The 51,634-nt window shown below is 56.2% G+C and carries 50 protein-coding genes and 1 pseudogene; 11 read left to right on the top strand and 40 right to left on the bottom strand.

Features of this window, described 5'->3' with window-relative positions; genetic code table 11:
• The first annotated feature begins 754 nt into the window (after positions 1–754).
• Positions 755–982, top strand: coding sequence for a hypothetical protein (locus tag EK22_RS18525; protein WP_036253394.1), 228 nt, complete (start codon positions 755–757; stop codon positions 980–982).
• A gap of 76 nt (positions 983–1,058) precedes the next feature.
• On the opposite strand, the gene EK22_RS25000 is transcribed toward EK22_RS18525, so the two are convergent.
• From EK22_RS25000 to EK22_RS18430, 20 genes are all read right to left on the bottom strand, one after another.
• Positions 1,059–1,235, bottom strand: coding sequence for a hypothetical protein (locus EK22_RS25000; RefSeq protein ID WP_036253392.1), 177 nt, complete (start codon positions 1,233–1,235; stop codon positions 1,059–1,061).
• Positions 1,232–2,413, bottom strand: coding sequence for a PepSY-associated TM helix domain-containing protein (locus EK22_RS18515; protein ID WP_036253390.1), 1,182 nt, complete (start codon positions 2,411–2,413; stop codon positions 1,232–1,234). Before EK22_RS18515 ends, EK22_RS25000 begins: the two co-directional genes overlap by 4 nt.
• Positions 2,414–2,503: 90 nt before the next feature.
• Positions 2,504–4,918: a GNAT family N-acetyltransferase gene (locus EK22_RS18510; RefSeq protein WP_036253388.1), complete on the bottom strand. Its 2,415-nt coding sequence runs from the start codon at positions 4,916–4,918 to the stop codon at positions 2,504–2,506.
• Positions 4,919–4,964: 46 nt separating this feature from the next.
• Positions 4,965–6,140, bottom strand: coding sequence for an MFS transporter (locus EK22_RS18505; RefSeq protein WP_051961967.1), 1,176 nt, complete (start codon positions 6,138–6,140; stop codon positions 4,965–4,967).
• Positions 6,141–6,142: 2 nt separating this feature from the next.
• Positions 6,143–7,468 (bottom strand): lysine N(6)-hydroxylase/L-ornithine N(5)-oxygenase family protein, encoded by a 1,326-nt coding sequence (locus EK22_RS18500; RefSeq protein ID WP_036253385.1) that lies wholly within the window; start codon positions 7,466–7,468, stop codon positions 6,143–6,145.
• Positions 7,461–9,068 (bottom strand): pyridoxal phosphate-dependent decarboxylase family protein, encoded by a 1,608-nt coding sequence (locus EK22_RS18495; protein ID WP_036253383.1) that lies wholly within the window; start codon positions 9,066–9,068, stop codon positions 7,461–7,463. The genes EK22_RS18500 and EK22_RS18495 overlap by 8 nt, the downstream gene beginning before the upstream one ends.
• 182 nt (positions 9,069–9,250) lie before the next feature.
• A complete protein-coding gene (locus tag EK22_RS18490) occupies positions 9,251–11,434 on the bottom strand; it encodes a TonB-dependent siderophore receptor (RefSeq protein WP_200882625.1) in 2,184 nt (727 codons plus the stop codon).
• Positions 11,435–11,571: 137 nt separating this feature from the next.
• The gene (locus EK22_RS18485) at positions 11,572–12,000 is read right to left on the bottom strand and encodes an ExbD/TolR family protein (protein WP_036253381.1); all 429 of its coding nucleotides are present in this window, start codon (positions 11,998–12,000) and stop codon (positions 11,572–11,574) included.
• Entirely contained in the window at positions 12,000–12,734 is a 735-nt protein-coding gene (locus tag EK22_RS18480; protein WP_036253379.1) for a MotA/TolQ/ExbB proton channel family protein, read from the bottom strand. Before EK22_RS18480 ends, EK22_RS18485 begins: the two co-directional genes overlap by 1 nt.
• Positions 12,735–12,738: 4 nt before the next feature.
• Positions 12,739–13,620 carry an energy transducer TonB gene (locus EK22_RS18475; protein WP_081917964.1) on the bottom strand — a complete coding sequence of 294 codons (882 nt, stop codon included), beginning with the start codon at positions 13,618–13,620 and terminating at the stop codon, positions 12,739–12,741.
• 90 nt (positions 13,621–13,710) lie between these two features.
• A complete protein-coding gene (gene hemP, locus EK22_RS18470; RefSeq protein ID WP_020158695.1) occupies positions 13,711–13,902 on the bottom strand; it encodes a hemin uptake protein HemP in 192 nt (63 codons plus the stop codon).
• Positions 13,903–13,916: 14 nt separating this feature from the next.
• Positions 13,917–14,183 (bottom strand): hypothetical protein, encoded by a 267-nt coding sequence (locus EK22_RS18465; RefSeq protein ID WP_020158694.1) that lies wholly within the window; start codon positions 14,181–14,183, stop codon positions 13,917–13,919.
• A gap of 673 nt (positions 14,184–14,856) precedes the next feature.
• The gene (locus tag EK22_RS24995; RefSeq protein WP_036296335.1) at positions 14,857–15,153 is read right to left on the bottom strand and encodes a hypothetical protein; all 297 of its coding nucleotides are present in this window, start codon (positions 15,151–15,153) and stop codon (positions 14,857–14,859) included.
• A 19-nt stretch (positions 15,154–15,172) separates the two neighbouring features.
• On the bottom strand, positions 15,173–16,423 hold the full coding sequence (locus tag EK22_RS18460) for a tetratricopeptide repeat protein (protein WP_036253376.1): 1,251 nt from the start codon (positions 16,421–16,423) through the stop codon (positions 15,173–15,175).
• Positions 16,420–17,142, bottom strand: a complete 723-nt coding sequence (locus tag EK22_RS18455; RefSeq protein ID WP_036253374.1) for an energy transducer TonB — start codon at positions 17,140–17,142, stop codon at positions 16,420–16,422. Before EK22_RS18455 ends, EK22_RS18460 begins: the two co-directional genes overlap by 4 nt.
• Positions 17,139–17,546 carry an ExbD/TolR family protein gene (locus tag EK22_RS18450; RefSeq protein ID WP_036253371.1) on the bottom strand — a complete coding sequence of 136 codons (408 nt, stop codon included), beginning with the start codon at positions 17,544–17,546 and terminating at the stop codon, positions 17,139–17,141. Before EK22_RS18450 ends, EK22_RS18455 begins: the two co-directional genes overlap by 4 nt.
• A gap of 10 nt (positions 17,547–17,556) precedes the next feature.
• On the bottom strand, positions 17,557–18,063 hold the full coding sequence (locus EK22_RS18445; protein WP_020158690.1) for a MotA/TolQ/ExbB proton channel family protein: 507 nt from the start codon (positions 18,061–18,063) through the stop codon (positions 17,557–17,559).
• 2 nt (positions 18,064–18,065) lie between these two features.
• On the bottom strand, positions 18,066–19,406 hold the full coding sequence (locus EK22_RS18440; RefSeq protein ID WP_036253370.1) for a MotA/TolQ/ExbB proton channel family protein: 1,341 nt from the start codon (positions 19,404–19,406) through the stop codon (positions 18,066–18,068).
• Complete coding sequence (locus tag EK22_RS18435; protein WP_235209446.1) at positions 19,403–20,182, bottom strand: DUF3450 domain-containing protein; 780 nt, start codon at positions 20,180–20,182, stop codon at positions 19,403–19,405. The genes EK22_RS18440 and EK22_RS18435 overlap by 4 nt, the downstream gene beginning before the upstream one ends.
• Positions 20,183–20,188: 6 nt before the next feature.
• Entirely contained in the window at positions 20,189–22,261 is a 2,073-nt protein-coding gene (locus tag EK22_RS18430) for a TonB-dependent receptor plug domain-containing protein (RefSeq protein WP_036253368.1), read from the bottom strand.
• Between the two features lie 409 nt (positions 22,262–22,670).
• Between EK22_RS18430 and EK22_RS24765 the strand changes: the two genes are divergently transcribed.
• On the top strand, positions 22,671–22,979 hold the full coding sequence (locus tag EK22_RS24765) for a hypothetical protein (RefSeq protein ID WP_036253364.1): 309 nt from the start codon (positions 22,671–22,673) through the stop codon (positions 22,977–22,979).
• Between the two features lie 309 nt (positions 22,980–23,288).
• On the opposite strand, the gene amrS is transcribed toward EK22_RS24765, so the two are convergent.
• Positions 23,289–24,380: an AmmeMemoRadiSam system radical SAM enzyme gene (gene amrS / locus EK22_RS18420; RefSeq protein WP_036253361.1), complete on the bottom strand. Its 1,092-nt coding sequence runs from the start codon at positions 24,378–24,380 to the stop codon at positions 23,289–23,291.
• 166 nt (positions 24,381–24,546) lie between these two features.
• Between amrS and amrB the strand changes: the two genes are divergently transcribed.
• Together amrB and amrA are read left to right on the top strand one after the other, a co-directional pair.
• Positions 24,547–25,326, top strand: coding sequence for an AmmeMemoRadiSam system protein B (gene amrB / locus EK22_RS18415; protein ID WP_020158684.1), 780 nt, complete (start codon positions 24,547–24,549; stop codon positions 25,324–25,326).
• Positions 25,313–25,870 carry an AmmeMemoRadiSam system protein A gene (gene amrA / locus EK22_RS18410; protein ID WP_020158683.1) on the top strand — a complete coding sequence of 186 codons (558 nt, stop codon included), beginning with the start codon at positions 25,313–25,315 and terminating at the stop codon, positions 25,868–25,870. Before amrB ends, amrA begins: the two co-directional genes overlap by 14 nt.
• A 1-nt stretch (position 25,871) precedes the next feature.
• Here amrA and EK22_RS18405 read toward each other — a convergent pair whose 3' ends face one another.
• The 6 genes from EK22_RS18405 to EK22_RS18380 form a co-directional block, all read right to left on the bottom strand.
• On the bottom strand, positions 25,872–26,786 hold the full coding sequence (locus EK22_RS18405; RefSeq protein WP_036253402.1) for a DMT family transporter: 915 nt from the start codon (positions 26,784–26,786) through the stop codon (positions 25,872–25,874).
• Positions 26,783–27,874, bottom strand: a complete 1,092-nt coding sequence (locus tag EK22_RS18400) for a phosphotransferase enzyme family protein (protein ID WP_036253359.1) — start codon at positions 27,872–27,874, stop codon at positions 26,783–26,785. Before EK22_RS18400 ends, EK22_RS18405 begins: the two co-directional genes overlap by 4 nt.
• A gap of 73 nt (positions 27,875–27,947) precedes the next feature.
• Positions 27,948–28,553, bottom strand: a complete 606-nt coding sequence (locus tag EK22_RS18395; protein WP_036253357.1) for a hypothetical protein — start codon at positions 28,551–28,553, stop codon at positions 27,948–27,950.
• Positions 28,554–28,829: 276 nt separating this feature from the next.
• The gene (rdgB, locus tag EK22_RS18390) at positions 28,830–29,441 is read right to left on the bottom strand and encodes an RdgB/HAM1 family non-canonical purine NTP pyrophosphatase (RefSeq protein ID WP_020158678.1); all 612 of its coding nucleotides are present in this window, start codon (positions 29,439–29,441) and stop codon (positions 28,830–28,832) included.
• Positions 29,438–30,160, bottom strand: coding sequence for a ribonuclease PH (gene rph, locus EK22_RS18385; RefSeq protein ID WP_036253347.1), 723 nt, complete (start codon positions 30,158–30,160; stop codon positions 29,438–29,440). The genes rdgB and rph overlap by 4 nt, the downstream gene beginning before the upstream one ends.
• A gap of 84 nt (positions 30,161–30,244) precedes the next feature.
• Complete coding sequence (locus EK22_RS18380) at positions 30,245–31,147, bottom strand: serine/threonine protein kinase (RefSeq protein ID WP_020158676.1); 903 nt, start codon at positions 31,145–31,147, stop codon at positions 30,245–30,247.
• Between the two features lie 47 nt (positions 31,148–31,194).
• Here EK22_RS18380 and EK22_RS18375 point away from each other — a divergent pair, with 47 nt between their 5' ends.
• From EK22_RS18375 to EK22_RS25480, 6 genes and pseudogenes are all read left to right on the top strand, one after another.
• A complete protein-coding gene (locus EK22_RS18375) occupies positions 31,195–32,061 on the top strand; it encodes a YicC/YloC family endoribonuclease (RefSeq protein WP_036253344.1) in 867 nt (288 codons plus the stop codon).
• A gap of 62 nt (positions 32,062–32,123) precedes the next feature.
• Positions 32,124–32,738: a guanylate kinase gene (gmk, locus tag EK22_RS18370; protein WP_036253342.1), complete on the top strand. Its 615-nt coding sequence runs from the start codon at positions 32,124–32,126 to the stop codon at positions 32,736–32,738.
• A 421-nt stretch (positions 32,739–33,159) separates the two neighbouring features.
• A complete protein-coding gene (locus EK22_RS18365) occupies positions 33,160–34,164 on the top strand; it encodes a dihydroxyacetone kinase subunit DhaK (protein ID WP_036253399.1) in 1,005 nt (334 codons plus the stop codon).
• Between the two features lie 4 nt (positions 34,165–34,168).
• Entirely contained in the window at positions 34,169–34,819 is a 651-nt protein-coding gene (dhaL, locus tag EK22_RS18360; RefSeq protein WP_036253340.1) for a dihydroxyacetone kinase subunit DhaL, read from the top strand.
• Positions 34,820–35,384: 565 nt separating this feature from the next.
• Positions 35,385–35,936: pseudogene (locus EK22_RS25350) on the top strand (transporter substrate-binding domain-containing protein); the annotation flags it as partial.
• Between the two features lie 110 nt (positions 35,937–36,046).
• The gene (locus EK22_RS25480; protein WP_081917962.1) at positions 36,047–37,201 is read left to right on the top strand and encodes a sensor histidine kinase; all 1,155 of its coding nucleotides are present in this window, start codon (positions 36,047–36,049) and stop codon (positions 37,199–37,201) included.
• A gap of 513 nt (positions 37,202–37,714) precedes the next feature.
• On the opposite strand, the gene EK22_RS18340 is transcribed toward EK22_RS25480, so the two are convergent.
• From EK22_RS18340 to EK22_RS18285, 12 genes are all read right to left on the bottom strand, one after another.
• A complete protein-coding gene (locus EK22_RS18340; protein WP_020158670.1) occupies positions 37,715–38,932 on the bottom strand; it encodes a cytochrome-c peroxidase in 1,218 nt (405 codons plus the stop codon).
• A gap of 309 nt (positions 38,933–39,241) precedes the next feature.
• Entirely contained in the window at positions 39,242–39,526 is a 285-nt protein-coding gene (locus EK22_RS18335; protein ID WP_020158669.1) for a hypothetical protein, read from the bottom strand.
• 673 nt (positions 39,527–40,199) lie between these two features.
• Positions 40,200–40,649 carry a hypothetical protein gene (locus tag EK22_RS18330; RefSeq protein WP_036253335.1) on the bottom strand — a complete coding sequence of 150 codons (450 nt, stop codon included), beginning with the start codon at positions 40,647–40,649 and terminating at the stop codon, positions 40,200–40,202.
• Positions 40,650–40,752: 103 nt separating this feature from the next.
• On the bottom strand, positions 40,753–41,076 hold the full coding sequence (locus tag EK22_RS25610; protein WP_036253333.1) for a barstar family protein: 324 nt from the start codon (positions 41,074–41,076) through the stop codon (positions 40,753–40,755).
• Between the two features lie 71 nt (positions 41,077–41,147).
• The gene (locus EK22_RS18320) at positions 41,148–42,158 is read right to left on the bottom strand and encodes a hypothetical protein (RefSeq protein WP_036253331.1); all 1,011 of its coding nucleotides are present in this window, start codon (positions 42,156–42,158) and stop codon (positions 41,148–41,150) included.
• A gap of 83 nt (positions 42,159–42,241) precedes the next feature.
• Positions 42,242–42,721 (bottom strand): GNAT family N-acetyltransferase, encoded by a 480-nt coding sequence (locus EK22_RS18315; protein WP_036253328.1) that lies wholly within the window; start codon positions 42,719–42,721, stop codon positions 42,242–42,244.
• A gap of 311 nt (positions 42,722–43,032) precedes the next feature.
• Positions 43,033–43,452, bottom strand: coding sequence for an RNA recognition motif domain-containing protein (locus tag EK22_RS18310; protein ID WP_020158668.1), 420 nt, complete (start codon positions 43,450–43,452; stop codon positions 43,033–43,035).
• Between the two features lie 191 nt (positions 43,453–43,643).
• The gene (locus EK22_RS18305; RefSeq protein WP_036253319.1) at positions 43,644–43,952 is read right to left on the bottom strand and encodes a DUF3240 family protein; all 309 of its coding nucleotides are present in this window, start codon (positions 43,950–43,952) and stop codon (positions 43,644–43,646) included.
• On the bottom strand, positions 43,949–47,044 hold the full coding sequence (locus EK22_RS18300) for an efflux RND transporter permease subunit (RefSeq protein ID WP_036253316.1): 3,096 nt from the start codon (positions 47,042–47,044) through the stop codon (positions 43,949–43,951). The genes EK22_RS18305 and EK22_RS18300 overlap by 4 nt, the downstream gene beginning before the upstream one ends.
• Positions 47,044–48,135 carry an efflux RND transporter periplasmic adaptor subunit gene (locus EK22_RS18295; protein ID WP_036253312.1) on the bottom strand — a complete coding sequence of 364 codons (1,092 nt, stop codon included), beginning with the start codon at positions 48,133–48,135 and terminating at the stop codon, positions 47,044–47,046. Before EK22_RS18295 ends, EK22_RS18300 begins: the two co-directional genes overlap by 1 nt.
• The gene (locus tag EK22_RS18290) at positions 48,132–49,379 is read right to left on the bottom strand and encodes a TolC family protein (RefSeq protein WP_036253309.1); all 1,248 of its coding nucleotides are present in this window, start codon (positions 49,377–49,379) and stop codon (positions 48,132–48,134) included. Before EK22_RS18290 ends, EK22_RS18295 begins: the two co-directional genes overlap by 4 nt.
• An 89-nt stretch (positions 49,380–49,468) precedes the next feature.
• Positions 49,469–49,867, bottom strand: coding sequence for a hypothetical protein (locus EK22_RS18285; protein ID WP_020158663.1), 399 nt, complete (start codon positions 49,865–49,867; stop codon positions 49,469–49,471).
• A 99-nt stretch (positions 49,868–49,966) separates the two neighbouring features.
• Between EK22_RS18285 and EK22_RS18280 the strand changes: the two genes are divergently transcribed.
• Positions 49,967–50,905, top strand: coding sequence for a Tim44 domain-containing protein (locus EK22_RS18280; protein WP_036253307.1), 939 nt, complete (start codon positions 49,967–49,969; stop codon positions 50,903–50,905).
• Between the two features lie 156 nt (positions 50,906–51,061).
• Here EK22_RS18280 and EK22_RS18275 read toward each other — a convergent pair whose 3' ends face one another.
• Positions 51,062–51,598 (bottom strand): REP-associated tyrosine transposase, encoded by a 537-nt coding sequence (locus EK22_RS18275; RefSeq protein WP_036253297.1) that lies wholly within the window; start codon positions 51,596–51,598, stop codon positions 51,062–51,064.
• Positions 51,599–51,634: the final 36 nt, after the last annotated feature.

The raw sequence follows: 51,634 nt of genomic DNA, 5'->3' as shown, positions 1-51,634 counted from the left end.
AGCGTGGATAACCCTCTTGAGCACTATTTTAACCGAGTACACAAGATTGCGGAGGCAAGTTAACGATTAGTGATGACAACAACAGGTCAGACCGGTGCTTTCCAAACCCGCTCAGCACATAGGTTCTTAAGAAACCGTTAGGATGGTTGAGGTGAAAGCGCGCGGATAGATTCATCAGGAGTCCTGAGGTAAGAAAACCTCTGTTAAGAGACCGAATATATGGCGGCAATCTTGATCTCTGTTAGTGACATTACAAAATTGAAAACTTGGCTTGCAATAATCGAGGAGTCCATATATGTGCCGACGCCAGGAGGCGCATCGTTCGCGATTTCAGGAAGTCATTTTTAGTGCAATCAGCCGTTACTTGAAAGCAACGACTGTTGTGCAAATTGAGTTTTGTTATCGGCAAGCCTGCCTGAAAAATAAAGTAGGGTACGAGACTGTGAAAGTATTCGTTTTTTGAAATTTTCACCACAATATATTGTGCATTTGATATTTGTATATAACAGCATATAGACATTGAAGAGAAAAATGCTGAATACTTTCACAGTCTGGTACCTTTTCCAGCGGTTCCGGTGAATGCCATCTCAACAGGTACGCGATGCGTACCCTACCGGATTTATGAATACACCGGGCGCCCTGCAGGTCAGTGGATGGCTTGTTTTCATGGCGGCGCATGCCTGAAGGTAATGTTTCCGATTAATGAATAAGCGCTCCAGCCAAACCCCAACACTTTCAATAGAAGAGGCATTTTATGAAGAAGAAAGCATGCAACCATGAGTATTTGGCATTGACAGCGTTCGGGGAAGTCTCCGTTTGCCGGGAATGCGCAATCGTGCATTTACATGTCCTGAACGTCACTTTACGTTTCAGCGTGGACAATTTCCTGGGGCTGGCCGATACCTTGACGGAGGCGTCGAAAAAGCTCAGAACGGTCGCCAAGAAAAAACCTGAACGGCGCTCTTTAACGCTGATCAAGTAAATTCCGGCAAGCGATGATCAGTTCTCCAGGCCAGGCGATACATTAATCCCCGGTGTAAAGGCGCGCCTTGCCCGGATCAGGCCCGCCGGCCAGCGTGCCAAAGCGCGGCCACGACCGGCACGGCAAGGGCAATCCAGGACACCATATCGCCGATACCGTCATGAAGCAGGGCGGCAATAAGGCCTATCGCGCTGATCATGGCCAATAGGATCGGCGCTCCCCAGATTTGCAGCCCGGTTAGCGGCTTTTTCATTGGCCATCCGCCTGTTTCGGGGCGCTGATCGGCAATGTTGCCTCCGGCTTTTCGTTCATCGGCACGCCCAGCCGCGTTTCGAACGAGACCTTGTGCTTTTTCAGCCACAGGTACAAGCCGCTTATCAGCACCACAATGCTGAGAATATCCAACACTGCCCAGAGGATCTTGAGCGGCAGGCCGCCGTAATCACCAAAATGCAGCGGCTGCGAAACCAGCAGGGCGCTGACATAGCCCGGCAGATCGCGTTGCGCGATTACTTTCCCGGTTTGCGCGTCGATGAGCACCGGTTTGAGCAGTTTGGAAGTCAGGGGCGTCGCGCCCTGCATGAAGGCGACGAAATGATGCGGACTGGCGAAGTCATTGCCCGGAAAAGCCATGAAACCGAGCGTCATGCCGGGTGCCGCATTACCGGCGGCATCAAGCGCCCGTTGCGCCGAAACGATACCGGCAAGCGGCGGCCGGCCGCGGAAAGGCGCCGTCATTTCCGCCAGCTCCGTGGACTGCCAGCGGTCGAATATCGGAACCGACAGCGTATTGATCACGCCGGTAACGCTCACGACCAGCAGCCAGACCAGCGTCACGATGCCGAGCAGGTTATGCAGGTCCAGCCATTTTACCTGTGCGGACCGGCTTCGGCGGATACTGCCAAAACGGATTTTGCGCATGTAGTAGCCGTACAGCACCGTGCCCGATATCAGCGAAATGACCAGCAGCAACCCCATGAAGCCCAGAAACAACATGCCCGGCAAGCCGGCAAACAAATCGACATGCAGCCTGAGCAATACATTCATGAAGCCTTGCCGCAGCGGGTATTCGTGCAGGAATTCGCCGGTGCGCGCGTCGTAGCTGTAGAAGGCCGATGGCTCCGGCGCGTCGGCGGTGACCCCCAGCCGTACAGACCACAAATCCGGCTCGTCGGGATCGCCGACCAGGAATTGCACGGCATGACCGGGCTTGCGCGTCTTGGCATCCGCGATGATATCGTCCAGATTCACGCGCTGCCCGATCTCAGGCAGGGCCGGCGGCTCAACCTGATAGCCCAGCGCGTGATCGATCTCGTGCGCGAAGATTAACGGCAGTCCCGTCAGACACAACAGCAGCGCGAACAGGGTACAAATCAGGCTCGTCCATTTATGGACCTGATACCATGTTTTTATTGAATCTCGATTCGACATGGGACGGCTACCGCGCGAACCGGTGCATGATCATCGCGGCCATGGCCGTCCGCGGCATCTTAATGGCGGTCAATGCGCAGTGCTCAGCCATCAGCATTCCTCCGGCAATTCAGGCTTGCTTTTATGGGGGTTGAAGGCCGCGATGGGATTTTTCAGCGTGCCGGCGAATTTCAGGTTTTTGGCCGGATCGGCGAGATCGATCATTTGCCGGTTGTTTCCCAGTTGCAGCCGGTTCAGGCAGGAGCGTAGGAACTCGGGCGCGAACAGGTCGTGGCGCGCGAATTTATCCGCCAGTTCCGGATGCGCGCGTTGATAGTCCAGGATGCAGTCCGCGACCTGCCGCCAAAACCGGTGTTCCGCGTAATCGCCCTGTTCAACCAGAATGTGGGAGAGATAGCGAAAAATGCAATCGAAAAAGTCGGTGAAGATCGACAGAATCTTCAGCTCTTCCGGCACCGATACCGATAAACGCCGCACCTTCTCGGACAGCACGATGTCCTGGTTCATGATCGCGGCTTCTTCGGCAATGTCTTTCATGATCGTGCTGACCGGGACATTGTTCTCCAATACCAGGATCAGGTTCTCGCCGTGCGGCATGAAAACCAGGTCGTAGGCGTAGAAACAGTGCAGCAGGGGGCTCAGGTAGCCGTTTAGATACTGCCGTAGCCAGGCCGTGGTATCGAGGCCGGATGACTTGATCAGGGCCGGCAATAACGCCGTGCCCCGGGCATCGACATGCAGCAGCGCGGCCATGGTCATCAAGCGCTGCCCCGGCTTTAACCGGGGCGGGGGGCTTTCCCGCCACAACGCCGCCAGCATTTTTTTATAGGGGCTGTCGCAGGTCATGGCCGTCTCATAATAAGCATTGCGATAACCGATGGCGGCCACTTCGCGCAGGATGCGAAAGCCTTTTTCCGCCAGATAGGGGTCCTGCTCAATCAAGCGGTTGATGCAGTCGTTAATGGCGGGCGTGGCGCTCATGTAATAAGGCGAAAGCCCGCGCATGAAGCCCATGTTGAGAATTGACAGCGCGGTTTTCACATAGCGTTTGCCGGGATGGCTGACATTGAAAAAGGTGCGGATCGACTGCTGGGCCAGATACGTGTCCTCGCTGTAGCCCAGGCAGACCAAGTACCGGGCCGCGATATCGGCGGCGAAGATGAAGGCCAGTTTGTTGTACCACTGCCAGGGATGGGCGGGCATAAACCAATACTGATCCGCGGCCAGACCTTGCCGTTCCAGGCAATGGCTAAATTTCTCCAGGTTCGCCGCTCCCAGTTCCTGGTCCATTAATGCCTGATAGGACAAATCATCGGCGCAGGAAAATTCCGCTTTGCTTTTGTGCACCGCCAGCCAGACCAGCTTGACCGGCGCGGCGGCCTCGGGCGTGTAAACGCGGTAGTCGACGGCATCGAAGCCGATCCGGCCGTTATTGGCCAGAAACACAGGATGGCCTTCCATCATGGCGGTTTCGAGCGTTTGAAAATCAGCCTGGATAAGGTCCGCGACCTCGACGCCCTGCCTGCCGTGCTTGTAAGCGGCGCTATACAGTGTGCTGGTAATCTCTTCCATGTAAGTGGGCAGCATGGCCGGATCAATGGCCAGCGTCCGGCTTATTTCCAAGATGAAGCTTAGCGAATCCGCGGGCGCCTTGTCGCCGCCGACCCGTTTTTCCAGGGAATCCTTGTCGATGCGCCAATGCTCCAGGCTCATCACCTGCGCCCGAAAGCGGTATTCGGTGTCAGGCTGGTCGGTCTTCAGCCGATAGTGCCCCCAGCCGTCTTCCGAGAACCGCGGTTCGGGATGGATCAGCCGTTCGTGCGCGAACTCGCTGATAGCCTTGCAAACATGCAGGAGGTTCACTTTGGCCCAGCATTCTGCCTGCAAATGGCTGACCGCCTGCTGGGGCGATGCGGCGATGGCCGCGCGCAGGGCATGGTGTTCCCGGTTCAGCGCGGCTTGGTACTGCTCCCGGGTGCAAAAGGCGAGGCAGGCGGTTTTGTCGGATAAGCTGATGGTCTTTTGATAGTCGAATCCCGCCCGTTTATTCAACACATGGATTTTGTCGTTGCGGATATCCGGCTCCACCACGATGCGCCTTGCCTCGGGATCGCTGAAGATAAAGTCCATGATGACGGTAAACACCGCCCAGGTGAAACCGGCTATCGGGCGCTCGGCCGGGGCAACCAGCACATGCATGCCCCGGTCGCCTTGCTGCCGGGCATAATGCCCGCCCACTTCGGCGTGTTCGGGATCGTAGCATTCCAGCAGAAAAGCGGGCCGGTCGTTGCAATAGCCCATGAACACCTCCGCCTGCGCGGTTATTTTTCTGTATTCCGCTTCAACCTGCGCCGCGGATCGGCCCTGCAATCCCCAGTAACGGGCATAGTCGCGATTGACCCAATCCTGTATCCGGGCGATATCTTGCGGAATTTGCAAGGGGCGCAAGCGGAAAGTGCCGATCGCCGGCACATGTTTTTTGAAGTTGAAAGTATCGTTATCCATGTAGTGTGACTCGTTATTAGTTTGGTGTAATGGGGCGTGATTCGCTTCATGAGGTTTTCATCACGGCAGCGGCCGATTTCGACCCGGCTTTAAACAGCAGGCTGTATAGCAGGACGGTCAATAACCATCCCGATGCGCCCGCGATTAAAGGCATTTGCAGGCCACGGGAGGCGACCAGCGGACCGATGCTGAAGAAAGCGAGCAGCGCGCCCAGGCTTTGAAAGAAATAGATTTTGCTAAAGTCCGCCGCGTAGGATGCGGGCGTACTGATGGCAAACAACAGCGAATCCAGGCGCACCGTGGCATGAAACAGGGCCCAGCCGTACAGGCAGCGTCCGGCCAACACGACCGCTTCCTGTTGCGAGGCTTGCAGCAGCAGCCCGCAAATGCCTGAAAAGACCGCCGGCACAAGGCCGGTCTTGCCGATCGCGCGGTTCTTGAGGCAGAGCGCCAGAAAGGCCATTACGCCCGGTATGGCGAATACCAGGCCGGAGACAATCTCGCCGTCCCAGGCGGAAATCGACTGCCAGTAGCGCGAGAAGAACGGCCGCACCAGCCAGATGCTGAAATAAAACAGCAGCATGATCAGGCCCAGCTTATAAACCCGGCCTGAAGCCGGCCGGCCGGTTGCCGGTGCCGGTTGTTCCCGAGGCTCGGCCCGGGCGGCCGGTTCAGCTTTTCCCGGCAGGAAAACGCACATGAACATCTGCGCGAAGTCGCCGGCCGCCATCAGCAGAAAGACTTGACGCGGCTCGAACCACTGCAGCACGAAACCGCCGGCGCCGGCGCCGACTATGGCGCCTAAATGCACGATGACCGACAGCAGCCCGATCGTGCCGCTGTGCTTTTCCTGTTGTTCAAAGCGCATGATATGCGGGTAAATCAGCAGATAGCTGGCCTTGAATACCAGCATCAGCAGCGAAACCAGCCAGAAGTCCCGCAACGTTTCGGCGCCATGGCACAGAATGCTCAATACCCCGGCGGCGAACTGGGTATAAATCAGCAGCCTGATGACCGGCACGGACCTGGCGATCCGTGCCCACAGCGGAAACGCCAGCATCACCACGAAGCAGGTCGCCCCCAGGTAAAAGCCGACCTGCCGAGGTTCGGTAACGGAAAACACGGCCTCGAAGAACTGCGGGTAAAACGGCAGCAACATGGCATCGCTCACCACCGAGACCGCAATCATGGCCACGAGAGAAAATTTCACCGTCGAAGTCATGTTTAACCCGCTTCCGATCCGGAAAGTACGATTTTTTCCGCCGGCGCCGAAAAGCGCTGAAACGCGATGCTTTGTTCGATGGGATAGTGTTCCTGGCCGGTGACGGCTTTGATAATGCAGGCATTGCGGTAACAGACCATGCCCAAATCCGGCGTGACGAAGCCGTGCGTATGCAGTCCGACATTCTGTACAAAGATGTCCGTGCCGTCCCGGTCTATGCTGTAATTTCGGTTGACCGCGAACCGGCCCTGTTCGTCCCACCGCAGGCGCGGGGCGATGCCGGCCACAAACGCCGGTAACTGGTAACTGTAGCCTGTCGCCAGCACCAGTCCCTGCGTGCGATGGCCATAGCGGACTTCTTGCTCGTTTTGATGCACTGTCAGTTCAAAATGCTGATCATCCGGATTGAAGGCGGCGGCCTGCAATTCCGTATTCGTGAACAGGTTGACCCGGATGTCATGGCTGAGGCGTTTGACGTACATCAGATCGTAAATATCGTTAATCAGGGCGCCGTTAATGCCTTTGTACAGGTTTTTTTGCTCACGGATCAGACGCTCTCTGGTGTCCGCCGGCAGCTGGAAAAAATAATCGACGTATTCCGGCGAGGTCATTTCCAGCGTCAGTTTGCTGTACTCCAGAGGAAAAAACCGGGGCGAGCGTGTAATCCAGCTCAATTCATAACCATACACATCAATGTCTTGCAGCAGGTCGTAATAAATTTCAGCGGCGCTTTGCCCGCTGCCCAGAACCGTAATCGACTGGTTGCCTTGCAGCGCTTTCTTGTTCGGCAGATAGGCCGATGAATGGATCGCCCGGTCGGCTATTTCCCGGCAGCAACCCGGCATGTACGGGACGGTTCCGGTGCCCAGAACCAGCTTTTTCGCATGGTAAGTTTTGCTTTGGCCGGTGTCCGTGCATCGCGCCCGGATGACATAACAGCCCAGGCTGGCGCAAAATTCGATGTGTTCGACCCGGGTATTGAAGGCAATATTGCCCAGCCGGCTCGCGGCCCATTGGCAATACTGGTTGTATTCGCTACGCATCAGAAAGAAGTTTTCCCTGATATAAAACGCGTAAATCCGGCCCTGTTCCTTGATGTAATTCAAGAAGCTGAATGGACTGGTCGGATCGGCCAGCGTGACCAGATCGGACAGGAACGGCGTTTGCAGGTGCGCATTTTGCAGCAAAATCCCCGAATGCCAGTTAAATCCCGCGTTTTTCTCCAGAAACAGGCTGTTCAAGCCTTTAATCGGTTCCATCAGGCAGGCCAGGCTCAAATTAAACGGGCCTACGCCGATCCCGATCACATCGTAAGTTGTCTCACGCATCGCGGCTCTCCTTGATGATGGCCTGTCTGACGGCCTGGCAGGCCGGCTGGACGGCGCTGTCGGCGCCTGAATTGAAGTGGTTTTGCCCATGGTATTTGATTAGTTTAAGCACGGCCTGCATGTCCTGAATGGTTGTCAACGGGTTCAGCAAGGTGAATTTAAGATACTGTTTTCCCTGGACTTTGGTGCTGGCGATGAGCGCCTCGCCGGATCTTGACAGGGCTTTGCGGATAGCGGCATTGAGCGCATCGAGGTCTGCTTCCTGATATTGCCCGGACGGGCGATAGCGAAACACCAGCGTGCTGAGCTGGGGCTGATGGAGCACCTCGAGACAAGGCTCCGACAGCAACAGCAGATACGTCTGTTTCGCCAGGTGAATGACCTGGTCGAACGCGGCGCCGATCTGGTCAGCCCCCATCATGCGCAGTGTCAGCCAGAGTTTCAGCGCATCGAAGCGCCTGGTGGTTTGCAGGCTTTTATCGACCAGGTTCGGCGTGCCCTCATGGACCTGGCTGAGCGGGTTCAGGTACTCGGCATGGCACGTGACAACGGCCAGATGCCGCCGGTCTTTTACCAGAAACGCGCTGCAGCTGACCGGTTGCAGGAATGACTTGTGATAATCCACCGTGACCGAATCCGCGGACTCGATGCCGGCCAGCCAATGCCGGAATTTCGGCGACACCAGCAGGCCGCAGCCGTAAGCGGCATCGACATGCAGCCACAAGCCATGGGCGCGGCATATTCCGGCGATTGCCGGCAAGGGATCGATACTACCGAAATCGGTGGTCCCGGCGGTCGCGACCACGGCCATCGGGATCAAGCCCTGCGCCAGACAGTCCTTGATCGCCTGGTCCAGCGCCCGGACATCCATTTTGAAATAGCGGTCGCAAGCAACCGGCACCACCGCGTCATAACCCAGGCCCAGTATCGCCGCCGCTTTTTGGATGCTGAAATGGCTGAGCTCCGAACTGAAAATGCGCAGCTTATGGCAATCTTGCGGCAAGCCCTGCGTTTTATTGTCGTGATGCCGCCATGTTTTCGAACAGACGTGGTCGCGCGCCAATAGCATCGCCATCAGGTTGGATTGCGTGCCGCCGCTGGTAAAAATGCCGTCCGCCCGCGCGCCCAGGCCGATTTTTTCCGCCGTCCAGTCGATCAGCTTCTGTTCGATGAAAGTGCCGCCCGCGCTTTGGTCCCAGGTATCGACCGAGGAATTGATCGAAGTCAGCAGCAGTTCGGCCAAAATAGCCGGCAGCACAATCGGGCAGTTGAGGTGGGCGACATAGCGGGGATGATGAAAATAAACGGCATGCGCTAGATACAGTTCCTCAACTTCCGCCAGGGCCTCGTCAAACTGGTCGCAGGCGCGATCCAGGTCAACCGCGTTAAATTGAGCCGCCAGTTCGCGCGGCAGAATGCCGCTGAACGGTTTGTCGACGGCTGACAGGCTTTTTTGTATCAACTCAATGCCCTGCAACAGGGCGTTCTTATAGCGGTGTAAATTCTTCTCATGGAAAATAAAGCTGGCGAGCCGGGACTTATCCTGCCCAGGTTCGCTGGGCGTGTTTACCGGTTGCAGCTTTAAAGTGTCGGCGTTCATAGGCTTACCTCTGGTTGAAAGTGGATTGCTTAATGGTTGTACAAAGGTCGGCTGGCCGGATCATCGCGCCGATTGCGGAACTGCCCTTGGTGCTAAACCGGGCAAATCCGTGGTCAAGCCATCGCGCGGTGATCTTGATGCTGGCGGTTATAGCGGTAAAGCGGGCCTTACCGCGTAGCGGTTCAGAAACTGTACTGAATGGAACCGGTTACCATGCGTCTTGCTCCGTAGGTGGTGAAGTCGTCGAACGAGGTCGTGACATGCTCCTTGTCGAGGACATTCTGCATGTTGAAAACCAGCTTGATCTGGTTCCATTGGTAATGCATGGTCGCGTCGAACAGCACGTAGCCCGGTATTTCCGTGGTGTTTCTGTCGTAATACGTGTTGCCGAACGAGGCGCCGATATAGCGCACGCCGCCGCCTATGCCCCAGCCCTTGGCCATGCCGGACGGCACGGTGTAATCGGCCCACAAGGTGGCTTTGTGCTTGGGGACATACTCCAACGGCTCGCCTACTTCGCTGGCAAAGGAGCTCTTGGTGACTTTCGCATTCAGATAGCTATAACTGGCCGTCAGATTCAGGCCATTGTCAAAGCTGGCGAGGCCTTCCAGTTCGACGCCGTTGGAATGCGCTTCGCCCCGTTGGACGCTCTGGAATGAAACGGGATCGAGAGTCAGGAAGTTTTCCCGGGTGAGATCGAAATAGGCCAGGGAAATGAAACTGTTCTGGTTTTTCGGCTGGTATTTAATGCCGAACTCGTATTGTTCCCCGGTCTCGGGCTTAAACGGCGTTCCCGTGACCAGATCGGTGCCCAGCGCCGGCAGAAACGATTGCGCATAGCTGAAATAAGGCGCCAGACCGTTGTCCGCGACATACACCAAGCCGGCGCGGCCGGTCAGTTCATTGTCGTCCTGGCGGGTCCGCGTGCCGCCGAGCCGGTCTTCGGTCTCGCTTTCCGCCATGTCGTAGCGCCCGCCCAACGACACGCGCCAGTGCTCGCCCAGTTTGATTTGGTCTTGAAGATAAAGCCCGATTTGATTCTGCGTGATCGCCTCGTCTGTGCTGGGGAACGGAGCCGGGACGCCGGCCCCGTAAACCGGGTTATAAATATCCAGGTCCGGGGCAACGCCGAATGGCAATACGTTGGTGGCGTCCGTGTGTTGAAAATCCAGGCCCGCCAGCACCGTATGGTCCACGAAACCGGTTGCGAATTTGATCTGCGCCTGATTGTCGAGGCTGAAGCCGCGTGCCTCGCCGTCTATCTCGTAATAATAACGGCCGATGGTGCGCTGGTCCGGCTGCAGGAAAGCGGCATAGACACTGCGGACATCGATTTCAGTGTTGTAATAGCGGGTGTTTTGCCGAAGTGTCAGGTGATCGTTGAAACGGTGTTCAAACAAATAGCCGACGGCAAACTGTTCCCGGTCATAGCGGTCGACATCCGGTTCGCCGGTGAAGGTGCTGGTCGGGATTTTACCGTTGGGATTGCCGTATAAAGTGCCCTGGATGGGTAATCGCTGCGAGGACTGGGTTTCATCCTTCTGATAGTGGCTTAAAAAAGTCAGCGTGGTATCGTCGCTGGGTTTCCAGGTCAGCGACGGCGCGATGTAAATGCGGTTGTCCTTGACGTAATCAACCTGGGTATCACTGTCCCGGCCCAGCACGGTGAGCCGATAGGCGAGGGTTTTGTCTTGATCGAGCGCGCCGCCGACATCGAGTTCGCCCTGGTAATGATCGTACGAACCCGCTTCAAACTTGATGCTGCCGAACGGGTCGAACGAGGGCCGTTTGGACACATAATTGACCAGGCCGCCGGCGCTGGCTTGGCCATACAGCACGGACGCGGGGCCGCGCGGTACTTCAACGCGTTCCGCGCCAAACGGTTCGAGGTTATAGCTGACGGCAAATCCGGGATTGACCAGTTTCAGGCCATCCAGGTAAAGACCTGTTTCCGTGGCATCGAAACCGCGCATCTTGATCTGGGTATAACGGGGCTCAAACCCGAAAGGCTCGCTCTGAACGCCCGGCGTGTAACGCAAGGTCTCGGCCAGTGAACTGACGTTCTGCGCTTCCATCTGATCATCGGTAATCACCGAGATCGACTGCGGCGTCTCGATGAGCGGGGTGTCCGTTTTGGTGCCCGCGCTCGAGGTATCGGCCACGTAGCTGCCGGCTTCCTCGCCGCGCGCGGCCTTGACCTTGACGGCCGGCAGCGTGATTTCCTGTTCGTCGGTTGCGGGGACGGCAACGGGCTGCTCGGCGGCCATCGCCAGGCCATTCAGCGCCGCCCCCAGCGGCAGCAGCGGACTCAGGCGCCATTTGCAGCCAATCGTTGCCGCTTTTAAAGACAAATTTTTTTTCGACATGCGTTTTCCCTTGGTATCGCTTTTTAAATGAAGTAAAAAGCTGCCTGGCAGGAGACGCTGGGTGGCTGGTTTATCAGTTATAGCCTCACCCCTCGCCCGAAGGCGAGGGGGTGGCGAAGTCATGTTGTGATTGTTCCTTAGCGTGCGCCGGATTGCTCCGGCTCGGACACGAAACCGATACGCGTGACGCCGGCCTTGGCCGCATCGGCCAGGGCTTCGGCGACAAACCGGTACGGCACGGCCTGGTCGGCGCGCACATGCAGCTCCGGTTGCGGCGACTGCTGCGCGATCTGCCGCAGGCGCTCGTTGAGCTGTTCGCGCGTGACGCCGGCTTCATCCCAGAATAACTGTCCTTCGCCGTTGATGGACAGCGCGATATGTTCGGTTTCGGTCGCCTGCGGTGTGCTCGACGCTTGCGGCAGGTCGATTTTGACGGCATGCGTCATCAGCGGCGCGGTGATCATGAAAATAATCAGCAGCACCAGCATCACGTCGATCAACGGCACCATGTTGATTTCCGAAACCGGGTGCTGGCTTTTGCTTTGGTCGAAGTTGCCGAAGGCCATCACGCACCTCCTGAAACAACGGCCGTTGTTGGCCGGGCGGCGGGCGACGGCTCGCCCATGGGCGTGCCGGTGGTCAGAAAGGCAAACAGGTCATGCGCGTAGGCATCCAGCCTGGCCAGCACCAGGCGATTGGAGCGCGCGCAATCGTTGTAGGCCAATACCGCCGGAATCGCCACGGCCAGGCCCAGGCCGGTCATGATCAGCGCCTCGCCCACGGGGCCGGCAATCTGGTCCAGGGTCGCGGCTCCGCCCTGGCCGATGCCGAGCAGGGCATGATAGACGCCCCAGACCGTGCCGAACAGGCCGACGAAAGGCGCGGTGCTGGCGATCGAGGCCAGGGCCGTCAAGCCCCATTCCAGGCGCGCGGTTTCCTCGTCGATCGCCCGGCGCATCGAGCGCGTCAAAAATTCCGTGGCGGAGCCGGCTTCATTCAGACGCTGCGCGCCATGAGCGGCGTGATGCCGGGCCGCGGTCATGGCATGCCGGGTTAAATAGGCAAACGGCTCTTTCGGCGCATGGTCTTCCAGATAACGGGCGACTTCATCCAGCGAGGCCGCGTTCCAGAAGGTTTGCAGAAACCGCGCCGAACGCCGGCGCATCAAGGCGCCTTGCCAGGCTTTGACGACGATGAAATACCAGCTGGCGACCGACATGGTGACCAGCAGGCCAAAAAGGGTCTGGCCGACGCCATCGCTTTGGGCCAGAAAATGAGTGAGGTTGTCTTTGAAATCCATGAGCTTATCCTTTAAGTGAAAATGAAACAGGAACGACGACCCAGGCCGGTACGATCCGCCCGTTCTGGCGCGCGGGCACGAAGCGCCAGTTCTTGACCGTCTTCAGCGCCGCCTGGTCCAGGCGATCGAAGCCGCTGCTCTGGCGTACGGACAGTTGGGCGACGGTGCCGTCGGTATTAACCTTGACGCGCAACAGCACTTTGCCCTGTTCGCCCAGCCTGCGCGAAATCCTGGGATAGGCGGGGGGCGGGTTATCGAGATAATTGGCATTCAGGTGCGGCAGGGTTACCGGCGCCGCTTCCGACTGCGCGCCCCGGGTGGCCGTCGATGTTGTCGGTGACGTTGTGGTCGCGGTGGGAGCCGGTGGCGGACTGGACTCAACCGGTGTTTGAGCGGCTTGCGTCTTTTCCGCGGCATTTATAGCCGCTGTGCTGTTCGATGAGGAAAGCAGTGGTTTCGGCTTGGCCGGCGCCGGCTTGTGCGGTTTGGCCTTGGGTTTGGGTTTTGGCTTGGGTTTGACCACCGGTTTCGGCTTTTGCTGGGGTTTTGGCGGTGCGGGCTTTGCCGGTTCTGCGCGCGGCTGCGGGGATGAAATCAGTGAAACCTGGATAGGGGTTGGCGGTGTTATCGGCTCCGGCGCTTCGGATGTCGGCGCTGCGGCAAGCCAGGCCAGATGAAATACCAGCGCGACGCACAAACCGATCAAGCCTTCGCTCCATCGGCAGGCCGGCAATGTGCTCAGGCGCCGGTTGAATGACTTAGCCGCGGGTAAAGGATGATTGCCGGCGCAGAGTGATCCGTAATGCGGCGCCTCGGCGCAAACCGATAGCGCTGCTCTGGCCGCGGACTCCGGAAAATTGATAATTTTTTTAGCCTGTACGGACATGGCGTACCTCGCGGTTTATAAAAAAATTGCTGGCTTCCTGGCCCGATGGGGCTGGGGCGCTGGCTATGCCGCTGGGGGAAGCGGATAAAATTATTTGGTCAAAATCAGTTTGCCGTTGCTGGTGATGCGCAGGCGGTATTCGTCGTCATGGTGATCGATCAGGATTTCGTTTTGTGCCCCGAACAGTTCGCTGCTGCTGACCCGGCGCCGCTCAGGAACGGATTCCTGTTCGACAATCACGATGCTTTGACGGTGGATGTTCCGGTTGTTTTTGTTATTCATAAAAGGTCGGATTGTCAGTGATAAACAGGCCGCGGCTCGCGTTGTTCCCGTAATTGCGCGGCGACTTTTTGCCAATGTTCCAGCAATTGCCGGTACAACTCACGGCTGTCCGAGACCTGCGCCAGCTGCGGATGCGCCAGCAACAGGCCCAGTTGATGCACGATCGAATGAGCCAGTTTCGGGCAATGGCGGCCGTTGATGAACTGCGTCATCGACAGACAGGTCGTCGCGTGCAATTGGGTCAGTTCGATGCGCGCGGCAGTCGATTGATCTTCAAGCATGGTGCGCTGCTCCTCGTGATGGTCGATTGAAAAAAGTGTTTAACGCACGCTGTTCGGTGAGACAGGTGCGTTAAACGAAAACAGCGAGAGGTCAAATCATCGCCTTATGTAAATGATAATGATTATCATTTGTCACGGCAAGCATTTTTTTTATGCTTTTTTTACACGGGCACGTGGGAACGAGTTGACGAGGATGCATGGTCGCGTAGGTGCGAATTCATTCGTGCGTAACTGATGAAGTGGCGAACGTTCCTGGCTACCATGGTTCTTTGGGAGCGGATATTCTTTCCTCGGCTTCGGTATGCATTCTTACGCGGAGCGCTCATCGTTATACATAAGTCAAAAATTACTGTTTTGCAATCTTAGCTAATGAGGCTTCGATACCATTTTTTGTCGCCCAACGTTCCCGACTTCGAAATCGCGATCTGGGGATCGCTCCCACAGAGCATCCGGCCCCTTGTGGGAGCGACGCCTTCGTCGCGATTTCGAAGCCACTGATGTTCAATATCCGCAGATTTATCAAACAGCACCGTTTCCAGGTATACGACGAACTCTGTTTAGCAAGTTTACCGATACTTGTGTATAACGGCGAGCGCGGGAGCGTGGGAACGAGGATGAGCAACGAGGTGTTTCTGGTTCCCATGCTCCTGAGACTGTGAAAGTATTATCTCTGTCAGTTGGGATGACTTTCACCGGAACCACTGGAAAAGGTACGCAATGCATACCCTACTTTATTTTTCAGGTAACGGCTGATTACTCTAATTCGCACTCCATTGCATAACTGATGAAGTGGCGAGCGTTTTTGGCTGTCCTTCGGGGGGCGGATATTCTTATTCAGCAGCGTAGGGCGGTTTCGCGCAGCAAACCGCCATTTCAAGCAGGTGCGGAATAGCACGGTTTCGAGGCTTCGTTTGTCGGTGGATTGCCAAGGCAAATCCACCATACGATTGATCCGCCATACGGCCATCATGCGGATACGCCGGCCGGCGTTAACTGCTGGGGTGGTCGGGCTGGTGCGGAGGGTTGTGGGACGGTTTCGCTTTCTCCATACGCTCCAGCCAAAAGGCCGCTTCCTGCTTGACGTTCGCTATGCCCAGCAAGGGTACCAGCGATTGCCGGGCCAAAGATTCATCCTCCGATTTGAAAGCGGCCACGCCCAGCCACAGCCGGGCAAATTCCTCGCGTTTCAAACCGCCTTTGCGCAGGCTTTTCTGAAATTCCTTTTTGGCCGCCGTCCAGTCGCCGCGCTGCATGGCCAGGCGGCCCGAGAGCATGAAATCCTCGCCGTTTGGCGCCAATGCGGCCGCTTCGGTCAGAATCCTGCTGGCCTGTTTATGCTCGCGCGCTAATTGCCAGCAACTGAACAATAATTTCAGATTTTTGTAATTGCGGGGAATCCGCTTGCTCTCCAGTTCGGCCTCCAGCATTCGGGCCGCCTTGACCGGATAACCCTGCTGCGCATGGAGTTTGACCAGTTGCAGGACATCCTCTTGCCGGACCTCGCCGAGGTAATAGGCCAGCATCATTGTCGACAGCGCCCGGTCGTAGTGGTCTTGCTGGGCATAAAGACTGCTCAGGTAACGCCACCATTCGCGTTTGTCGGGCGAATTCGCAATCAGTCGCTTCACGATGGGCTCGGCTTTCGCATAATCCTTCCGGTCGATGTAAAGCGACAGCAATAATTGAATCCATTCGGACGGCGGCGTTTTTTTCAGCGCCACGGCTTTTTCCAGATGGCGGATGGCCGACTGGGTCAATTTCGCCTGGTAAGCGGCATAGCCGGCCATGTAATGGATGTCGGCATCGGCTTTCGGCTCGCTTTGCAGCCATTGCTCCAGATGGGAGACGCTGTCCCGGTAGGCTTCCAGCTGAAAAGCGGCCTGTCCGGCAAGATAATGAAGCCCGTGTTCGGCATCAGCGTCCAGCTGCTTGCTGTCCAGCGCGGCCTTGGCCGCTTGCCGGGCGGCGCGGAAATCGTTGGCGCCGGCGTGGGCGTAAGCCAGATATTGCTGGACGACGGCCCGATCGAACGGCTTGTCCCGGGTTTGGGGCTGCAATGCCCGCAGCTGGCGCAAGGCTTGGGAGGCTTGACCCTGGCGTAAGAAGTCGTCGGCCTCTTTCAGAACCTTGTAGGTCTCTTCGCTGACGGCTTTTTCAGCGGGCCGGCCCGGCGCACTGAAGACGATCAGGAACAGGACGCCGAGATAACGCAAAAACAGACGGGGGAGAGAACGGTTCATCGGTCTAGGGTAAAGCTGAAAATCTGCCGCGCGCGAACCGGTATCGGATTGCCCTGGGCATCGCGGTGCGGCTTGAAACGCCAACGGCGAACCGCCTGCAAGGCGCTCCGGTCGAAGCTGCCGGCAGGCTTGCTGCTGATGATGGTCGGGTCGGACACGGTACCTTCCGGAGTCACGGTGAACTCCACGACCACTTCGCCTTCTATTCTGCGAAAGCGCAATTTTTCGGGGTAGAGCGGCTGAACGCGCGAAATGGCGGTCAGTCTGTCCGCCATGATAAAGGCCGGCGCGGCCGGTCCGCTGCCGCTGCCGGCGCCGGGCAGCCGGCCCAGCGCGCCGGTTTTGCTTCGGCCGCCGCCGCTGATCACGGGCGGCAGGCTGGGGCCGGTGCCGATATTCATCCGGGCGCTGGCCGGTATTTCCACTTTTAACGCCGGCGCCGGCAGCGGCAAGGCACGCAAGTTTTCGGCCGGCGGCGCTTGCCGCGCCATCGGCTCGGAAAAAGTTTCGGGCGCTTGCGGCTCCGGTTTCGGCGGTGTTGTTCTCGGCGAACGGGCAAGCGTCTCCGGCTTCGGCCGTTGCCGGACAAAGTCGAAATACCGCGCATCGGTGGTTCTGACCCACTGCTTGCCGTGTTCGGCGGTCACCATCTGGATCATGAACCAGAACAGCAACAGATTGATCACCGATGCGGCGGAAAAAATCAGCGCCAGTCTCATAGTTCTTCAGTCGCCGCGACCGCAACATTGGCAATGCCGGCCAATCTGGCCTGATCCAGGACCTGCATGACGATGCCGGTTTCCGAATGCTTGTCGGCCAGGATCAACGCCGACGCTTCCGGCGCCTCGGCGTGCAGCCGTTCGACATGGCCGCGTACCGCGCGCACGTCGACCTGCTGCTGCTCGATCCAGATCTCGCCGCTTTGGGTCACGGAAATCAGGATGCCGGCCTGGTCCTGGCGCTCGGCGCTCTGCGCGGTGGGCCGGTCGACCTCGACGCCGGTTTCCTTGACGAAGGAGGAATTGACCGCAAAAAAGATCAACAGGATGAACACCATGTCGATCAGCGGTGTGACGTTGAGTCCGGCGCCGAAGCTGGGCGGGCGGGTGTGTTGACGTTGCATGATCGCTATCTCATTGATCGGTTAATTGAGCGGTGAACCGTTCGCGCGCATGTCGGGCGCGGGATTCGAGACTGGCGGCGAAAAACAGGCCGGACAACGCGGTAATCAGTCCCGCCATGGTGGTGATCAGGGCCTCGGAAATGCCGGCCGCCATGCCCCGGGCATTGCCCGCGCCGAAGGCATTGATGACCTCGAAAACCTTGATCATGCCGGAAACGGTGCCGAGCAGGCCCAGCAGCGGCAGAATCTGGGTCAAGATGTCGACCGTTTTCAATCCGCGAAACACTTGCTTGAAATACTGCGAGGTCAGGCTGTCCTTTAAACGCTGCTCGTTAAAATGCGGGATCGACGGGGAACGGTTCCGCCAGTATTCCAGCAGTTCGGCTTTCAACCGGGGCAGCTGAAAATAAAAAAACCAGTACCGTTCCAGAATCAGCATCCACATCAGCACGGAAACCGCCAGAATCGCCCAGAGCAGGCCGCCGCCTTGATCGAAGAAATTCAGTACCTTTTCCATGCTCAGGGTTCCAGCGTCTGATCGTGCTGCTCAAACAAACGGTTGCTTTGTTGATCGAGGATTTCGACGATGCGGTTGGCCTGGGCATGCAGGAAGCTTTGCAGCAGCAATAGCGGGATGGCGACCGCCAGGCCCAGCTGGGTCGTCACCAGGGCGTAGGAAATGCCGCCCGCCATCAATTTCGGATCGCCGGTGCCGAACAGGGAAATGGACTGAAAGGTCTCGATCATGCCGATCACGGTGCCCAGCAATCCCATCAGCGGCGTCACGGCGGCGAAGACCGTCAATGAGGTCAGGCCGAAAAACAGGCGGCTGCTTTCCTGGCTGACCGATTCATCGAGGCGCGCGGCCAGGATTTCGCTGCTTCTGGCCGGGATCGTGGCAACGCTGTTCCTGAGCCGGCCCAGCGGATTGTTGTCGAAATTCTCTTGCTCAAGCAATTGGCTTTTGATGCGCCGCCAGGCCGTGGTCAAAACCGCGCCGCGCCACAAGACGATCAGCAAGCCGGCGACGCCGATGGCCAGAATCAGGTAACCGATGGCGCCGCTTTGGTTGATCCGTTCGATGAGGTCGGGGGACTGCACCAATAGCGCCAGAATCGCGCCTTTGGACGGGTCCACCGCCATCGTGCGCCAGCCGTCCTCGGCTTGTTCCAGTTCCCGGGCCATGCGCTGATGGCGTGGCGCCGGCTGCCGGGCGAGCTCGACCAGTTTATGGCTGTCGGGCAAAAAGCGCAGGAACTTGCCGTCGGCGACGGCGTTGAAAGCCCCGATGCGCGTCACGGTCTGCATTTTTTCCTCGCCCTCCAGCGTGATCACGGGGCCTGTAAAGCGCGCGACCTTGCCGGTTTCATGCATTTCATCGATCAGGACCAGCCATAGATTTTGCAGCGTCTCCATCGAAACCGCGGATTCGCGTTGAATGACTTTGTCGAGAAACGCGCCGCGCTCCGGGTCCTGCGCGGAAATCAGCGAGCGGTCCAGCAGCGAGCCGACTTCGGCGGCGTTCTGCTGCACCATCGCGAACAAGTCGTTCAGCTCGCCCGCTTGAGCGGCAATTTGCCCGTCCAGCTCGGCGAGTCTGGCCTCGTTTTCCTGGTAGGCGGCACGAAAGGCATCGGCACGTTTATCGGCTTCCGCCAGTTCGGCGCGCAGGCTGTTAAGCCGGGCTTGCTGCTGGTTTCGTTCCTTGATGAAACGGCGTTCGCGCTCCTCATCGTAGCGGAGATCCTTTCCGGCTTCCTGGCGCACCCGGGACACCAGTTCGTCCAGCGTCGCGGCGGCCTGTGCGGCATGGCTTAAAGAGACCAGTAAAAAGATGCAAAGCAGTTTGAACAGCTTCATGGCTTAGCCTCCGGGGCCATGATCGGCAAAATGAGAAGATCGGGCGGCGTTTGTTTTTTCGCGACGCGGATGGCTTTTTCAAGCGCTTCGCGCAAGGAGGCGTCCAACGGCACCCATTGCTTGCTCGAACGCAGCCAGTAACCGCCTTCATCGCCTTTGAGCGTCAGGTAATACAGGCCGACCCGGCCCAGCCGCAAAAACTCGACCGAACGCGGCTCACCGTCGCCGTTCAGCGTACCCTGGTAGGCTTCGAGGGTATGGCCGTATTCGGCCTCGACCCGGTACGCCTCCATGATCCGCCGGTATTTTTCGGTGACCGAGACGTCAGACCGGTGCATCATCTGCGTCAGCTGCTGCAGCCGCTGTTGCCGCTCGTCGGGCAGAAACGGCGTGTCCAGGGCCACGAATTCGGCCAATACATCGATCATCCGCTGCAAAAAAGGCGCGATTTGTCGTTCCATTTCGACAATATCGCGCATCTGGATTTCTTTTTTGCTCATCTCGGCTTTCTGGTCGTCGATCAGGCGTTCCATTTGGGTGTTGTAAGCCGACAGATCCTCAAGCCTCAGGGTGCCGCTGCGATACTCCTCCAGCATTGCCTGAGTCTGATCGTCTAATTTATCGACGCGTTTTTGCGTTTGAGTGCCTTGCTTCTGGGCTGACAACTGTTCCTGCAGGGCTTTGTCGACGGCTTGTTGCGCCGCGGCCGATGCTGCAAACAACAGGCAAAGCCCGAGCAAACCCGGTTTTAATCGAAACCTACGTTTTGTTTTCACTAACAACTACCACTCATAATTCAAGGTGACATAAACATTTTGACCTATCCCGGGCAGCCGTTCCCCGATAGCGGTTCCGTTTTCGATGTTGTCGATGGCACGGTTCAGGCCGTTCAGGTGGACACGGTATTCCTTATCGAGCAGGTTTTCAACACCCACGCCGAGCTGCAGGCCTTTATAGAGCTCGGCCTGGCCGCGGATGTTCCACAATGCGTAACCGGACGTTTTAACTTCCTGATTGAATTTGGAAACATCGCCCTGTCGCCAGTAACCGACAACCTCGGTGCCGAGTTTCCATTTCACGTCTTCATAAAACAGCGAAATCAAGCCGTTCAGGGGCGCGATCCGGTACAGGTTATCGTCGGCATCGGCCCGGTCGCCCTTGACGTAGCTGATCATGCCGTCGACCCGCCAGTTCTCCATGAACCTGAAGCCGGCTTCCACATCCGTGCCGTACAGGATAGCGTCGATGTTGGCGTATTGCAGCAAGGGTTTGGGGTTTTGTCCGGCCGCGAGCGCCTTGGCATCGCCATCCGGCGCGGCAACGCCTTGAATATAATCGTCGACGTAGCGGTAAAACGCCCGCGGGGCAAAATACAGCGAGCCTTTACGCCAGGTAAAGCCCAGTTCGCCTTGATAGGATTTTTCCGGCTGCAGATTCAGGTCGCCTATGTACAGATAACCGTCGGCCAGGCCGCCTGTCGCTTCGAACGGCGCCCATAAATAACGTTCCTGATAACTCGGCGAACGGGTTTTACGGGCAAATCCGACTTCCACTTCCAGTTCGCTGGTCAGATTATGGCGAATAACGCCGGTCAGATCGTAATTGAAATCGGTTTTAGCACGGTTTTGAGTGTTAAAGTTATCCGCGATTCTTTGCCATCTCTGGCGCGCGGCTGCCGGCAAGGCTAAATTTGACGTCTGGCTGGTGGACACCGTCCGGCTGTCCATTTCGATATGGTTGACCCTCGCGCCCAGTTCCACGGTCCAATCCTGAACCGGCGAGACGACCCATTCCGAGAAAAAACCGTAACGGTCGCGTTCCGCGCCGTTAAAATTCTGAATGAAAAAAGCCGAATTGCTTGGGTTGGTCACCAGGGCATCATGATTGGCGTTATCGCCGTCGGCGCCGACGGTCATGGTGCCGGACAGCAGCGGAAAATCGATCGCCAGCCTGTAACCGAAGCCGTCGGAGTAATTGGTGGAAAGGCGCCGGTTCTGGTTGCGCTGCATGGGGGTTGCGCCCGCGACTTGCCGCAGACTGAAGTTATCCATCGTATGACGGATATCCTGATAGTTATAGGAGGCCTTGATGTTGATGTCATCGCTGATTTTGCCTTCATAGGAGCCGGTCAGGATGCCGCCTTCGGACAGGACAATATCCATCGGCAGTGCCGGGGTCCCGGTCGGGCGGGTATGGTTATAGTTAAAATCGAGATCGAAAACATGCTCCCGATAACGAAAGCCGTAACCGACTTCGGCCGCTTCGCGGTCATGCCGGGTCGGCGTGTTTTCGCCGCCGGGATACCTGAAATCGTTGCCGAATTCCTTGCTGCCGTAGGCATGCAGACGGTGATTCTCGGTCGTCAGGCCGTTGTATAACGCGCCGTACCAGCCGTCGTTGGCGCTATTGAAACCGGCGGAGAACTTGCCGGTCCAGTCCAGCAGCGTGCCGTTTTCATTAAACTCCGGACGCTTGGTTTCCTGGACGATAGCGCCGCCGATGGTTTCGATGCCGCTGCTGACCGGCGCGATGCCGCGATAGACTTTTAACAGACTGGTCATGGCCGCCGGCACATGGCTCAATGGCGCGTCCATTTGATTGGTACAGGCCGGTTTGTAGTTCATGCCTTTGAAATCGACATTCACCCGGTCGCCGTACAACCCGCGGTACTGGGCAATGCCGGATAACGGCCCGAGTCCGTTGACATTGCCGCCCGGCACCCTTTGCAGCAAATGCGCCGCGTCGTTGATGCCGCCCTGCTCAGGCAGCACGCCGGTCATGTTGGGGCGAATGATTTCCCCCCGGATTTCCATGCGTTCAAGCTCGACGGTCTCTTCTTCGTTCTCTTCGGCCATTAAAGATGGCGCATGTAAAACAAAAGGAATAGCTATCAAATGCGACGAAATAGATTTTGTTAATTTCATGGTTGAATTTTATAGCTGAAGAAAGGGGTAAACCCGGGAAAAACCGGCTTGGCCGATCCGTTAGTATATTAGTGGATTGTAGCATCCGGAAATGACAGCTAATTGAACTTAATTTGGGTAAATAAGCCGGTTAAAAATACTCAAATAGCGTGCCAATATTTAAGCGGACAAGCGTAAACCTTTTGCCTGTTCGCCATGCTTGTATTAATTGATTGATTTTTGTAGGGTTTTTATGCGTGGCTCTTGCCAATGTCTCATTCAGGCAATCAACGCCGGAGCAGGGAAAAATCGAAACGTTAGTTAACTATGTTAAATAACATTGTTTAATAGGTTGTTTCACATGATCAAAACATCTAAATCCGGCCTGCCGGCGGCAATCCTTGCTTGTTTTCAACCTGGAATTCACCGCGAATCAAGCACCGCCGACCAACCTGGCGCCGTCGCTTTTCTTTATTTCATGGCCAACATGACCAGTAGTGCAGGGCGGTTTCGCGCAGCAAACCGCCATTTCAAACAAGTCAGCAATATAGCGGAACATGACGATTTCAAGGCTCCGTTTGTTGGTGTATTACCTACGGCCTTTGGTGGATTCCAAGAAGTAGGCGAAGCCGGATGTGGCGAGTGCAGTAACAGGGCGTTTACAACGTAAGATGTATCGACAAGAAGCAAAACCTTGAGCGGCTTAGCCGTTGATTCCAACCGCTGGATGCGGAAAACCGCACGTGCGGTGGTGTGGCAGAGGTAACGGGCGCAATCCCGTTACCTCCACCCGATCGAGAAGGGGTATATGAGTTTTAAGCCCAAAAAACCGTAGGTCGGGTTAGCCCTTGGCGTAACCCGACAGGTCGAAGCCAAGTCGGCGCATTGGGGCGCGAAAGTGTCGGGTTACGCTGCGCTTTTATGCCCTTTAGGGTAAACCCGACCTACGGAGCTTTAACCGGATCCTGTTGGCCTGGTCTTACGTCGCCCGGTTCATGGTGACCGCCCGGCGCTTGCCGCCCCAATCGCCGGGGTGTTGGTCGAAAACGCCGGCGCAGCGTTCGCCGCAGAAACGGCAGGCTGAGTTATCCAGGTTCCATTCGTCCAGGTCGTACCAGTCGCGGCCTATTAATAAGGAGCCGCAATTATGGCAATAAGTGCTGCTGGCCGATTTGTCGTGCACATTGCCGACATAGGCGTAACGCACGCCGTTTTTCAGCGCGATGTCCCGCGCCAGCAGTAACGATTTTGCCGGCGTATGGGGTTTATCGCGCATTTTCCAGTCGGGATGGAAAGCCGAGAAATGCATCGGCACATCCGGCCCCAGATTTTCGGCGACCCATTGCGTCATCGCTTCCAGTTCGGCTTCCGAATCATTCTCTTCGGGAATAATCAAGGTCGTCAGCTCCAGCCAGACCGAGGTTTCGTGTTTGATGTATTTAAGCGTTTCCAGCACCGGCTCCAGATGGCCGCCGGTAATCTGATGGTAGAAGCGCTCGGTAAAGGCTTTCAGGTCGATGTTGGCGGCATCCATCCATTGATAAAACTCGGCGCGGGGCTCGGCGCAGACATAGCCGGCCGATACCGCCACCGATTTGATGCCCAGGTCGCGGCAGGCCTGGGCGGTGTCTATCGCGTATTCGTGGAAAATCACCGGATCATTATAGGTATAAGCGACGCTGGCGCAGCCCCGGTCGAGCGCCGCCCGCGCAATCGCGTCGGGCGAGGCCTGGCTCATCAGCCTGTCCATTTCGCGCGATTTGCTGATGTCCCAGTTCTGGCAGAACTTGCAGGCCAGATTACAGCCGGCCGTGCCGAAGGACAGGACCGGGGTGCCGGGCAGAAAGTGGTTCAGCGGTTTTTTTTCGATCGGGTCGATGGCAAAACCGCTGGAGCGGCCGTAACTGGTCATGACGATCTCATCGTCCAGATTTTGTCTGACAAAGCAAAGGCCGCGCTGACCGGCATGCAATTTACAAAATCGCGGACAGATATCGCACTGGATACGGCCATCGTCCAGGCGGTGCCAATGCCGCGTTTTGACTATGTCGGGGGCCACAAAAACAGTCATTAATTTCTCCCGGAACCATCAACAGGTCACATGGTCACATTTCGGTAATAATCGGTTTATAACATTGGGACTAGTGGGGATATTTTATTTCCAGCACAATAGTTCAACTAACTTCAACGGTTTGCGCCAACGCCAGTTTTCTCCAGCAACATAACAGGAACGCTCAATGAATAGACAACCCGCTGTGGCAGGAACTTTCTATCCCGCCAATCCCCAACAGCTGCATCAAATGCTTAATCGGTATTTAAATGATGCCCAATCCGACGCGAAAGTTCCCAAAGCGATTATCGCGCCGCATGCGGGCTACATCTATTCTGGCCCGGTTGCCGCGAGCGCGTATGCGCGCCTGAAAGGCGCCAGGCATCTGATCAACAGAGTGGTGTTGATCGGTCCGTCCCATCGCGTCGCGTTCAGGGGGCTGGCCGTGAGCCGGGCGCAAACGTTCAGCACGCCTTTGGGCAATATCGAGGTCGATGAGGAGGCGGTCAAGACGCTGGTGAAGCTGCCTTTTGTCGAATACATTGAGCAGGCGCACACGTATGAACACAGCCTGGAAGTGCATCTGCCTTTTCTGCAGGAGATGCTCGATGGCTTCAAGCTGATCCCCATCGTCGCGGGCGATGCCACGCCGGAGCAGGTCAGCCAGGTGATCGAGCTGATGTGGGGCCATGATGAGACGCTGATCGTGGTCAGTTCCGATCTGAGCCATTATCATGATTACATGACCGCGCAACAGCTGGATCGCTCGACCAGCGAAGCGATAGAACATCTGCAGTATGAGCAGCTGGTGTTCGAGTCCGCCTGCGGCAAGGTGCCGGTCAGCGGGCTGCTGAAGCTGGCGCGGGACAAGTCTCTCTCGGTTAGAACCATTGATTTGCGCAACTCCGGCGATACCGGGGGAGATAAAGCAAGAGTGGTGGGTTATGGGGCTTATGTCATTGAATAAAGAACACCAGCACCGGTTGAAGGCGCTGGCAAGCTATTCCATTCAGCATGGCCTGCAGACAGGCAAGCCGCTGGTCATCGATTTAACCGAGTATCCGGCGGAACTGTCGGAACAGCGTGCCACGTTCGTCACGCTGCAGAAGCAGCATCAGCTGCGCGGCTGCATCGGCACGCTGGATGCCATCAGGCCGTTGGCCGAGGATATCGCCAAAAACGCTTTTTCCGCGGCTTTTATGGACCCCCGGTTTCAGCCGGTGGAGGCGCATGAACTGAGCGATCTGGAGATTCATCTTTCCATTCTGACGCCGCCTGAGCCGCTTTCGTTTAGCTCGGAACAGGATTTGCTGCAACAGTTGCAGGCCGGCGTCGATGGCTTGATTCTGGCCGAGGGGCGCCGGCGCGGCACGTTCCTGCCGTCGGTGTGGGAATCGCTGCCTGACCCCGAACAGTTTCTGAGGCATCTGAAACAGAAAGCGGGGCTCGCTCCCGGCTACTGGTCCGATACCATCAGGGTTTACCGTTACCGCGCCGAAGTGATCGCCTGAATCAGGACTTGGCGCGGCTGACCACATAAACGCCGGCCAGCACAAAAAACGTGCCGGCCAGCTGCGGCAGGGTAACGGCCTCGCCCAGAAACAGGAAAGCCAGGGCCAGGGTCGCGATCGGACCGATCATGCTGATAATGGAGGCCGGGCCCGCGCCGATCCGCCTGATGCCGGCATTCATGAAAAACGCCGGCAATACCGTGGAAAAAACCGCCATCAGCATGGCCTGTTTATAAACCTCGGCGGAGAAACCGGTCAACGCTGTGCCGTGATTGACGGCAAAATGCACGAGGGTAGCGATGCTGGCAATGGTCATGGTGTAAGCGGTAAAGCGCGCGGAGCCGATGCGCCGGCCCATGACGCCGCTGCCCATGGTGAAAAAGGCAAAGATCACGGCGCCGGCCAACACCAGGGACGATCCCAGCCAGATGCCCGATGATTCCATCGACAGCTGTTCGATGAAGACCAGCAGCATGCCCGCATAACTCAGGCCCAGCGCGGCTATTTCACGTAGCGAAATCCCCTTTCTGTACAACAGCGCCGAAAACAGCACGACGAAGGTCGGATACAAAAACAGGATGATCCGCTCCAGTCCGGCCGAGATGTACAGCAGGCCGATAAAATCCAGATAGCTGGCGATGTAATAGCCCATCAGGCCCAGTACGGTCAGCGCGGCCCACTGCTTTTTAGTCAGCGCCGCGGCCGGCGATTGCCTGTTATGCCAGAGCGCAACCGCCAGGAACAAGGGCAGCGAAAACAGCATGCGCAAGGCCATCAGGCTGATCGCGTCTATTTGGCCTTCGGCCGCGTAAGCCAGCTTGATGAAGATGGCCTTGGCGGAAAAACCCAGGGCGCCGAGCAGCACTAGGGCGCAACCGATGAGCAGATGGCGCTGCCCGGACGGGACGGCGCTCACCGGCAAGATTCCGGCGTCTGTTTTTTCAGCCGCGCTATGATGTGCCTGATGGCCGGTTCCTGCCTGCCGATAGCCTCGCAGAGCTGGAACTGTTCGGCCGCGCGCCGCAGGTTTTGCCCCGGCTCCGTCACCTTGAAATAGCGGTCGCCTTCCAGATGGTCGGTCAAAAACCGGATGCCCAGTTCAAAAGGAATCAGGCGGATGGCGGGGTACAAATACGCATAATCGGATTCGGTAAAGAATGCGCCGGCCTCGGCCAGATAGCTTGCCAGGATAATGGCGCAGCGATCCGTATCGAAGCCGACGGGGGCCGTTGTCTGGCAGCAGGAGCGCAGGCAATCGCCGATATCGTAATGCACCAGTCCCGGCTTGACGGTATCCAGGTCGACCACGCCGACAATGGTTCCAGTATGCCTGTCGAACAAAAAATTATTGAGCTTGGGATCGCCGTGTATCACGCGAGGGGTCAGCAGGCCCTGTTGCCTGGCGGTTTCCAGATCGCCGGCGATGTGCCGGTGCCGGTCTATGAAATCGGCGCAATAACGGCTGTCGGCCGATGAAGCCGGCAGCTTCGCCGCTACCTGGTCATAGCGGTTCAGATAATTCGGCGTGATATGAAAGCCGGGCAGGGTATCGTGCAGGATGCCGGGATCAAGATCGCTGAGCAGGCGATGGAAATGGCCCAGCGCAAACCCTGCCTGTGCCGCATCATGCGTGCTCCCGATGACTTCCAGGCTCTCCGTATGATCGATATAGCGCAAGGCCCGCCAGTAATCGCCCTTTTGTTCGTAGTAATACTCGCCGCCGACCGCCGGTAAAATGTCCGGTATCCGCAATTTAACCGAGCCGGCGGGTTTCGTCTGAAGGTGTTTGTTTAAGGCCTGCAGGTTTTCCATGATCCGCGCCGGCCGCGGGAAAACCGCCGTGTTGATGCGTTGCAGGACAAACGGCGCGGCGTCGGTCATGACCAGAAACGTGTCATTGATCAGGCCGTTGCCCAAAGGTTGTATGTCGGTGATGGCCTGAGTGCTGGCGAACCGGCGGGCAATAGGCAAGCGTGCGTTTAAAGTACGGTCAAAGGCTGGCATGGGTTTTTATATATACAAAAAAACGTCTCGTGGCCGGAGGGCTGTCATCAAATCAGCCACGAGTCTAAATGGGTTATGGACAGATTGTGCTTCCTTCAAAACATAAATAGCTGACTTCGGGAATGAATTGTAAATCATTTTGCAGAGTACATTGATTTACCGTGACATTAGCCAGTATTTTGCTTCTTCGCAGATTGCTGTAAATGCCGATGCCCTTAATGGGATTAATCTGTTCCACGCCTGAAATGGTCACAAGGCCGGGAGGGCCGCAGGGGACGATTTTCGGCGGCGCAACCAGGGTATCGTTTTCCGTGTATACCGCGCCGGTGCGATCGTCGTTGCCCAGAGCATGATCAAACAAGGGATTTTGACCGATGTACTGCACGAGTTCGCCGCGAAAAACGCCGCTGATGGTCAATACTCTCCTGATTCTCTTTTTTTCCGCTGGCGGCAGCAGGGGCCAGTCTCGCCTGTCCAAAGTGACCCTATAACGGCCTATTTGCTCGACAGGCTCACCGGGATTGGGCGATGCCCCAATTTCCTGCGATTCCGCCCAGCCCCGCCTGAGATTGTAAATGCCATCCAATTCACCGGTGTTTTGATCAGCGGAAACATCGGCAGCGATGGAAAGATTGAAAATGATGATTGCCGTGGAGCGGAATTTCCTGTTGACGTTCATAAACCCTCCTTACCACAAGTAATAGCAAATTAAAGGCGGGCAGGATAAGCGATACGTTAAAAAGATGAAGACGGATCCTATATAAGTAATGGATTTTTTACTTATGGATCCGGCCGCTTGTTTCCGTAAATCGAATTCCTGCACCGGTCGGTTTGAATTTGTTTTTATTTCAGCTATGTCCCGCGAAGCCGCGGATCGGATTGAATGCAGCGGTACGGAACCCCGGCAAAACAGATGCTTTAATGCCGGGTTTCTTGCTTAGTGAGTATGGCAGGGCTAAAAAGTTTCTTTAGCTGATATTAAGGCGGTCAAATTCTTCAGTGCCTTGCCTCTGTGGCTCAGCGAATTTTTCACGGCTGCCGGCAGTTCGGCCGAGGCGCGGTTTTGTTCCGGCACCCAGAATACCGGGTCATAACCGAAGCCGTTTTCGCCGGCGCTATGCGTCAGTATGCGGCCTTCCCAGATGCCCTGGGCGATCACCGGGCAGGGATCGTCGGCATGTTCCATGAACACCATGACGCAGATAAAGCGCGCGCTGCGTTGCGACTCGGGCACGCCGTCCAGTGCCCGCAGCAGTTTGTCGATATTGTCCTGATCGCTGGCGCCGGCGCCGGCATACCGGGCCGAGAATACGCCGGGCGCGCCGCCCAGGGCATCGACAACCAGCCCCGAGTCATCGGCAATGGCGGGCAGATGGCTCTGCCGGGCCGCGTTCCGGGCTTTCAGGATGGCATTTTCCACAAAGGTGAGGCCCGTTTCCTCGCAGTCGGCGACATTGAACGCGGACTGCGGAACGATCGTGTGGCCGGCAAGCAGGGCCTGAATCTCCCTGATCTTGCCGGCATTGCCGCTGGCCAGTACGATAGGTTGCGACTTGGCCGGGCTCATCTGAAGTTTTCCAGCGCTTCGTGCTGTTTTTCCAGCAGCTGCTTGATGCCGTGCCCGGCGAGATCCAGCATCGCGTCCAGTTCCGCCTTTCTGAAGGCATGGCCTTCGGCCGTGCCCTGCACTTCGATAAAAGCGGCCGCATCGTTCATGACCACATTCATGTCGGTTTCGGCATTGCTGTCCTCGGCATAATCCAGGTCCAGTACCGGCACGCCGTTGTAGATACCGACCGATACGGAGGCGACCTGTCCGTGCAGCGGGTTGGTCTTGATTTGCCTGCGTTTGAGCATTTTCTGCACGGCCAGCGACAAGGCGACGAAGCCGCCCGTGATCGAGGCCGTGCGCGTGCCGCCGTCCGCCTGCAGCACATCGCAGTCTATGGTGATGGTATTTTCGCCCAGCGCCTTTAAATCCACCGCGGCACGCAGCGAGCGGCCGATCAGGCGCTGGATTTCCAGGGTGCGCCCGCCTTGTCGGCCGCTGCTGGCCTCCCGGCCCATGCGGCTGTGCGTCGAGCGCGGCAGCATGCCGTATTCGGCGGTAATCCAGCCTTCGCCCTTGCCTTTCAGAAAACGCGGCACATGGTTGTCAACGCTGGCCGTGCAAAGCACGCGCGTATCGCCAAATTCAACCAGAACAGATCCTTCCGCATGTTTTGTAAAGCCGCAGGTAAATTTGATGTCTCGTAGTTGATTCGGGTTGCGTCCGCTAGGTCTCATTATCTGTTCCGCTAAAATAAAACCGCACAGTATACCTGATCCGGGGATGAGGCGGGCTCGATTTTAAGGCATCGGGAACGGTTGTTAATTGCTGTCGGCAAGCGCCTGCTGCAACTCGGCGACCGATTGCGGGCGCTTTTCCGGGCGCAGTTCCATGGCCCAGTCTATGGCTTTCAGCAAAAATTGCGGAAATTTGCGTTTGAAGGCTTTAACGGCGGGCACGAGCGTATCCTGCCGCATCCGGTCGGGCGCCGGAATCAGCGGTTTATATTCAAGGCAGGCGCGCATGCTGGCACCTATGGCATAAATATCGGTCCATGGACCTAAAGGTGCGCTCAAATCATGCTGCTCTATAGGCGAGAAGCCTTTGGTCAATATCTTGCCTTGCTTGTTCAAGCGCCCATGCGGAAAGCTCTGGATGGCGCCGAAATCGAGCAGTAGCGCATCATGGCCGGGGCGCACGAGAATATTGGCGGGTTTGATGTCCATGTGGATAAGATGATGCGCATGAATATGGCTGACGCCGTCCAGCAGCGAATTGAAGACGGCCAGCAGGAATTCATCGGTAACCGGCAGGAGCTTGTTTTTGAGAATTTTATTGAGCGTGACGCCATAGTCATAGGTCATAACCATGTAAACCGTGGCGTTGGCCTGGAAAAAATTGATCACCTCGACGATATTGGGGTGTTTCAGTTTCGCCAGAACCTTGGCCTCCTCGAAAAACAAGGCCCGGCCGTGCCGGAACAGGGACTGGGTTTCATCGCTGTTGGCGACAACCATGTTGTTCCAGGTCCGGTGCGCCAGCTTGCGGGGCAAGTATTCCTTGATCGCAACCTGAACCTGATCCGCTGTCTGCCGGGCCAGATAGACCGAGCTGAATCCGCCATGCGCCAATTCCCGCTCGATCATATACTGGTCTATAATAGTGCCGGTTTGAAGGTAGTTCCACTGCTTCGGATAGGTGTCGGGATCGTAGTATTCGGCCATTGAAAAAAATTCTGTCGAGCTAAGACTCTACAAAGTATAGGTGAAAAATGATTAAAAGTATGACCGCTTTTGCCGGTAATGAAGCAGAAATCGGTAAGCTGACCCTCAGTTGCGAATTGCGTTCGGTCAATCACCGCTACTGCGATATCACCTTCAAGCTGCCGGATCGGTTGCGTTTTATCGAATCCGATCTGCGCGCCATCATTGGAGCCAGGATTAAACGCGGCAAAGTGGAATGCATCATAAACAGCAAGAAACAGGCTAAAGACGGCCAGGAGTTACTCATTAACCGCGATGCCGTCGCGGCCCTGCTGGCGGCCGCCAGTGAAATCGAGCAACAGATGCTGGCCCCGCTGTCATTCTCGGCGCTGGATGTCCTGGCCTTCCCCGGCATACAGCAGGAGCCCGACAATGACCGGGAAGCGCTGAAGCGCGGCATCACGGCACTGGTCGACCAAACGCTGGACCAATTGCTTGAGGTTAGGGAGCGGGAAGGCGCCCAGCTAGGCGAACTGATCACGGAACGCTGCCTGAAAATGCAAGGCTTTGTGGCCTCGGCCGGCAAACGCATGCCGGAAGTCCTGTTGAATCTGCGGAATAAGCTGAAAGACAGAATCACCGAGCTGTCCGCCGAGCCCGACTTCGACCGCCTGGAGCAGGAACTGGTGTTTCTGGCGCAAAAACTGGATATCTCTGAAGAACTGGACCGGCTGCAAACCCATATTGCCGAAGTGTTAAGAGTGCTCCTGCAAAAAGACCCGATCGGCAGGCGGCTGGATTTTCTGATGCAGGAATTGAATCGCGAGGCCAATACCCTGGGCTCCAAATCGGCCGATAAGGAAATGACCCAGATCGCCATCGAACTGAAAGTGCTGATCGAGCAGATGCGCGAACAGGTACAGAATATCGAGTAAGGCGCCGCCGCTCCCAGACCTATTACCAACCGGCCCATCATCCTTAATTAAGACAAGACCTTATGAACCACGGCAAACTTTACATCATTGCTGCACCGTCCGGGGCCGGCAAAACCAGTCTGGTGAAACAGCTGGTCGCCGATCTCGACAGCCTGACCGTATCGATTTCTCATACGACGCGCCCGATGCGCCCCGGCGAAGCGCATGGCCGGGATTATTATTTTGTCTCGATCGCCGATTTCCAGGCCATGCTGGAACAGCAGGCCTTTCTTGAACATGCCCGGGTTTTCGATAATTTTTACGGCACCGCCAGGCAAACCGTGCAGGAAAACCTGAGCCAGGGCCTGGATGTGATTCTGGAAATCGACTGGCAGGGCGCCCAGCAGATCAAACAACTGCTGCCGGACAGCCAGTCCATTTTCATTTTGCCGCCTTCGACCGCCGTATTGCAGCAGCGCCTTAGAAACCGCGGCCAGGATGATGAGCAGATCATCGCCCGCCGCATGCGCGATGCCGTGGCCGAAATGAGCCATTATCACGAGTTTGATTATCTGGTGGTCAATGATGACTTTGAACAGGCGCTGGCGGCATTAAAAAGCATCCTGATCGCCAACCGCTTAACGAGGCAGCGGCAGCAGCATAAGCTGGCGCCGCTGTTAAAAGCGCTGCTTTCCTGATGAATCGGGAGGCAGGGTAGGTGCAACGGCCTGCAAATATAATTTGCAGGCCCTGCAGACGTCGCCCTGGGCTCGCTTTAGTTGCAAATATGTAAAAACAGACTATTCCAATGAAAGCAGCGATTGGAAATTAGTAAATTTACGGTTAGATGACCTGCCGTAGTCGGCCAGAAGCGGATAGTGAGAGGTCGGTCATCTTTATGCTTGTTTGCGTGTGTAGAGAAGTGAATGGGCATTGGAATTTCATATCCGCCTATCTTTCGAGTCAGTACATATGGGTATTCGTACATATTGTGTACTTGAATCGAGATATGTACGGTTAATGGATATCGTGGATCAACGCCTATATTGCCTTGGCATGGAAATGCTGATTGGATGTGCAATAGAGTCGGTTTCCCAGGACACAAAGAAAGGCGCCTGCATGAACAAGACCAAGAAAATTCTCAACGATCCGAAGAACGTGGTTCCGGAACTCCTCGAAGGATTAGTTGACGCATACCATGGGCAGGTCAGAAAGTTGGACGGTGTGAATGCCGTTGTGAAGTCGAAGCTACCCAAGGACAAGGTCGGCCTATTGGTCGGCGGCGGCAGCGGACATGAACCCCTCTTCGCAGGTTTTATCGGCAGGAACATGGCCGACGGTGCCGCTTGCGGCAATGTGTTCGCGGCCCCGTCGCCGGACATCATTCTCAGCGCCACTAAAGCGCTGAACCAGGGGAAGGGGGTACTCTACCTCTACGGCAATTACGCTGGCGACAATATGAATTTCGACATGGCTGCTGAACGGGCTGCCGAGGAAGGCATTGCGACCCAAACCGTTCGGGTCTGGGACGATGTGGCCTCTGCTCCACTGGAGCGAATGGAAGACCGCCGAGGAATTGCCGGCGACCTGTTTGTCATCAAGATCGCAGGTGCCGTTTCGGCACAGGAAAACGACCTGCACGAGGTATCCCGCATTGCCAGCAAGGCTCGCGACAACACCCGATCCATGGGTATTGCCTTATCCGCCGGGTCGCTGCCGGAGACCGGCGAACCCACATTTGAACTTCCCGATGATGAAATCGAGATCGGTATGGGACTCCACGGTGAAGCAGGCGTGTCGCGGGAAAAGATGCTTACCGCCGATGCGCTGGTCGAGAAGATGATGCACAGGATTCTGTCCGACCTCCCGTTCGAAAGCGGCTATGAGGTCTGCCTGCTGATCAACAACCTGGGCGCGTCGACGATGATGGAGCTCTTGCTAGCGAATCGCAAGGCACAGCAGATTCTGAGGGACAAAGGGATCAGTGTTCACGACACGCTCATTGGTAGCTACTGCACGTCGCAAGAGATGGCGGGGTTCTCCATCACACTGATGAGACTGGACAATGAGCTCAAGTCCTACTACGACATGCCCGCGCAATCGCTTGCATTGGTGAAGGCTTGATCCCATGGCAATCTTGGAACTGAGCGCACAGGATGTCCGGAAGATGTTCCTGTATGTATCTCAGAGGATGGTGGAGAGCAAAGACCTTCTCACCCAAGCCGACAAGGCCATAGGCGACGGCGACCATGGGGTGGGCATGGCCAGGGGCTTCGGGGCGGTAGCGGAAAAACTGGAAGGACAATCTTTCAATACCGTAGGCGAATTGCTCAAGACCATTGGCACGACATTGCTCATGTCAGTGGGCGGCGCAGCGGGGGCGGTCTTCGGCACCTTTTTCAGCGGTGGAGCCAAGAACCTTGGAGACGCCCCATCGCTGGATTCCCGCGTCCTGTCGCACATACTGCTTGATGGCCTGGAGGCGGTCAAGCAGCGTGGCGGGGCTAAGGTCGGCGACAAGACAATGGTGGATGCGCTCCAGTCTGCTGCAATGAAATCCGAAGACATGAGCTCAGCGCCGCTCTCCGAAAGCCTGTCGGCCGTTGCCGGTGCGGCGGAACAAGGCATGGAGAAAACCAAGGAGATGACGGCCTCTATCGGCAAGGCCAAAACGCTCGGCGAACGATCGCTGGGCCATGCCGACCCGGGCGCCATCTCGACATACTTGATTCTAAAATTCATGACGGAGTTCGTAACAGAAAGGGATGCCCCTCGATAAGCATACTCAGCAAAACCGTTCGACTTGGCAGATGGCGCACACCGTTTTGGAAAAGATGCTCACAGTGGTCTTCGACCCTACCCCGAGCTATGGCGTGCCGGCCGGGTTCGAACACATCCTGGGCCGAATTCGGTCTTTCGCGAATGACAAAGTTCGGCCAATATCGGATATTCATCATCCCGATTCCTTTGGTCAAGCACAACATCTATTGCCTCCCTCAAGACCATGCAATCAGTCATAGCCCAACAAGCACGATTAATCGACTAGAGAAAACCTCTGCCAGAATTTTAATATCTATGTAATTTTACTGATAGTCAGCATAGTGAAACTGGTGTCATGATCGCTACTGTCAGCAGACAATTACCCAAGCATGGGCAGACTTCTGATCCCATATGGCGGTTACTGTGACTTTGGATATATTTTTTAGACGACCTGTTACTTTTGAGCCGAGCATGGGACATTGATTTTGAAAACATTACCCTGTCTTGCGACAGATGCATCTGTTACTACTCCTCTATTTTCTCATCCACCGTATAGCCTATTAGCCCTTCAGCCTGACAGGCAAGTGTGTCCCCCTGTGAAGCGCTGGATCAGGCGATTGGCACTGCTTGCTGGCCTGGGTGGTTATCTTAAGTCTTCCCGGTCTCATGAGCGCCGAATAGCAGCAACCGTACGTGTCGGTTCGAGGACCGACTTTTCGCCTTATGCCGATGTCGATGCGCAGGGCCGATCCGCCGGTTTCGCTGTTGAGCTGTTCGCTGCCGTTGCCGCAGTGATGGACATTCCGGTCACCTTTTATTCCGGCCGCCTGGATACCCTCTGGCAAAGCCTGAAGTCAGGTGAGATTGATGTCCTGCCGCTGGTGACACGCATGCCGTAACGCGAAGGCCAGGTGGCGTTTACTGAACCGCATACCATCGGCTACGATACCTTCTTCGTCCGCAAAGAAAGTGATCCTATCAAGTTTATCGAGCAGGCCCGCGCTCTGAACATCATCGTGGTGCGCTCAGATGCTGCCCATGAAGTGCTGGCCAGCCGCGGCTTTAATCAGCAACTGGTATTAGTCGATAACTTGGCGGACGGCTTTCGCCTGCTGGCCTCGGGGCAGCATGACGCCGTGCTGGCTCCGAAGCTACAAGGCAACGCGCTGATCCATAAGATCGGTCTGGATAAACTCGTCAACCCTGGCCCCTGCTCAAGGAATACCGGCGGGAGTTCTGCTTTGCCGTGCGCAAGAGCGACCCTGATCTCCGCGACCGCCTCGATCAGGGGCTGGCCATCGTCAAGGCCACTGGCGAGTACGATCGGCTCTACCGGAAATGGCTCGGTCTCTACGAAACGTCGACCTTTCCGGTTCGCTATGTGGCCTGGGGCGCATTAGCTGCTACCAGTCTGTTGGCACTGCTGGGCCTGTGGACCTGGCAGTTGCGCCGGCAAGTGGCGCTACACACCGCCGAAATGGCCCAAGCCTATACCGCCGTGCAGGCCTCCTACCTCGAGGATGGCCCGCGCTGGTTTCACGGAACGTACTCGCCGGACTTTGACGACGAAGGTCAAGTGCGTGGATTCGTGGGCCATGTGCTCGATATTACCGGCCAAAAGCGAGCCGAAGAGGCGCTGAAGGAGAACGACCGCCGCAAAGATGAATTCCTGGCCATGCTGGCCCACGAGCTGCGCAATCCGCTGGCGCCGATCGGCAATGCCGTGCACATCATGAAACGCTCGAGCCTGGACGAGACACGGCTGGCCTGGTGCAGCAACGTCATCGAGCGCCAAGTCGGGCGTCTGGTGCGACTGATCGACGACCTGCTCAATGTCTCGCGCATCAGCCGAGGCAAGATCGAGCTCAAGCAGGAGGCGCTTGACATCTCGACGATTGTGCAGCGGGCGGTCGAAACCAGCCAGCCGCTGATCGAGGCTCATCGACATGACTTCACGGTGCAGCTGCCGCCTGAATCGCGCTATGTGGAGGGCGATCTGGTGCGGCTATCGCAAGTCATCTCGAACCTGCTCAACAATGCCGCCAAGTATACTGATGCCGGTGGTTGTATCAGTCTGACTGTTGAGCCGGCGGACCATGAGTTTTTGATCCGGGTTCGTGACAACGGCCACGGCATTGAGCCTTCGGCACTGTCCAGTCTGTTTGAGCTGTTCTATCAAGTGGACCGCACGATCGATCGCTCGGAAGGCGGGCTGGGCATTGGTCTGGCGCTGGTTAAAATCCTGGTAGCCATGCACGGCGGTGAGGTTTGGGCCACCAGCGCAGGCCGTGGCCAGGCCAGCGAATTTATCATTCGCTTGCCTTGCTTGCTCCAATCAGCGCTCGACTCAGCTCCTCATCCAACAGATTTGAAGGCAAATGAGGCAGCGGCAGCAGCATAAGCTGGCGCCGCTGTTAAAAGCGCTGCTTTCCCGATGAACCGGGAGACAGGGTAGGTGCAGAGCCCTGCAGATATAAATTGCAGGCCCTGCAGACGTCGCCCAGGACTCGCTTTAGTTGCAAATGCCCTGGTTCCCACGGTCCTCCGTGTGAACCCATACGGAAGCTGGGAACTCCCCATAAAGGGTCAGTTTTTGTCCTTTTCCATCAGTCAGACAAAGACGCCGCAACTGGCCGCGGAAAGTCCATTGTCGGCTGCCCGCTAGGTTGCAAGCACCCAGCGGCGGGTCTTGCCTTCCCATTCGAAGCCAACGGAGGCGTATACCTTGGAATGCCCCCAATGCCGTGCACCAGCGGAAACCGGGGCAGCCCGGGTTTCCTGTTCGAGGCGCTGTCCATACGTATATCGTCCCAAGGGCGATATGCGGCAATCAGGCATTGAGGCTGTTAACCGAACCAGCCTCTTTCCCGCCGGTTATGAAAAGAACCGCTCTGACCCGACACCCATTGCCGCGTTAGGGTTGATAACCATCGGACAGTGTTTTCAGAAATGTCACAATCGCATCTTCCTGGTCTTCTGTGAGATGCAGGTTACCCAATTCCCTTATATTCACGTTCTCGGGCACCTCAGATGCCGGCCAGCAGTTCTGAGCCAGCGCATCCGCTTCTGTAGTGAACGGATCGGCACAGACAGGCTTGACGTCCCGCGTGTTGTAGAAATGGACAATCCCCTTCAAGCTCTTGAAATAACCATTATGCCCATAGGCCTTGACAAACCCTTCATGCGGCCGCTTGTCGACGTTACGCAGCGTGGGCACCTTCTGTTTGCCATCGTTCGCTGCTGCAAATTGCTGGTAATCTTCCCGGCTCGCCAGGAATCCTCCTAAACCGAGGTCGATCCAGCTGTCCCCCAAGGGGTTGAAATCCGTCTGGGTGTAGAAGGGGTTCTCGGGATTCCGGGGCACGCCCAGATTTTCATAGGTAAAGTCGGTGAATAAAGGCGGCTCACCGTTGGGCCCCCGATCCAGAACATGGCAGTTCGCACACCTACCTTTGGTTTTGAACAGGATCAGGCCTTTCCTCTCCTCCCTGGTTAGTCTGGCCAGACCCTTAAGGTAATAATCGTATTTCGAGGTAAAGGCATTGGATTCGGGCGATGCCTCGAAGGCAGCGATGGAGCGCGCGATGTTGTCAAAGGCGGCAGCCACCTTGTCCGGGTCGCAGACATCCGGTCCCCACACTTGCTGAAAGAGGTCGGCATAAGAACTGCCACAAACCTCTGAAACGACATCGGCCGACGCGGACAAAGCCTGTTCCAAAGGGTTTAGGAATGGACCTTGTGCCTGGTCGGCGGCGGGGTTTCCCAGTTTTTCGCCAGTGGCGCGACCATCCCAGAAGTTGCCGCCGATGAAGAGCGCTTCCCTCCTTTCCATCATATAATGCAGGGTCGGGCTGAATGTCGCATAAGCCGAGCTAGGCGGTTTACGGTTGCCGAAGCGCCCTGGTATGGACCCTTCATACACTCCCCCCGTTGCGTTAATAGCCGCGTCAGGTCCGGTCCAGCCAACCTCGGGCGAGTGGCACGCGGCACACGCTTGATTGGCGTTGAAGGACAGGTTCGGATCAAAAAAGATGTCTTTGCCCAACTGCTCGATTGGTGTCAACGCTTGCGCTGCCCCTGTTGCGGTGGTCAGACAAAGGGCTGTCGCATAAATGATGGCCGTCTTACGCATGGCACATTTCTCCTGTATTGAGATTGATAGATAGTTGAGAGTACTTGAGGTTACGGGAACAATGTTCCGAGCGTAACCGTGATTCACGTGGCGAAAGCCAAAAGCACTTTGTGACAAATGCCTAAATCATAGTCGATGCATGATGCCTCCTTTAGTCAATCTAACATTCAAAATAAGCGGCAGTGAAAAGCGACATGACGAAGGCGCCGCTTTTCACTGACCGAGTTGATGGCATGGCTAGCTCTTGTTAAGTTACAGACACGTTTTGCACTAAGATTTTCCCATTGATGCTGATGAAACGAAGAAACGCTATGTGCTCTTGGGCTTTGTATACTTTTGTTTCCAGAAGACGGCAGCAACCGTTTCTTTTCTATACACTGCAACGAACTCTCTTTCCGAAAAGTTACCAAGTTTGGCTTGGTATTCCTTGCGCTGAGCTGCTAGATTCTCTTTTGTGACAATTGCCTTTAATTGCTCGGTAAAATCCCTAACGTGCCGTTCGTGGTCGATGTCGGTCGAGGCTTGCATAAGGTTGTCCATTATGGGATTGGCAATTGCCAAGATTTCCGCTTCCGACCTCTCAAGCCAGTTCATGACGTGTCCTTTTGATAGCTAACGTCTTAAATCAGTCGACTCCAAAAGCGGCGTACCGGGCGCGAAAAAGACCACTGAACCCGCGCCGCTTTCGCGGGTCGCCTGGAGCCGATGGTTAGCCCGGATATTTCATGAAACCACAGAGAACACGAAGAACACGAAGAAAATCATGGTGTTATCATTTATCACCGATAACTTCATAAGCTCATCATGAAATATTTCTAAGTATTTGAATTGAAAAGCCTTCGTGTACTTCGTGTCCTTCGTGGTGAAATATTCAGGTTAGCCATCATTTTCGCCCCGGTATTATTTTAGGACAGTGATTGGCGAAAATCGGGCGGCCCAGAGTGCCAATCGGTAATGGTCATTTCCTTCAAGCCCATCCCCGCTGAGCTCGCCTAGTAGTCAGTCCATTTAATTATGGCGGTTAAATTGTAGGTGCGAATTTATTTATGCCCTTCAGGGTATTCGCACTATGAATACTCTGCAAACTTTAATCGTCAGAACAAGAATGACTGAGTACTAGACGAAAATCCAAAAGTGACTGTATCTTCCATGATAACCAGATTTTAGGCAATAAACTCAGGAATATTTCATCGGTTTCTATCCGCCTCTTATGATGGTCTGCAATGCGACACTAACCGGGCAACCAAGCCCTGACCCCTTGCTGTTGCTAATCACTGCTACTTCCAATAAAAACCCAGCGTTTGCCATTGGAATGAATATCATACGCAAAGTACCAAAATACCGGATAAGCTGGGCGCCCCTTGCGAAATCCAAACTCTGCCACTAGATCAGCTTCGTCGATATTGATGCGAGCGAATACCTTATTCATTAAAAACATGATCTCTTCGCGTTTTTCATCTAGCTTTTCTGGCCCGTGACCTATATCCCCTTCATAGAGAATCATATCCATTATTTCGGTTCTAGCGTCTTGCGGGGAAGAAGGCGACACATCTGATAGTTGTGCATCTTTCGACACCCCAGACTTCAACGCTTTCTCCAAACCTAGTTCAGGATCAAAGGGGCCATATAGATTTAACCAAACCTCGTAGTTGAGTCCATAGAGCAAGTGCTCGATTCTCTTGATCTCTGGTAACCGATTATCGGTGACTATTTTCATGTAGTCTTAACTACCAAGATCAGGCGCGTACTTGACGAAGCGCAGTGTGGCCAAGGCCGTTGACTGGAGCGCGGTATCAGCCATTCGCTTCGACTCCGAAAACCTATGCATAGAAGGACACCACGAGAATGGGAGTCTCGCAGACATCTAAGCGCCTCCAATTTACGAACGCGGCGCACTCTACAAATGCTTGGTACTGCTCCGGGCACTGCGCTTTGAACTCAGACATATTGTCCAGGGAAACGCAAACCATCTCCCTCTTCTCAACGCGAACCCGACTGAACTCTTGGTCCAGGCTAGCCATGCAGTCTATCCATGCGTCCATGTTTCTTCCGTAAAACTCTGGGAAGCCAAAAGCATCTGCGAACACGTCATGGAACGTGTCCCAATCTCTTATTCTTGACGCGTCGATATGGACAATCTTCATAGCTAACGCCTAAAGCAGACGACGCACTAGCGGTCGGCTAAATTTACTTGTTAGGAGACTCTGAACGATGATCACGCTTCCTGAGTCTCCAGCTTTTTTAAGGCAAATTTTCCTCGCTCCGAAACTGAAGGAGATGAATCAGATGCAAGCAAGTTCGCTAACTTTAATGATTCCTCTCCAATAGTCTTTAATTCTCGGATAAGCATTTCTCCAGCAACACGCCTAACCATAGGTGAGTGATCAACTGCTGCCTTTTTTAATGTTTCTAAGAATGGGCTTGTGACAGATAAATTGCGCTCGGAAAGTACTGGTTTTAAACGCCCCTCGCAATATCGAATGTCAGTCCACTCCCATTTACGCCCTTCGAACCAAACCATTTTCCCTTCAAATAGGCATCGATATGCTTTTGCTCGAACAGACGGTTGAATTGCGTCCTCGGCAATTTCACTTAGGCAGTGATCTAGAGTTGCCGTACGTCCGACTTGCGCCAGCATCGAAGTCATCGGGCCAGAAGTAGCCGACATTATCCTTAATTTAAGGGCCTGAGACACCTCTTCGATAGAAGTGATTTCCAGCAGTACTCTCTTGTCTGCGTCTTCCAAGCGCCCCCATGAATTCCAATGGGGTAGAGTGACACATAAGGCATCAACAACGTGTTCCGGGTCCGATTCTTTTGCGATTATGGGAAGTTTTTCCTGTGCAGCTTCTCGAACCTGCCGCACCCAATCATTAAGTCGGCGAACAGCAAGGGCAAAGAAAAAACTATTGGGGGCCGCTCCGGATAAAGAGCACAATGTTTTTTCGCGCTTGAATCCATCTCCGCTACACAAATCTATCCATGTTAGGAAAGGTGTGGACTGCGTCCATGGCTTCCACTTTGAAGGAGTAGAAGATCTCAAGACTTCAGAAAATTCCCAACGTATTAACCGCTCCCAATAGTCCAAATTCGATAGCGATAGGCGCGATGTAGCATCTACTAACGAAGACATGTCAGCCACGACTTTTCGTCCAGAGTTAATCGACTTTGCAAACTCTCTTGTTGCCAATAATATCCTTTCTTCGTGTTCCTGCGGATGCTGCATGAAATGCTTGTCTCCTAACGTTTGAATTCACCGGCGCGCCGCCGATAGGGAGCGTCCAGTGGAATGATGGGTTGGGCCAGTGGTCATAAGGATACCTTTAGCTTGCGACCACCACTGATGGAAAACCCTTCTCGCTCATAAAAGGCTAAGGTTCTGTCGAACTGCGGTAGTGGAGGGGTTGTAACTTCCAGACGTGTCCAACTACGCGACGTGCCAAATGACTTCGTTTGGGACACAAGGCGTAGCCCCAATTCGTTACCGCGATACTCTGGACGAACATAAAGCTCGGGTATGGTGCCGAAGGGACCCTCAGCATAGAGGGCATAGCTTTCGTAAAGGGCAATAAACCCCGCAGCCTTTCCGTTGTTAGCATGAGCGACGAACACAAAGTATTTCTCGTGGTTGAGAAAGTCCGTTAGTCTAGAGATCGTTTCGGAATAATCAAAGTTGAATGCCTGAACGCCAATAACATTCATGATTTCCGCCAGCAACTCGCCAACCATTGCGGCGACTTCCGGCGCATCTTCGGTGGTTGCTTTTCGGATCGTGAAATCTGTGCTCATGTCATGCGGCTCAACATAATATATACGACAGTAGATGTCCAATAATCCAACACATTTGTCGTATAACTCCAGTGTTTTAAGTAATTGATTTGATAGCTGTCCCGGTATCCAGCGCCCAGATCTTGTGGATAAATACGACATTCAGCCTAAAAATCCAAAAGTGACTGTATCTTCCATGATAACCAGATTTTAGGCAATAAACTCAGGAATATTTCATCGGTTTCTATCCGCCTCTCTTATGATGGTCTGCAATGCGACACTAACCGGGCAACCAAGAAGCGGCACGAAAAGGCCGGTAAGGCCGGTAAGGCTTATTCATGCTTCCGGTGAAAACTTTTTTTGCTGCTGAACCTTTCTGAAACATCCTCAATCACTTCCAGATGAGCGCGCCTGCGGTCCGCGAGGCGTCTGTCACTGGCCGGCTGCCGCGTGTCGGTTCTGCGGTCGTTGCGCCAGTTTCGATATTGAAATTCATTGACGGCGGTATGCTTGCCCTTGAATAGCTTCCGGTTGAGTTTTTTTACGACTTTCATTGCCACGGCATCCGGCACGACTCGTACCAGGGCATGGAATTCAAGGGTATTGAACCGGGTATCTCTTTGTCCCTTAATCCGAATGGATTCTATTCTGCCGCTTCTGCTGAAAAAACCGCCTTTGATAATCGGCCGGATAAAATCTTCTATTTCCTTCTTTCTGGTATTGGCCGGTATGTTTTTTAAAATAATGATCATTACCTGAATTTCTTATTATTGGGTAGATACTGTCTGGCATCCGGTATGTGTAGCAATTACCGATATCTGCACGTGCGGGCCGGGTTGATAAAACCGGCCCGCACGCAACTTTTAACAGCAGATAATAACGTTCAGTTTGTTCAATCACAAGATGCCGATAGCCAGGCTTGTCGGTTTGCCTGTACTACTGCCTAGATAGTGCCGCTATCGATGACCGGCGTCACCCGGTAATGGATACCCGAGCCGGAAAACTCCTGCCTTAACTGTTCCAGCAATACCGGCAGTCCCTGCGCGGGCATATACAGTTGAAAGCGGATTTTTTTCTGCCGGCCCGTGACCTGCTCAAGCAGCGACAGGCCCTCGTTTTTATGGTCATGCGAGTTGACAATGTAACTGCTGAAGCCGTGTTCCGACTCCAGTACCAGCAAGTTATCGACAACCGCCTCTTCCAGGCCGGGCGGCACATTCAGGGTCACCAGGTATTCTTTATCGTTGTTCATGGTTTGACTCCATCGGCCATTGGCTCTGTCTCAGCGCGCGGCTCAGGCGACTGACCGAACAATTTAAACAAAATAGGCAGCAGAAACAGCGTCAGAAACGTCGATGAAACCAGCCCGCCGATCACGACGATGGCCAGCGGACGCTGAATCTCGGAGCCCGGGCCGGTCGCGAACAGCAGCGGAATCAGGCCGAAGGCCGCGATGCTGGCCGTCATCAGCACGGGCCGCAAGCGCCGCATGGAGCCGACGACCACGACCTGCGCCATGGCCATGCCGGTCGTGCGCAGCTGGTTGAAATAGCTGACCATGACCACGCCGTTCAGCACCGCGATGCCGAGCAGGGCGATAAAGCCGACCGAGGCCGGCACCGACAGGTATTCGCCCGACAGCCACAGCGCGAACACGCCGCCGATCATGGCCAGCGGAATGTTCGACAGGACCAGCGTGGCCTGGCGCACCGAGCCGAAGGTCGAAAACAGCAGCAGAAAGATCAGGCCCAGCGACACCGGGATCACGAGGGACAGCGTCGCGGCCGCGCGCTGCTGATTCTCGAACTGGCCGCCGAATTCGACGAAATAGCCGGTCGGCAGATCGACCTTGTCCCTGACGGTCTGACGCGCTTCGTCGACAAAACCGACCAGGTCGCGGTCCAGCACGTTGCTGCTGATCACGACGAAACGCTGGCCGTGCTCGCGTTCCACCGACACCACGCCCTCGACTTTCTCCAGGCGCGCGACGGTCGTGATCGGCACATGGCCGCCGTCGGGCAACGTTATCTGCAGGTTTTCAAAGCTGGCCGTATCGCTGCCGCCGCGGACAATCAGCGGCGTGCGCCTGATGCCTTCCTGCACGATGCCCAGTTTCAGTCCCTCGATCTGCGCGCGCAACATTCTCTCGATGCCGTCGCTGTCCAGGCCAAGGCGGCCGGCCGCCGCTTTGTCGATCGTCAGCTGCAGAAACTGCATGCCCTCGTTCTGCTTCGTGAACACATCGCTGGCGCCTTTGATGTTTCTCAGGACGCCGGCGATCTGCGCCGCTTTCTCGTTCAGCACATCCAGGTCCGTGCCGAACAGCTTGACCGCGACATCGCCGCGCGTGCCGGTCAGCATTTCCGATACGCGCATCTCGATCGGCTGCGTGAACTTGAAGGCGATGCCCGGCGTGGTGCCCATGACCTGCCGGATTTCCTCGATCAGTTGCTCCTTGCTGTCCATGCGCCATTCATCCTTGGGCTTCAGGATCAGGAAGGTATCGGTATCATTCAGGCTCATCGGGTCCAGGCCCAGCTCATCGGTGCCGACGCGCGAGACCGCATCGGTGATTTCCGGAATGTTCCTGAGCAGATTTTTCTGCACCTGCAGGTCCAGCGCCACCGATTGCTCCAGCGTGATCGACGGCAGTTTTTCCAGCTGTACGATAATGTCGCCCTCATCCATGGTCGGCATGAAGGTGCTGCCGATCTGCGTGAAGGCCGCCGCCGTGGCGATCAGCAAGACGCCGGCACCGATAAAGACTTTTTTACTGTTCGAAAAGCCCCACAGCAAGGCCGGCTGATACAGCTTCAGCAACTGCCGGGGCAGCCAGGGTTCCTCGTGGGACACTTGCTTCAGCAGATAGGAAGCCAGCACCGGAATCACCGACAGGGACAGCAGCAATGAGCCGCCGAGCGCGAACACGATGGTCAGCGCCACCGGCGTGAACAGCTTGCCTTCCAGCCCCTGCAGGGTCAGCAGCGGCAGGAATACGATGATGATGATCAGGATGCCCGAGGTCACGGGCACGGCCACTTCGCGTGTGGCGCGGTAGATTACGTGCAGGCGCGGCAGGCGCCGGGCTTTTTCCGCGTGCGCCATGTGCGTGATGATGTTTTCGACCACGACCACGGCCGCATCGACGAGCATGCCGATGGCGATGGCCAATCCGCCGAGGCTCATCAGGTTGGCCGACATGCCCATCTGCTGCATCAGGATGAAGGTCACGAGCGCCGCCAGCGGCAGGATCAGGGCGACGGTCAGCGCGGCGCGCAGGTTGCCCAGAAACAGGATCAGCAGAATCACGACCAGCACGATCGCTTCCTGCAAGGCATGCTGAACCGTGTCGACGGCCTTGTCGACCAGATTGCCGCGGTTATAGAACACCTTGGCCTCGACGCCGGGCGGAAAACCGGCTTTCAGCTCGTCCATTTTTGCCTGTATGCCCTCGATGGTCTGGCGCGCATTGGCGCCGCGCAGGCTCAGCACCAGGCCGGTGACGGCTTCACCCTTGCCGTTCTTGCTGACCGCGCCGTAGCGGGTCAGGGCGCCGATCCTGATGTCGGCGACATCGCTGACCTTGATCGGCGCGCCGTCCTTGTTATCGACGACGATGGCCGCGACGTCGTCCAGGGTTTTGATGCGGCCTTCGGCACGCACGATCAGCGCTTCCTCGCCCTCGGTCAGGCGCCCCGCGCCGTCGTTGCGGTTATTGCTTTGCAACGCCTCCACCAACTGGTCGATAGTGATGCCGCGCGCGGCCAGGCGCATATTGTCCGGCACCACCTCAAAGCTTCTGACCAGCCCGCCCAGCGAATTGACATCGGCCACGCCGGGCACGGTGCGCACGGCCGGGCGAATGACCCAGTCCAGCAGCGTGCGCCGTTCCGTCAGGCTGAGGTCGCCGCCTTCGATCGTAAACATGAACATTTCGCCGAGCGGCGTCGTCATCGGGGCAATGCCGCCTTCCACGCCCTCGGGCAGGTCGCCCCACATCGTGTTCAGGCGCTCGGCGATCTGCTGGCGTGCCCAGTAGATATCGGTGCCTTCCTCGAAATCGACCGTAATATCGGTCAGCGCGTACTTGGCGATCGAACGCAGCATGGTCTGGTGCGGAATGCCCAGCAGTTCGACTTCGATCGGTGCGGTAATGCGCGCTTCGACCTCTTCCGGCGTCATGCCGGCTGCTTTCACGATGACCTTGACCTGGGTCGGCGAGACTTCCGGAAAGGCATCGATCGGAATGTTTTTAAACGCGTAATAGCCGCCGCCCGCCAGCAGCGCTATCACCAGCAGCATCAATATGCGCTGGCTCAGCGCGAAACGAATCAGACCGCCCATCACTCATCGCCCCCGAGTTCCAGCCAATTGGCTTTCAGCGCGGCCGCGCCCGTGACGGCGATATCTTCAGTGCCGGTCAACTCGCCGGCAATGATGGAATCGGTATCCTGTCTGCCCATGACCTTGACCGGTTTGACCATAAAACCCTGGTCCGTGCGGATAAAGATATAAGCCCGGCCTTCGTGTTGGGCGACAGCCGAGTTCGGGACCTTGAATGCCTTCTTGTCGCTGCCCTGGATAATCCGCGTGTTGACTTTCTGTCCGGCGCGCACGGCGGCCGGCATGCTTTTGATGACGGCCCGGGCCAGCACCGTCTGGTTCTGTGGATTGACGCTCTGGCCGAGCAGGCTGATGGGCGCCGTGACATCGGTATTGTCGATCACCACCTGATCGCCGATATTGATATCCCCCAGGCGCTCCTGCGGGATGTTGATTTCCAGCCAGAGTTCGCTCAAGTCGGCGATGCGGTACAGCGGCGCCAGATTGTCTATGCGCTGGCCGGCCGCGGCCATGCGCTCGAGCACGACGCCCGACATCGGCGCGCGCACCGTCAGCCGGCTGCTCAGGCGCTGGGTCTTGGCCAGGCGCTCGATTTCCGCAGCCGACAGGCCGGCTATTTCCAGCAACTGCCGGGCTTCGTGCGCTTCGTTCAGGTAAATATTGTATTGGCTGCGCGTCTCCTGCGAACGCCGGCCGGAAATCACGCCTTCTTCCAGCAGTTTTTTGTCGCGGTTATAAACCGCCCGGCCCAGCTCCAGCTCATTGACGGCCTTGAGATATTGCTGCTGCAGGGCCAGCAGGTCCGGGCTGTTGATCTCGGCCAATACCTGGCCTTTCTCGACCTTATCGCCGACGGCCGCATGCAGTTTCGTGATCAGGCCGGCCTGGGCGGTGCTGACGACATGCTCGTGCGTCGGCGGGATCGCGACTTTCGCAGGCGCATACAGGACCGGCACCTGGCTGGCGGGCTCGGGCTTGCCCAGCTTCACGCCCAGATTGTCGATGTGTTCCGGGGTTATCCGAATGACATGGTCAGCCGCCTGGACGCCGGCGCAGGCGATGCTCAGCAGTAATAATAAAATGATGTTCATGGGGTCACTCCGACGGCTTGGTTGTACAGCGCCTTATCGCGCTCCAGTATGACTGATCGCTCTTTGGCATTCAGAAGGGCCTGCTGGGTTCTGGATTGGATTTTCAGTAAATCGATCAGGTTGATTTCACCCAGCGAAAAGCTCAGTTCGGTCATTTTTAAATGCTCCTCGGCCGCCTGTTTCAATTGCTCGGCGATGGCCAGCTCGGCCCGGTTGACTTCCAGGTTGTGTTCGGCTTCGTGGTGGGCCCGCTCGAGATCCCTGATGAGTTGCTCGCGTTCGGCAATCAGTTTGTTCAGCTCGACGTTGGCGGCGGCGATCTGCGGCGCCAGATGCGCGCTGCCGCCGAACGGCACGGACACGGCGATGTTGAAGCTTTCGGTCTTATTACTGCGCTCGTCACCGTGATCGGTGTTGATGCCGACCGAAACATCGGACTGGCCCGAGCCTACGGCCTTGATGGCAGTGACTTCGGCCTGCTTGCGCGCGATCTGGCTGTTAACGGCGGCCAAGGCAGGATGGTTCTGCTGGACTTCCGTTACGTCCGCCAGGGTTTCGCGGTAATTGCCCGGCACTTTCGTCATCTGGGTGATGCTGGCATAGCGTTTGCGCGCATGCATGACTTCGGCCTCGGTCTGGGTCAGTCGCGAGCGCTGTTGCAGCAGTTCGGTTTGCGCCAGCAGCAGATCGGCGCGCGGCAGATCGCCCAGCTCGACGCGGCGCTCAACCTTGGCCAGCAGTTGTTCGGACAGATTGACCTGGGCCTGAGCCTGGTCGTAGCGGATTTGCTGCAGTTCCATATCCCACAGGGCGCCCCTGACCAGGCCCGCCACGCGTAATTTAACCGCGGCCGACTGCATCCGCGCGCTGCTTTCGGCCTGTTTCGCGACGGCCTGCTCGGCATCGCGCTGGCCGAAGTTCCACAGCGGCGCGGTAATACTGGCATCGCCATAATGCAGGGTGCCGCTGGTGGCTTCCTGGAAGAACAGGCCGATGCTGGGCGCGCCGGCCAGCCAGCTGTCACCACGCTGTCCGAGCGCGGCGGATTCTTCTTCCAGCGCTTTTAGCCAGGCGTTGTCAGGGTATTGTTCCAGCGTTAACTCGATGGTCTGGCTCAGACTCAAACCGGCATCGACTTCGATCGGATCGAAATGGGCGACAACAGGAATGGCATCCGCAAAGCTCAGCGAGGTGGCCAGCGCATAAGCCGGCAGACACCTTCTGATAAGGCGAAGGGCAAACATAATAAAGCTCCGGTGCGGTTTAATACCGCTTATCAGTTTTTAGAAAATAAGGAACAAGTTCCGTGGTGGAACTTAAAAAACAACGGAGATTAACGGGCAGGTGGCGCGCGGGGCGAGAGCGAGGGAATGAGCAGCCGGCAGACAAACGGCTGGGTTTGCGGGGAAAAATTCGTATCGAACGGGGAGATCGGCGCATTGAACAGGCCTATCTCGTGATGCAAGTAAGGACTTTGGTCGGCATCCGTATCGGCATGCGTCGGGTTGAGCCTGATGCCGGTATCGACACTGAACAGCATCACCTCGGCACCGGCGGTATAGGAGACCGCCTCTAGCCCCAGACCGGCGTTTTTGGCGCCATACGCTTCCAGGCCGGGGACATGCAGGCCCAGGTCGGGGATTTTCTCGCCGGCATGCGCATGCACCAACGGTGCAATCAATTGCAACATCGCCAGGAAGACAACAATATGGAAGCGTAGGGCAGACAACATCCGGTAATGCTATGCTATTAAAAAAAAATTAACAACTTGTAATTTGCCCATTCACCCTCATATCCATAAAACCTCTATTGACATCCCTCCTAAAAACTCATGAATAGATACACCGGCGTAATAGCCACTTTATTGATCGGCCTGTCCTTGTCGCTAGGCGGCATTTCCGATGCCGAGGCCAAACGCTTCGGCGGCGGCAGTTCCTTCGGCGGCCGGTCCTCGTTCAGCCAGCCTTACAAGCGCGCTGTCGCGCCGCCGGCCCGCTCGTCCAATCAGCAGCAACAGCAGCAAGCCGCGCAGCAAAACCAGACCGCCCGCCCGGGCACGGCTAACCGCGGCGGCCTGATGGGCATGCTGGGCGGTCTGGCGCTGGGCGGTTTGCTGGGCTCATTGCTGGCCGGCGGCGCTTTCCAGGGCATCAACCTTATCGATATTCTGGTGCTTGGCGGCCTGGTGTTCCTGCTTTACAAACTGTTTGCGGCCAGGAAGACAGGCACCCGGCCGCAATCACCCAATGGCTATGACGACAGCGCGGCAGCCTATACGCCGCAGTCCGGTTCATCGAACCCGGCCGGATTCGATACCGATATTCTGTTTAATAAAGACAAGCCAGGCGCTGAACCGGCTTCGCAAGATGCCTACTTCGGCCAGGACATCGCCGTTCCGGCCGGTTTCGACACCCCGGCGTTCCTGGCCGGCGCCAAAACCGCCTTCAAGGCGCTGCAAAAAGCCTGGGATGAGCGTGACCTGGCCGAAATCAGAGGCCTGACAACCGACAAGGTATTCGCCGAAATACAGGACCAGCTTAAAGCCTCCCGCGAGGAAAACCGCACCGACGTCCTGAAACTGGAAGCGGAACTGTTGGAAGTGCGTGAAATCGGCACCGAACTGCAGGCGGTCGTCCTGTTCGATGCCATCATGCGAGAAAACGATAATGTCCATGCCGATCAGGTCCGCGAAGTCTGGCATTTCGTTAAGCCCAAAAACAGCATACAGCCTACCTGGTATCTGGACGGCATTCAGCAATTGGAAGATTGATTGCCGGATTCAGCCAAGCCGTTGATAACGCTCCGGCGGGATTGATGAACCCGGCATTTCAAGGCCGACCAAGCTCCGTAGGTCGGGTTAGCGCAGCGTAACCCGACACTTTCGCTAACCCGACCTACGATTACGGTTTCGTTGTGCTGGTGCTGTTTATTCATGACCTACACCTTCGAGATCAATGCCATCTCGCCCCCAATCGGGCGGATATATGCCTGCTTCAATATAACGGCGAAAACTGGAATACGGCCAATCGATTGGCGATGACGCCAATCGATGTTTGACCGGATTGTAATGGATGTAATCGACATGGCGCTGAAAATCGGTTTCGTCACGTATCACATGCTCCCAATAACGGTGTTGCCAAACCGCCTGTTCGCCTCGCGATTGGCGAGAGGCGTTGCGGTATTGCCGCAACGCCGGATCGCAATGTTTGGTAAACCCGGTTTTGATCAATCTCCAACGGGTAGCGTAATCGCTGTCGCCGGACGGCAATGTCCATAGGCAATGTAAATGATCCGGCATTACTACCATCGCGTCGATCTCGAACGGGCGGGATTTGCGTACATTGCGAAATGCGTCGCGCAGGACTTCGACCATTGCTGCATTGTTAAACACCGGCCTGCGTTTTTCCGTGACTACGGTAAAGAAATAACTCCCTCCTGGGATGAATACGCGTCGGTATTGCATGATTATTGTCCGGTTACACTATCGCTAAAATTATTC

Source organism: Methylobacter sp. BBA5.1 (assembly GCF_000746145.1).
In the GTDB taxonomy this organism is placed as follows: Bacteria; Pseudomonadota; Gammaproteobacteria; order Methylococcales; family Methylomonadaceae; genus Methylobacter; species Methylobacter marinus.
The sequence above is the reverse complement of the archived record's forward strand: the minus strand, read 5'-3'. Positions and strand labels throughout refer to the sequence as shown.

What these genes read in the sequence shown, in the direction of transcription:
- EK22_RS18525 (WP_036253394.1), top strand. Translation starts at nt 755, where the DNA reads ATGAAGAAGAAAGCATGCAACCATGAGTATTTGGCATTGACAGCGTTC.
- EK22_RS25000 (WP_036253392.1), bottom strand. Translation starts at nt 1,235, where the DNA reads ATGAAAAAGCCGCTAACCGGGCTGCAAATCTGGGGAGCGCCGATCCTA.
- EK22_RS18515 (WP_036253390.1), bottom strand. Translation starts at nt 2,413, where the DNA reads ATGTCGAATCGAGATTCAATAAAAACATGGTATCAGGTCCATAAATGG.
- EK22_RS18510 (WP_036253388.1), bottom strand. Translation starts at nt 4,918, where the DNA reads ATGGATAACGATACTTTCAACTTCAAAAAACATGTGCCGGCGATCGGC.
- EK22_RS18505 (WP_051961967.1), bottom strand. Translation starts at nt 6,140, where the DNA reads ATGACTTCGACGGTGAAATTTTCTCTCGTGGCCATGATTGCGGTCTCG.
- EK22_RS18500 (WP_036253385.1), bottom strand. Translation starts at nt 7,468, where the DNA reads ATGCGTGAGACAACTTACGATGTGATCGGGATCGGCGTAGGCCCGTTT.
- EK22_RS18495 (WP_036253383.1), bottom strand. Translation starts at nt 9,068, where the DNA reads ATGAACGCCGACACTTTAAAGCTGCAACCGGTAAACACGCCCAGCGAA.
- EK22_RS18490 (WP_200882625.1), bottom strand. Translation starts at nt 11,434, where the DNA reads ATGTCGAAAAAAAATTTGTCTTTAAAAGCGGCAACGATTGGCTGCAAA.
- EK22_RS18485 (WP_036253381.1), bottom strand. Translation starts at nt 12,000, where the DNA reads ATGGCCTTCGGCAACTTCGACCAAAGCAAAAGCCAGCACCCGGTTTCG.
- EK22_RS18480 (WP_036253379.1), bottom strand. Translation starts at nt 12,734, where the DNA reads ATGGATTTCAAAGACAACCTCACTCATTTTCTGGCCCAAAGCGATGGC.
- EK22_RS18475 (WP_081917964.1), bottom strand. Translation starts at nt 13,620, where the DNA reads ATGTCCGTACAGGCTAAAAAAATTATCAATTTTCCGGAGTCCGCGGCC.
- hemP (WP_020158695.1), bottom strand. Translation starts at nt 13,902, where the DNA reads ATGAATAACAAAAACAACCGGAACATCCACCGTCAAAGCATCGTGATT.
- EK22_RS18465 (WP_020158694.1), bottom strand. Translation starts at nt 14,183, where the DNA reads ATGCTTGAAGATCAATCGACTGCCGCGCGCATCGAACTGACCCAATTG.
- EK22_RS24995 (WP_036296335.1), bottom strand. Translation starts at nt 15,153, where the DNA reads ATGATGGCCGTATGGCGGATCAATCGTATGGTGGATTTGCCTTGGCAA.
- EK22_RS18460 (WP_036253376.1), bottom strand. Translation starts at nt 16,423, where the DNA reads ATGAACCGTTCTCTCCCCCGTCTGTTTTTGCGTTATCTCGGCGTCCTG.
- EK22_RS18455 (WP_036253374.1), bottom strand. Translation starts at nt 17,142, where the DNA reads ATGAGACTGGCGCTGATTTTTTCCGCCGCATCGGTGATCAATCTGTTG.
- EK22_RS18450 (WP_036253371.1), bottom strand. Translation starts at nt 17,546, where the DNA reads ATGCAACGTCAACACACCCGCCCGCCCAGCTTCGGCGCCGGACTCAAC.
- EK22_RS18445 (WP_020158690.1), bottom strand. Translation starts at nt 18,063, where the DNA reads ATGGAAAAGGTACTGAATTTCTTCGATCAAGGCGGCGGCCTGCTCTGG.
- EK22_RS18440 (WP_036253370.1), bottom strand. Translation starts at nt 19,406, where the DNA reads ATGAAGCTGTTCAAACTGCTTTGCATCTTTTTACTGGTCTCTTTAAGC.
- EK22_RS18430 (WP_036253368.1), bottom strand. Translation starts at nt 22,261, where the DNA reads ATGGCCGAAGAGAACGAAGAAGAGACCGTCGAGCTTGAACGCATGGAA.
- EK22_RS24765 (WP_036253364.1), top strand. Translation starts at nt 22,671, where the DNA reads ATGATCAAAACATCTAAATCCGGCCTGCCGGCGGCAATCCTTGCTTGT.
- amrS (WP_036253361.1), bottom strand. Translation starts at nt 24,380, where the DNA reads ATGACTGTTTTTGTGGCCCCCGACATAGTCAAAACGCGGCATTGGCAC.
- amrB (WP_020158684.1), top strand. Translation starts at nt 24,547, where the DNA reads ATGAATAGACAACCCGCTGTGGCAGGAACTTTCTATCCCGCCAATCCC.
- amrA (WP_020158683.1), top strand. Translation starts at nt 25,313, where the DNA reads ATGTCATTGAATAAAGAACACCAGCACCGGTTGAAGGCGCTGGCAAGC.
- EK22_RS18400 (WP_036253359.1), bottom strand. Translation starts at nt 27,874, where the DNA reads ATGCCAGCCTTTGACCGTACTTTAAACGCACGCTTGCCTATTGCCCGC.
- EK22_RS18395 (WP_036253357.1), bottom strand. Translation starts at nt 28,553, where the DNA reads ATGAACGTCAACAGGAAATTCCGCTCCACGGCAATCATCATTTTCAAT.
- rdgB (WP_020158678.1), bottom strand. Translation starts at nt 29,441, where the DNA reads ATGAGCCCGGCCAAGTCGCAACCTATCGTACTGGCCAGCGGCAATGCC.
- rph (WP_036253347.1), bottom strand. Translation starts at nt 30,160, where the DNA reads ATGAGACCTAGCGGACGCAACCCGAATCAACTACGAGACATCAAATTT.
- EK22_RS18380 (WP_020158676.1), bottom strand. Translation starts at nt 31,147, where the DNA reads ATGGCCGAATACTACGATCCCGACACCTATCCGAAGCAGTGGAACTAC.
- EK22_RS18375 (WP_036253344.1), top strand. Translation starts at nt 31,195, where the DNA reads ATGATTAAAAGTATGACCGCTTTTGCCGGTAATGAAGCAGAAATCGGT.
- gmk (WP_036253342.1), top strand. Translation starts at nt 32,124, where the DNA reads ATGAACCACGGCAAACTTTACATCATTGCTGCACCGTCCGGGGCCGGC.
- EK22_RS18365 (WP_036253399.1), top strand. Translation starts at nt 33,160, where the DNA reads ATGAACAAGACCAAGAAAATTCTCAACGATCCGAAGAACGTGGTTCCG.
- dhaL (WP_036253340.1), top strand. Translation starts at nt 34,169, where the DNA reads ATGGCAATCTTGGAACTGAGCGCACAGGATGTCCGGAAGATGTTCCTG.
- EK22_RS18340 (WP_020158670.1), bottom strand. Translation starts at nt 38,932, where the DNA reads ATGCGTAAGACGGCCATCATTTATGCGACAGCCCTTTGTCTGACCACC.
- EK22_RS18335 (WP_020158669.1), bottom strand. Translation starts at nt 39,526, where the DNA reads ATGAACTGGCTTGAGAGGTCGGAAGCGGAAATCTTGGCAATTGCCAAT.
- EK22_RS18330 (WP_036253335.1), bottom strand. Translation starts at nt 40,649, where the DNA reads ATGAAAATAGTCACCGATAATCGGTTACCAGAGATCAAGAGAATCGAG.
- EK22_RS25610 (WP_036253333.1), bottom strand. Translation starts at nt 41,076, where the DNA reads ATGAAGATTGTCCATATCGACGCGTCAAGAATAAGAGATTGGGACACG.
- EK22_RS18320 (WP_036253331.1), bottom strand. Translation starts at nt 42,158, where the DNA reads ATGCAGCATCCGCAGGAACACGAAGAAAGGATATTATTGGCAACAAGA.
- EK22_RS18315 (WP_036253328.1), bottom strand. Translation starts at nt 42,721, where the DNA reads ATGAGCACAGATTTCACGATCCGAAAAGCAACCACCGAAGATGCGCCG.
- EK22_RS18310 (WP_020158668.1), bottom strand. Translation starts at nt 43,452, where the DNA reads ATGATCATTATTTTAAAAAACATACCGGCCAATACCAGAAAGAAGGAA.
- EK22_RS18305 (WP_036253319.1), bottom strand. Translation starts at nt 43,952, where the DNA reads ATGAACAACGATAAAGAATACCTGGTGACCCTGAATGTGCCGCCCGGC.
- EK22_RS18300 (WP_036253316.1), bottom strand. Translation starts at nt 47,044, where the DNA reads ATGGGCGGTCTGATTCGTTTCGCGCTGAGCCAGCGCATATTGATGCTG.
- EK22_RS18295 (WP_036253312.1), bottom strand. Translation starts at nt 48,135, where the DNA reads ATGAACATCATTTTATTATTACTGCTGAGCATCGCCTGCGCCGGCGTC.
- EK22_RS18290 (WP_036253309.1), bottom strand. Translation starts at nt 49,379, where the DNA reads ATGTTTGCCCTTCGCCTTATCAGAAGGTGTCTGCCGGCTTATGCGCTG.
- EK22_RS18285 (WP_020158663.1), bottom strand. Translation starts at nt 49,867, where the DNA reads ATGTTGTCTGCCCTACGCTTCCATATTGTTGTCTTCCTGGCGATGTTG.
- EK22_RS18280 (WP_036253307.1), top strand. Translation starts at nt 49,967, where the DNA reads ATGAATAGATACACCGGCGTAATAGCCACTTTATTGATCGGCCTGTCC.
- EK22_RS18275 (WP_036253297.1), bottom strand. Translation starts at nt 51,598, where the DNA reads ATGCAATACCGACGCGTATTCATCCCAGGAGGGAGTTATTTCTTTACC.